The organism is Flavobacteriales bacterium, assembly GCA_030584065.1.
GTDB lineage: Bacteria > Bacteroidota > Bacteroidia > Flavobacteriales_F > PHOS-HE28 > PHOS-HE28.
Window position 1 is genome coordinate 747,772 of record CP129489.1, and the last position, 57,671, is coordinate 805,442.

The 57,671-nt window shown below is 64.4% G+C and carries 34 protein-coding genes (2 of these 34 only partly in view); 19 read left to right on the forward strand and 15 right to left on the reverse strand.

The annotated features are described in order from the left end of the window. The 10 genes from QY325_03205 to QY325_03250 all read left to right on the forward strand — a co-directional run. Nucleotides 1-544: the 3' portion of a gliding motility-associated C-terminal domain-containing protein gene (locus tag QY325_03205; protein ID WKZ66939.1), read on the forward strand. 1,529 nt of this gene lie to the left of the window's left edge; only the last 544 of its 2,073 coding nucleotides appear in the window; the start codon falls outside the window, past its left edge; its stop codon occupies nucleotides 542-544. A gap of 33 nt (nucleotides 545-577) precedes the next feature. Next, complete coding sequence (guaB, locus tag QY325_03210) at nucleotides 578-2,104, forward strand: IMP dehydrogenase (GenBank protein WKZ66940.1); 1,527 nt, start codon at nucleotides 578-580, stop codon at nucleotides 2,102-2,104. Nucleotides 2,105-2,192: 88 nt separating this feature from the next. Continuing rightward, on the forward strand, nucleotides 2,193-4,379 hold the full coding sequence (locus QY325_03215; protein ID WKZ66941.1) for a peptidylprolyl isomerase: 2,187 nt from the start codon (nucleotides 2,193-2,195) through the stop codon (nucleotides 4,377-4,379). Between the two features lie 53 nt (nucleotides 4,380-4,432). Next, on the forward strand, nucleotides 4,433-5,227 hold the full coding sequence (locus QY325_03220; GenBank protein WKZ66942.1) for a hypothetical protein: 795 nt from the start codon (nucleotides 4,433-4,435) through the stop codon (nucleotides 5,225-5,227). Then, a complete protein-coding gene (locus QY325_03225; protein WKZ66943.1) occupies nucleotides 5,142-6,572 on the forward strand; it encodes a peptidylprolyl isomerase in 1,431 nt (476 codons plus the stop codon). Before QY325_03220 ends, QY325_03225 begins: the two co-directional genes overlap by 86 nt. A 9-nt stretch (nucleotides 6,573-6,581) precedes the next feature. Then, nucleotides 6,582-7,541, forward strand: coding sequence for an AAA family ATPase (locus QY325_03230; GenBank protein ID WKZ66944.1), 960 nt, complete (start codon nucleotides 6,582-6,584; stop codon nucleotides 7,539-7,541). Nucleotides 7,542-7,644: 103 nt separating this feature from the next. Further along, a complete protein-coding gene (locus QY325_03235; GenBank protein WKZ66945.1) occupies nucleotides 7,645-8,460 on the forward strand; it encodes a T9SS type A sorting domain-containing protein in 816 nt (271 codons plus the stop codon). 32 nt (nucleotides 8,461-8,492) lie between these two features. Beyond that, nucleotides 8,493-9,725: a two-component regulator propeller domain-containing protein gene (locus QY325_03240; GenBank protein ID WKZ66946.1), complete on the forward strand. Its 1,233-nt coding sequence runs from the start codon at nucleotides 8,493-8,495 to the stop codon at nucleotides 9,723-9,725. A 62-nt stretch (nucleotides 9,726-9,787) separates the two neighbouring features. Then, complete coding sequence (locus QY325_03245; GenBank protein ID WKZ66947.1) at nucleotides 9,788-12,370, forward strand: hypothetical protein; 2,583 nt, start codon at nucleotides 9,788-9,790, stop codon at nucleotides 12,368-12,370. Between the two features lie 77 nt (nucleotides 12,371-12,447). Next, complete coding sequence (locus QY325_03250; GenBank protein WKZ66948.1) at nucleotides 12,448-18,327, forward strand: T9SS type A sorting domain-containing protein; 5,880 nt, start codon at nucleotides 12,448-12,450, stop codon at nucleotides 18,325-18,327. Nucleotides 18,328-18,654: 327 nt separating this feature from the next. Here the strand turns inward: QY325_03250 and QY325_03255 are convergent, their stop codons facing one another. The 3 genes from QY325_03255 to QY325_03265 all read right to left on the reverse strand — a co-directional run bounded on the left by QY325_03255 (nucleotide 18,655) and on the right by QY325_03265 (nucleotide 22,673). Beyond that, a complete protein-coding gene (locus QY325_03255; protein ID WKZ66949.1) occupies nucleotides 18,655-20,109 on the reverse strand; it encodes a glyceraldehyde-3-phosphate dehydrogenase in 1,455 nt (484 codons plus the stop codon). A gap of 70 nt (nucleotides 20,110-20,179) precedes the next feature. Continuing rightward, on the reverse strand, nucleotides 20,180-21,043 hold the full coding sequence (locus tag QY325_03260; protein ID WKZ66950.1) for an RNA polymerase sigma factor RpoD/SigA: 864 nt from the start codon (nucleotides 21,041-21,043) through the stop codon (nucleotides 20,180-20,182). Between the two features lie 169 nt (nucleotides 21,044-21,212). Next, nucleotides 21,213-22,673 (reverse strand): Do family serine endopeptidase, encoded by a 1,461-nt coding sequence (locus tag QY325_03265; protein ID WKZ66951.1) that lies wholly within the window; start codon nucleotides 22,671-22,673, stop codon nucleotides 21,213-21,215. A gap of 348 nt (nucleotides 22,674-23,021) precedes the next feature. Here QY325_03265 and hisS point away from each other — a divergent pair, with 348 nt between their 5' ends. The 5 genes from hisS (at nucleotide 23,022) to QY325_03290 (ending at nucleotide 33,330) form a co-directional block, all read left to right on the forward strand. Then, nucleotides 23,022-24,362 (forward strand): histidine--tRNA ligase, encoded by a 1,341-nt coding sequence (hisS, locus tag QY325_03270; protein WKZ66952.1) that lies wholly within the window; start codon nucleotides 23,022-23,024, stop codon nucleotides 24,360-24,362. A 19-nt stretch (nucleotides 24,363-24,381) separates the two neighbouring features. Then, nucleotides 24,382-24,942 (forward strand): hypothetical protein, encoded by a 561-nt coding sequence (locus QY325_03275; protein WKZ66953.1) that lies wholly within the window; start codon nucleotides 24,382-24,384, stop codon nucleotides 24,940-24,942. A 34-nt stretch (nucleotides 24,943-24,976) separates the two neighbouring features. Continuing rightward, a complete protein-coding gene (hutH, locus tag QY325_03280) occupies nucleotides 24,977-26,494 on the forward strand; it encodes a histidine ammonia-lyase (GenBank protein WKZ66954.1) in 1,518 nt (505 codons plus the stop codon). Between the two features lie 2 nt (nucleotides 26,495-26,496). After that, on the forward strand, nucleotides 26,497-27,177 hold the full coding sequence (locus tag QY325_03285) for an alpha/beta hydrolase (GenBank protein WKZ66955.1): 681 nt from the start codon (nucleotides 26,497-26,499) through the stop codon (nucleotides 27,175-27,177). Nucleotides 27,178-27,264: 87 nt separating this feature from the next. After that, complete coding sequence (locus tag QY325_03290; GenBank protein ID WKZ66956.1) at nucleotides 27,265-33,330, forward strand: PKD domain-containing protein; 6,066 nt, start codon at nucleotides 27,265-27,267, stop codon at nucleotides 33,328-33,330. A gap of 2 nt (nucleotides 33,331-33,332) precedes the next feature. On the opposite strand, the gene QY325_03295 is transcribed toward QY325_03290, so the two are convergent. Continuing rightward, nucleotides 33,333-34,142 (reverse strand): ion transporter, encoded by an 810-nt coding sequence (locus QY325_03295; protein WKZ66957.1) that lies wholly within the window; start codon nucleotides 34,140-34,142, stop codon nucleotides 33,333-33,335. Nucleotides 34,143-34,233: 91 nt separating this feature from the next. Between QY325_03295 and QY325_03300 the strand changes: the two genes are divergently transcribed. After that, a complete protein-coding gene (locus QY325_03300) occupies nucleotides 34,234-35,637 on the forward strand; it encodes an FAD-linked oxidase C-terminal domain-containing protein (GenBank protein ID WKZ66958.1) in 1,404 nt (467 codons plus the stop codon). Here the strand turns inward: QY325_03300 and QY325_03305 are convergent. The 7 genes from QY325_03305 to QY325_03335 form a co-directional block, all read right to left on the reverse strand. Next, on the reverse strand, nucleotides 35,634-36,539 hold the full coding sequence (locus QY325_03305; GenBank protein ID WKZ66959.1) for a MerR family transcriptional regulator: 906 nt from the start codon (nucleotides 36,537-36,539) through the stop codon (nucleotides 35,634-35,636). The genes QY325_03300 and QY325_03305 overlap by 4 nt on opposite strands. A gap of 137 nt (nucleotides 36,540-36,676) precedes the next feature. After that, the gene (locus QY325_03310; GenBank protein ID WKZ66960.1) at nucleotides 36,677-38,395 is read right to left on the reverse strand and encodes a DUF4397 domain-containing protein; all 1,719 of its coding nucleotides are present in this window, start codon (nucleotides 38,393-38,395) and stop codon (nucleotides 36,677-36,679) included. Between the two features lie 148 nt (nucleotides 38,396-38,543). Then, nucleotides 38,544-41,306 carry a CotH kinase family protein gene (locus tag QY325_03315; protein WKZ66961.1) on the reverse strand — a complete coding sequence of 921 codons (2,763 nt, stop codon included), beginning with the start codon at nucleotides 41,304-41,306 and terminating at the stop codon, nucleotides 38,544-38,546. 247 nt (nucleotides 41,307-41,553) lie between these two features. Further along, entirely contained in the window at nucleotides 41,554-43,509 is a 1,956-nt protein-coding gene (locus QY325_03320) for a S9 family peptidase (GenBank protein WKZ66962.1), read from the reverse strand. A 110-nt stretch (nucleotides 43,510-43,619) separates the two neighbouring features. Continuing rightward, a complete protein-coding gene (locus QY325_03325; protein WKZ66963.1) occupies nucleotides 43,620-45,026 on the reverse strand; it encodes a glycosyltransferase family 39 protein in 1,407 nt (468 codons plus the stop codon). A gap of 23 nt (nucleotides 45,027-45,049) precedes the next feature. After that, nucleotides 45,050-45,478, reverse strand: coding sequence for a GNAT family N-acetyltransferase (locus QY325_03330; GenBank protein WKZ66964.1), 429 nt, complete (start codon nucleotides 45,476-45,478; stop codon nucleotides 45,050-45,052). 41 nt (nucleotides 45,479-45,519) lie between these two features. After that, complete coding sequence (locus QY325_03335) at nucleotides 45,520-46,632, reverse strand: M42 family metallopeptidase (protein ID WKZ66965.1); 1,113 nt, start codon at nucleotides 46,630-46,632, stop codon at nucleotides 45,520-45,522. A gap of 112 nt (nucleotides 46,633-46,744) precedes the next feature. Here QY325_03335 and QY325_03340 point away from each other — a divergent pair, with 112 nt between their 5' ends. Further along, a complete protein-coding gene (locus QY325_03340) occupies nucleotides 46,745-48,724 on the forward strand; it encodes an OmpA family protein (GenBank protein ID WKZ66966.1) in 1,980 nt (659 codons plus the stop codon). Between the two features lie 4 nt (nucleotides 48,725-48,728). Here QY325_03340 and QY325_03345 read toward each other — a convergent pair whose 3' ends face one another. Then, a complete protein-coding gene (locus tag QY325_03345; protein ID WKZ66967.1) occupies nucleotides 48,729-51,248 on the reverse strand; it encodes a hypothetical protein in 2,520 nt (839 codons plus the stop codon). A gap of 70 nt (nucleotides 51,249-51,318) precedes the next feature. Between QY325_03345 and mnmD the strand changes: the two genes are divergently transcribed. Then, a complete protein-coding gene (mnmD, locus tag QY325_03350) occupies nucleotides 51,319-52,008 on the forward strand; it encodes a tRNA (5-methylaminomethyl-2-thiouridine)(34)-methyltransferase MnmD (protein ID WKZ66968.1) in 690 nt (229 codons plus the stop codon). 377 nt (nucleotides 52,009-52,385) lie between these two features. Here the strand turns inward: mnmD and QY325_03355 are convergent, their stop codons facing one another. Both QY325_03355 and QY325_03360 read right to left on the reverse strand, forming a co-directional pair. Beyond that, complete coding sequence (locus tag QY325_03355; protein ID WKZ66969.1) at nucleotides 52,386-53,021, reverse strand: DUF4241 domain-containing protein; 636 nt, start codon at nucleotides 53,019-53,021, stop codon at nucleotides 52,386-52,388. Between the two features lie 153 nt (nucleotides 53,022-53,174). Continuing rightward, nucleotides 53,175-54,398 (reverse strand): 4-hydroxy-3-methylbut-2-enyl diphosphate reductase, encoded by a 1,224-nt coding sequence (locus QY325_03360; GenBank protein ID WKZ66970.1) that lies wholly within the window; start codon nucleotides 54,396-54,398, stop codon nucleotides 53,175-53,177. Between the two features lie 148 nt (nucleotides 54,399-54,546). Between QY325_03360 and QY325_03365 the strand changes: the two genes are divergently transcribed. Next, nucleotides 54,547-55,872, forward strand: coding sequence for an Omp28-related outer membrane protein (locus QY325_03365; GenBank protein WKZ66971.1), 1,326 nt, complete (start codon nucleotides 54,547-54,549; stop codon nucleotides 55,870-55,872). An 82-nt stretch (nucleotides 55,873-55,954) separates the two neighbouring features. Here the strand turns inward: QY325_03365 and QY325_03370 are convergent, their stop codons facing one another. Beyond that, on the reverse strand, nucleotides 55,955-57,671 hold the 3' portion of the coding sequence (locus QY325_03370) for a PspC domain-containing protein (GenBank protein WKZ66972.1). Its footprint extends 14 nt past the window's final position; only the last 1,717 of its 1,731 coding nucleotides appear in the window; the start codon falls outside the window, past its right edge — the gene reads right to left on this strand; it ends in the stop codon at nucleotides 55,955-55,957.

Sequence of the window (57,671 nt, forward strand, 5' to 3'; positions counted from 1 at the left end):
TGGCATCAACCGGCTGGATTGGAACGGCTACCAGGCCTGGGCGGGAGCGGTGGCGGGCTATGGCATCCACCGTAGCATCGACCGCGGGACCTTCGAGCTCATTGCCGTCTTGCCGCCCGACCCATGGACCTATGCCGACGATGTGAATGCGTTCGTGGGCCTGACGGGCGACTTCTGCTACCGGGTGGAGGCCATCGAGGCGGGCAACCCTTCCGGGGTCAATGCCACCTCCATGAGCAACGAGGCCTGCGCATTCCAGGAGGAGCTGGTCTACATCCCCAATGCCTTCATCATCGGAAGCGCCTATAACCCGGTGTTCAAGCCGGTGATCGGATTCGTGGATATCGCTGAGTACCGCTTGCTCATCATCAACCGCTGGGGGCAGGTGGTCTGGGAGACCGAGGATCCCGGTCAGGCCTGGGATGGCATCGTGGGGAGCCAGGTCATGCCCATCGGGGTCTACGGCTACTATTGCAGCGTTCGGAACGGTGCGGGAAAGCTGGTGGAGAAGCACGGCACTGTCACCCTCCTGCGGGCGGATTGATCCACCGAAGCGCCCCCATGCCTACTTTTGTGCATGGAACGATCCACTGCCGCGCAGCAGCGCGCCGCCGTGAAGGCCACCGCCAACGGCACGATCAATCACGACAAGTTCACCGGTGAAGGGCTCACGTACGACGACGTGCTGCTCGTTCCCGCCTACAGCGAGGTACTCCCTCGCGAAGTGGATGTCCGCTCGCATTTCTCGCGCAACATCCGCCTCAACGTCCCTATCGTCTCGGCCGCCATGGATACCGTGACGGGGGCCGAGCTCGCCATCGCCATCGCCCAGCAGGGGGGCATCGGGGTCATCCACAAGAACCAGGGCGTCACCGAGCAGGCTGCGGAGGTGCGCCGGGTGAAGCGAAGCGAGAGCGGGATGATCCTGGACCCCGTGAAGCTGGAGGAGCACGCTTTGGTCGGCGATGCCTTGCGGCTCATGGCGGAGAACCGCATCGGGGGGATCCCGGTGGTGGATGCGGCCAACAAGCTGGTGGGCATCGTCACCAATCGCGACCTCCGCTTCGAGAAGCGCATGTCGCGCCCTGTGGCCGAGGTGATGACCAAGGACCGGATCATCACCGCCAAGCCGGAGACCACGATGGCCCAGGCCGAGGAAATCCTGCAGGAGCACAAGATCGAGAAGCTTCCGGTCGTTTCCACGGATGGAACGCTCGTGGGGCTGATCACCTACAAGGACATCATCAAGCTCAAGCAGCGCCCCAATGCCTGCAAGGACAAGCTGGGGCGCCTGCGCGTGGCCGCGGCCATCGGGATCGCAGCCGACAGCATGGTCAGGGCCAAGGCCCTGGTGGAGGCCGGCGTCGACGCCCTGGTCATTGATACCGCGCATGGCCATACCAAGGGCGTGATGACCATGGTGAAGCAGGTGAAGGAGGCCTTTCCCGGGGTGGACGTGGTGGCCGGGAACATCGCCACAGCCGAAGCAGCGAAGGCCTTGGTGGAGGCGGGTGCCGATGCCGTCAAGGTGGGCATCGGGCCAGGCAGCATTTGCACCACGCGCGTCATCGCCGGGGTGGGAGTGCCGCAGCTCACGGCCGTGCTTGACTGTGCCCAGGCCATAGCAGGCACGGGTGTTCCGGTGATTGCCGACGGAGGCATCCGCTACACCGGTGACGTGGTGAAGGCCCTGGCGGCCGGCGCCGGCACCGTGATGATCGGCAGCATGTTCGCCGGCGTAGAGGAGAGTCCGGGAGAAACCATCATCTACGAGGGGCGCCGCTTCAAGGCCTACCGCGGCATGGGCAGCATCGAGGCCATGCAGCAGGGCAGCAAGGACCGCTACTTCCAGGACATGGAGGACGACATCAAGAAGCTGGTTCCCGAGGGCATAAGCGGCCGTGTGCCCTACAAGGGGCGCCTCGCCGAAGTGGTGCATCAGCTCGTCGGTGGCCTGCGTGCGGGCATGGGCTACTGCGGCGCGGCTGACATGGACGCCTTGAAGCTGGCCCGCTTCATCCGCATCACCTCCGCCGGGGTGAAGGAGAGCCATCCGCATGATGTCTACATCACCCGGGAGGCACCGAATTACAGCCACCTCTAGGGCCGCCGGCGCGGTTCAGCTTGGTTTTTTTAACGTCTGGCGGGTGCCGCCGGCGCCAAGCCGCAACGGTTACATTTGGCACCCTTTCATGGACCTTACCCTCAGCCGAATGATGCCGAAGAAGTTCCTCGCCACCGCGCTTTGCGGCCTATGCCTGCTGCCTGCATTCGCCCAGAACGGCGAATCGGACCCGGTGCTGATGACCGTTGACGGCCAGCCCGTGACCCGCGCGGAATTCGAAGCCATCTACAAGAAGAACAACAAGGAAGCCTCCGTTTCAAAGGAAGCGCTGGACGACTACCTCGAGCTCTTCATCAACTACAAGCTCAAGGTGCGCGAAGCCGAGAAGCTCGGCATGGATACCATCGGCAAGTTCCGGTCAGAGCTCGACGGCTATCGCAAGCAGCTCTCCAGGCCCTACCTCATCGACCGCGAGCTGAACGATGCGCTCATCCGCGAGGCCTATGACCGAAGCCAGCAGGAGGTCCGGGCGAGCCACATTCTGGTGCAGGTGGCGCCCGAGGCCACGCCCGAGGATACCATGGCCGCTTGGCGGAGGATCAGCGCCCTGCGCGACCGCGTGGTGCGCGGGGAGGACTTCGCCACGGTGGCGAAGGGCGTGGGCGGCAGCGAGGACCCCAGCGCCCAGAAGAATGGGGGGGACCTCGGCTGGTTCAGCGCGCTGCAGATGGTCTATCCCTTCGAGAATGCAGCTTACAGCACCCCGGTCGGCGAAGTGAGCAAGCCGGTGCGCACCCGGTTCGGCTACCACATCCTGAAGGTGGCCGGCAAGCGCCCTGCGCGCGGACAGGTGAAGGTGGCGCACATCATGCTCCGCAGCACGGAGCAGGACAGCCCTGAGAAGCAGCGGCAGGCCGATGAGCGGATCCACGAGATCCACAAGCAGATTGAGGCCGGCACCCTCACCTTCGCCGATGCAGCGCTGAAATTCAGCGAGGACGAGAGCACCAACACGAAAGGCGGGGAGCTGCCCCAGTTCGGCACCGGCAAGATGATCGAGGAGTTCGAGGACGCCGCCTTCGCGCTGAAGTCACCCGGTCAGATCAGCGCACCCATCAAGTCGCGCTTCGGCTGGCACATCATCAAGAGCATCGAGGTCATCCCCCCCGCGTCGTTCGAAACGGCCAAGGCGGAACTGAAGACCAAGATCGCGCGCGACAGCCGCGCCGAGATCACGCGCAAGGCCTTCCTCGAGCGCCTGCGGAAGGAATATGCATTCGTCAGCTATCCGCAGAACCTCAAAGCCGTTTACGCGATGGTGGATACCACCGTGTTCAAGAAAGGGACCGCGGTCACCGACACCATCCTGCGCAAGCAGTTCGTGGAGGGCCCGTTCGTGAAGGGCAAGGGCGCCAAGGCCATCCGCTACCGCCGCGAATTGGCCGGGGCCATCAGTGGCGGGCGCATGCTTGCCGTGCGCAGCAGGCCCTATGAGGAGATGACCCAGACCATGGACGATACCGTTGTGGTGCGCGAGGTCATGGAAGGGTGGGCCTACGACCGCAAGAAAGCCGCCAAGCTCACCAAGCCGGTCTTTTCCTTCGCAGGCGGCACGGTGACGCAGAAGGACCTGCTGGACCAGATCGAGAGCCGCCAGCGTCGCGAGCGCGTGGTGGCCATCCCGGCTTACGTCGATGCGCGCCTCAATGACTACGCGGAGGAGCGGATCCTGGCCTACGAGGATGCCAACCTCGAGACGAAGTACCCGGAGTTCCGGATGCTCATGAAGGAATACCGCGACGGCATCCTGCTCTTCGAACTCACCGACCAGAAGGTGTGGGGCAAGGCCGTGAAGGACAGCGCAGGCCTTGACGCCTTCCTCAAGGCGCATCCGGACAGGTTCATGTGGCCTACCCGCTACGAGTGCGACCTCTATGCCTGCACCGATGCCGCCACCGCCAAGCTGGTGCGCGCGCAGCTTCGCAAAGGCAAGCGTGGCAAGGAGCTCATGGATATCGCCAATAAAGCGAACGCGCTCGCGCTCAGCATCGACGGGGGCGTGTTCACGGCCGAGGACAAGCCCTACCTGACCGGCCTCACCGCCACCGGCCTCAGCAAGGACATCCCCCACGACGGCAAGGTGATGCTCGTGGACCTGAAGAAGCTGATGGCGCCCGCGCCGAAGGCCTTGGATGAGGCGCGCGGCCTCATCACTGCGGCCTACCAGGATCAGCTGGAGAAGGATTGGATCCAGGAGCTCCGCGCCAAGTATCCCGTTACGGTGGACAAATCCGTCCTCTACTCCATCAAGTGATCGGACGGGTATGCCGGACTTGGCGCGGGTGGGGAGCCGCCGGTCTGCTGGCAGTGGCTGTCGCAGGCTGCGCTGACGCCTCGGATGAGGAGGACCCGGTGGTGGCGCGGGCCTATGACCGCTACCTGCGGTGGAGCGACGTGCGCCAGCTGGTGCCGGTGGGTGCGAGCCCTGCGGATAGCAGCGCCATGGTGCAGGCCTACGTGGCCAATTGGGTCCGCCAGCAGGTGGAGCTCAGGCACGCCGAGCTGAACCTGGCCGAGGCGCGCAAGCAGTTCGAGGCCGAGCTGCGCGACTACCGGAACTCACTGCTGCTGCATGCCTACGAGGAGGAGCTGGTCCGGCAGCGTCTGGACACGGCCATCGGTCCGGAGGAGGTGGAGGGCTTCTACGAGCGGAACACCGAGCGCTTCGACCTGCAGGACGATATCCTGCGCGTGCGGTGGTTCAAGGTCCCCGATGACGACAAGCGTGCGCTGAAGCGGATGGAGGAGCGATTCCGGAGCGGCGACCCCGCACAGATGCGGGAGGTGGAGCTGCAACTGGCCAGCCGCGGCATCACCATCCAGGACCGCAGCGCGGCATGGACCACCCTTGCCGAGCTGCGCAATGAGGTGCCGCTGGAGGCTGCAGCAGGGACGGGCCGCTCGGTGATCCGCTCGGATTCGGCGGCTTGGTTCCTCGATATCGTCGAACTTCGTCCCCGCCTTTCACCTGCCCCCATTGAACTGGTGCGGCAGGAGATCCGGTCCATACTGCTGAATGAGCGGAAGCTCCGGCTCATCGAGCGGATGCGTGATGACCTATACCGTGAAGCCCTTGCAGCCAACGAGATCGAGACGCATTGAGGCCTGGGCGCTCGCCCTGCTGCTACCGGCGCTCCACGTATGCGGGCAGCCCAAGCCGTTGCTTATCGACAAGGTGGCGGCTGTGGTCGGCCGGGAGCCCGTGCTGTTCTCCGAAGTGGTGACGAAGGCCGAGCAGGCGCGCCAATCCGGTGCGGCAGGCCCGGGCGTCGAATGCGAGTCACTGGAGGACCTGCTCTACGAGCGGCTGCTGGTGGAGCAGGGAAAGCTGGACAGCGTGCAGGTGGACGAGGGCCAGGTGAATGCGGAGCTCGATCGCCGTATCCGCTATTTCGCCCAGCAATTGGGCGGCGAGCGCAAGCTGGAGGAGTTCTATGGCAAGAGCGTCGCTGAGATCAAATCGGACTTCAAGCAGCAGGTGCATGATCAGCTGCTCACTCAGCAGATGCACCAGCGCATCACCGCGGATATGACCTTGACACCGAAGGAGGTGCGCCGCTTCTACGAGCGCATCCCAGAGGACAGTGTCCCGCTCATCGGCGCGGAGGTGGAGTACGCGCTCATCCTGCGGATCCCGAAGCCCACGGAGGAAGAGGACCGCCGCGTGAGGCGGAAGATGGAGGAGTTCCGCGAGGCCGTGGCGAAGGGAGAGAAGGACTTCTGCACCGTGGCCATCCTCTACTCCGAGGACCCCGGCTCCGCCAAGGATTGCGGGGAGTTGGGCCTCGTACCGCCGGGCGTGATGGTACCCGAATTCGATGCGGTGGCCATGAGCCTCAAGGAAGGGGAGGTGTCGCAGGTGTTCAAGACACAGTTCGGGTGGCACTTCATGCAGATGATTGAGCGGCGCGGAGAGCAATACAATGCCCGCCATGTGCTCATGCGCCCGCAGGTGTCCCCGTCCGACCTGCTGCGTCAGCGCGACTTCCTCGACAGCCTGCGCACCGCCATCCGGGACGGCCGCACCACATTCGGCCAGGCGGCACTCGAGCATAGCGATGATGAGGAGAGCCGAAGCACCAACGGCATTATGGTGGAACCCAACTCGAACGGTGTGCGCTGGGACCTGAAGGAGCTCGACCAGCAGACCTTCTTCGTCCTCGATAGGCTGAAGCCCGGCGAGGTGAGCGAGCCGCAGGTACTCGTCATGCCCGATGCCACCAAGGCCTACCGGCTCCTCCAGCTCATCGCACGCACCGACCCGCACCGTGCCAATCTGCGGGATGACTATCGGCTCATCCAGCAGGCTGCCGAGGGCAAGAAGCGCTCCGAGGCCGTTGACCGATGGGTGAATGAGCACATCGCCACCACCTACGTCCGCATCGACCCGGCCTATGCCGAATGTCCCTTCACCCACCCTTGGAACAAGGCCGCCAAGGGCCAATGAACACCGTACATGGCGACCAGTGACGTGCAATCCGTAGAACGTTTCGGCGAGCGGTACAGACTGCTGAAGAGCGAGGTGAACAAGGTCATCATCGGCCAGGACGCGGTGGTGGACCATGTCCTGCTCGGCATTTTCGGCCGCGGGCATTGCCTGCTGGTTGGGGTGCCCGGACTGGCCAAGACACTCCTGGTGAACACCGTGGCGCGCGCGCTTGGCCTGTCGTTCAACCGCATCCAGTTCACGCCAGACCTCATGCCCAGTGACATCATTGGGTCCGAGATCCTCGGGGAGGACCGCCATTTCAGATTCATCAAGGGCCCCCTTTTCGCCAACCTGGTCCTCGCTGACGAGATCAACCGGACGCCGCCCAAGACCCAGGCCGCGCTCCTCGAGGCGATGCAGGAGCGCGCGGTCACCGCAGCCGGCCAGACGCACCGCCTGCCGGAACCCTTCTTCGTCCTGGCCACCCAGAATCCCATTGAGCAGGAGGGGACTTACCCCTTGCCCGAGGCGCAGCTGGACCGTTTCATGTTCGATATCCGGGTCGACTACCCGACGTTCGCTGAAGAGCTGGCTGTCGTCCGGGCAACGACGGGCGACGTGCAGCCCGCCATCCAGCCCGTACTCACCGCAGAGGAGATCGTGCACTTCCAAGGCCTCGTGCGCCGTGTGCCGGTGACGGACAATGTGCTCGAGTACGCGGTGCGGCTGGCTACGCGCACCCGGCCGGGCCTGCCCCAGGCTCCGGCCATCATCAACGACCATGTGGCGTGGGGCGCGGGCCCCCGGGCTTCGCAATACCTGGTGATCGCCGCCAAGGCCCATGCGCTCGCCCATGGGCGCTTCTCCCCGGATATCGCCGATGTGCAGGCCATCGCGCTGCCCATCCTGCGCCACCGCATCGTGCGGAACTACAAGGCCGAGGCCGAAGGCGTAACGGTGGACCGCATCGTGGAGGCCATCCTGTAGCGTGCCCGCTGGCCATCCGGTATGAACATCCGCATGCACGGATCCTGACGGGACTCCCTTGGGTGGCCCGCTTCATCGTAGTTTTGGAATCTAAGCTTGCCGCATGCGCGCAGATTCCTATCCGCTGCTCCTGTCCCTCGCCCTGCTTTGCCCGGCCATCCCTTCCATGGCCCAGCTGCCTGTGGTGGATATCCGCTTCGAGCATGACCAGGGGAATGACCAGATCCTGATCAGCCTGCGCGGCAATGACCACGATTTCGGCGGGGTGATCAGCAACCTGGTCTTCACCGTCCGCTGGCCCGAAAGCTCCCCGGCCACGCTCGGGTTCGGTACCAGCGCATGGTGCCCGCCGCCATCCGTGGCCTTCTCGCCGGTGCCATCGGCAGCCGTCAGCCCGGGCAATGGCTTCAAATACCGAACGTGGAATCACGTCGGGCTCTCGCTCATCTCGGACATCATTGATGATGGGGGCTGCGGCCAGACCTTGCTGGCGGATACCTGGACCCCTGTTTTCACCATCCCCGTGAACAACGATCCGGGAGGCACGGTCTTCGAATTGGCGGATGATCAGTTCGTGCTGGATGATAACCGGTCCTTCTTCGTATCACTCGGCGGGCAGGCCAGCACGGGAGGCATATTTTCCATTTCTACAGGTGTCGAGGGCGCGGGTGGTGCCCAGTTGGGCCCTCGGCTCATGCCCAATCCGGCCAGTACGGAGGTTACCGTACTTCTTGATGCGCCCGCCACGGGTGCATGGGCTGCGGAGGTGCTGGATGCAGCAGGCCGCATCGTGCTGGCTGAGCAGGGGACAGGCGCCGCTATGCGGATGCGGGTGGCCGCGTTGCCGGCTGGCGCTTATCGGGTGAGGGTGGTATCGGAGAATGGCACGGCGATCCTTCCCCTCATCGTGGAGCGCTGACCATGATTCGGATGAAGGCATTCCTTCCCCTGATGATGGCCATCCAAGTGGGCGGCGGGCTGCATGCGCAGTCATGGATCACCTATAACATGGCCAATGCCGGTTTCCCAAGCAATACCGTCGTCGATATCGCATTGGAGGCGGATGGCGATGCCTGGGTGGCCACCGACTGGGGGCTTTGCCGGCTCCAGGCCGGCGAATGGACCACCTTTCAGGTGTCCAACTCAGGCCTCCCGGACAACTACCTGCGCTGCCTGGCGTTGGATCACCAAGGTCGATTATGGGTGGGCACCTCGGTCGGTGGTGCGGCGGTGTTCGATGGGCAGGATTGGGAGGTGTATGACACCGGGAACTCTCCGCTGCCTGACGACCAGGTGAACCGAATCCATGTCGATCATCAAGGATCGGTCTGGTTGGGTACCGTGGGCGGACTGGCATGCTTCACGGGGAGCGAATGGCGCATCTACGACTCAAGCCCGGACAGCCACAACGGACGGATCCTCAATGGAGACCACATCCTTTCCATCGACACGCGGTCTGATGGGCTGGTGGCACTGGGCACCCTCAACGGAGGCTTCCACTTCCTTACGGACACCTCGGTTCAGTTCTTCACCACGTTCAACTTCGGATTCTTCGACAACACCCAGAACGCGGTGCTCTTGGACACCGTTGCCAATGAGCGCTGGGTGGCCTGCCCGGCCGGGGGACTGGTGCGCCAGATCGGGGATTGGTACGGGGGGAGCTGGTTCCAGTACACCGTCTTCAATTCGGACCTGCCCTCCAATGCACTGACGGATATCGCACGGGACGCGTCCGGGAGGCTGTGGCTCGGGACCCAGACGGCTGGTCTGGTGCGTAGGGACCCCAACGGCAGCTACACGGTCTACGATGAGAGCGGATCAGGCTTGCCGGCCAATGAGGTGAATGCGGTGACGGTGGCACCGGATGGTGCGGTGTGGGTCGGTCTCTTCGACGGCGGAGCGGCGCGGCTCGATCTCACCTCCTCGGTGGCACAGGCCACAGCCCCGCAATCCTTGCGCATTCTCCCCACCATCAACAACGGGTCGTTCAGGGTGGCTGGCCTTCCCGTTGGCCAAGCGCTGCCTTGGCGCATCATCGATGCAGCGGGGAGGACCGTGGCCAGCGGGGCCATTACCAGCGGTTCGGAAGCGCCTGAGATCATCACCAGCCTAGGCGCAGGAACCTACGTCATGCTGGTCCATGGCCTTGGGAACGCAATGATCGGCCGGTTTGTGGTCCATTGACGTTCACGGGCCGTTGGGGTATATTGCGCTTCACACGTCCCCAACCAATCGAACGCGTTCAGATGAAGGTCTATACCCCAGTGCTCGGCTGGGCGCTGCTCCTTTCGGCCTTTGCGCCCACCAGGTCAGCGGCCCAATGCACCACCACCAACGCGACCACCTGCCAGTGCAAGACTGCTGGCCAGACGAATTGCGAGCTGCTGCCTGACATCCAGATCAGCTGGTATGCGCTGGCCACATACGCAGGAGGCCCGAGCCAGTATGCGCAGAACGCCAGCAGCAATGCCGGTAGGCTTCGGGTAAGCGGTAGTACGCCGAACCAGGGCTTCGGCCCGCTCGAAGTGCGCGGCGTGAACAGCGCCGGCCAGCGGACCTTCATCTGCGGCAGCGACACCATCACGGTGAACAACCTGCCGAACGACAACAATGGGTTCACCTGCCCCAATGGATACGAGGCCCGTCAGCGGCTCTATCAGCGCGTGTACAGGAAGACGGGCAACACGATGACCTATACCGAGGAGCTTCGTGGGACCATGACCTATCACCCCACGCACAATCACTACCACGTGGACGATTGGACCACGATGACCCTGCGCATACAGCAGGCTGGGGTGTCTGATCCCCGGCAATGGCCGGTCGTGGCCACGGGAGCCAAGCTGGGCTTCTGCCTGATGGACTTGAGCACCTGCAGCAGCAGAAACGGGGATTGCCGCACGAGCCAGGTCTATAATCAGGGCACGCCGCTCACCAATTCCAGCTTCCCCAACTACGGACTGGGGCTTAGCTACACCTGCTCGGAGAACTATCAGGGCATCAGTTCCGGGAAGACGGATATCTACGATGAGAGCTTGGACGGCATGTGGATCAATCTGCTTCCCGGGGATCCCGGCCAAGCCGTGCTCTGCAACGGGAACTATTGGATCGTGGCCGAGGTGGATCCGAGGAATGCTTGGCGCGAGGAGAACGAGGACAACAACTTCACCGCGATTCCCGTGTCCATCACCACACAGAAAGCAGCCAACAGCGGCGGCACAGGCAGCGTGCTCGCCGATAAGCGCGCGCTGCTGGCTCCGGGCGAGAGCATCACGCTCACCGCCACACCGGGCTACAGCTACCTGTGGAACACGGGAGCAACGACCCGGTCGATCACGACCTCCACGCCGGGGACCTATTCCTGCACGGTGACGGCCCCGTGCGGCTCCATTTCCACACCGAGCATCACCGTGAGCGTGCTGCCCGCCCCGGCACCGCCGGTGGGCACGGACGCCACGGTGCTTGGGCCTTCGGCGGCGGTGCTGGGCGCCACCGGCACCAATGTGCGCTGGTATGATGCACCCGCCGGAGGGAACCTGGTGGGCACCGGCAATAGCTTCACCACGCCGGTTCTCGGTTCTACCGCGTCGTATTGGGCTTCCGCAGCCGCTGTATCCCCCGGCGTCACCGTCAATGCGGGAAAAGCGGACAACTCCGGCGGCGGTGGCTATTTCAACGGGAAGCACTGGCTCTACTTCGATGCCTTTGAGCCGTTCAAGCTCCGGTCCTTCAAGGTCTACGCCAACTCCTTCGGAAAGCGCCAGTTCGTGCTCCGCGACCAGCTCGGCAACCTCATCGCGGAGAAGTTCGTGGAACTCCCCAGCGGCATGAGTGTGGTTACGGTGGATTGGGACGTTCCTGCGGGCACCCAGCATGCCATCACCGCATTCGATGACAACAGCGATGTTTTCCAGGACCTGTACAGGAACAATGCCGGCGTTGCTTATCCCTACGCGATCGGCACCGTCGGCAGCATCACCGGCTCTTCGGGAGGTCCGGGCGTCTATTATTTCCTCTACGATTGGCAGGTGACCACGAATGAGGTGGTGGCGGAGAGCGCGCGCACCATGGTCACCGCCAACGTCACCGAGGGCGTGCTGCTGGATGCCAAGGCGATCCTAGACGGTCCCTTCGATGGCCTCTCCGGCCTGATGGGCGACGGACTCCGCGCCTCCGGTTTGATTCCGGGTACCGAGCCATACACAGGCATGGGTTTCGCACAAGCAGCGAGCGGGGGAGGGGAGACGGTGTCTCCGACCGTCCTTCAGCAGACCGGTGCGTCCGCCATCGTGGACTGGGTGCTGCTGGAATTGCGCAGCGCCGCGAACCCGGCCCAGCTGCTGGCCACCCGGGCCGCTCTGCTCACGCGCTCGGGCAATGTCGTCTCGGGCTCCGGTGGACCGGTGCGCTTCGCGGTGGCGGATGGGAACTATTACGTGGCCATCCGTCATCGGAACCACTTCTCAGCGATGACCGCGGCACCGGTAGCCCTGCATGCGGCATCAGCCGCCACCATCGATTTCCGCAGCGCGGCGATGTCCACTTGGGGTACGGAGGCGCGTCGGGCGAACGGAGGCGTCATGACCCTCTGGTCGGGGAACGTGGAGCGCAACACCGACCTCAAGTACGTGGGAGAGCTGAATGATCGCGACCCCATCCTTACCGCCATCGGTGGTGCCGTCCCCACCAACACCGTCACCGGCTACCGCAGGGAGGACATCAACCTCGACGGTGTGGTCAAGTATGTGGGTGAAGCCAATGACCGTGACCCGATCCTGCAGAACCTCGGCGGCTCCATCCCCACGAACGTGCGCCTCGAGCAGCTGCCCTGAGCACATACTCTAGTGCGCTTGCCGGTGCCGAATACTCTCTTACTTTTCCGCCCCCCAAACCACCAACCCCCTTGTTCATGTTCACACGTTTCAATTCGCTCCTGAGCCGGTACCTGGGCGCTTCCGCTCTTGCCCTCGGCATCACAGGGAGCGCGTGGGCCCAGGTGCCCTCCTCGGTCGATATCGATCTCGCTCCTGGCGCATCGGCCAACCAGCTCAACGTGCTCATGCGGGCCAACGGGAACCCGTTCAGCGAGGTGTTCTCCGGACTGACCTTCACCATCCGCTATGCGGAGGCCTCCACGGCCACGCTGAGTGCCGGTAGCTCCGCTTGGTGCCCCGGCCCGGCGTTCCCGATAGCCCCCACAGCTGTGGTGCAGCCAGGCAATGGGTTCAAGTACCGGACCTACAATAGCGTTTCGTTGCTGTCCATGGAGAACGTGGACGACGGCGGTTGCGGTGCTGTGCTCCCGGTTGGTGAGTGGGTGGTTGTTCACACCATCACGGTCAGCAACAACCCGAACTGCACGGAGTTCCAGATCGTGAACGATACATGGACCCAGCAGAACAACAGGAACTTCTTCGTTTCACTGAACGGTGTGCAGGGCCTGGCAGGTACCATCGAGCCCACACCCGTGCAGCGCGGCAACTGCACCGCCGATTGCGCAGGTGTGATCGGAGGCACCGCCACCATCGATGGATGCGGCGTGTGCTCCGGCGGCACTACGGGCATCACCCCTCAGCAGCCCGCATCGGCCTCTTTCAGCTATGCTGGAACCCCCTATTGCAGCAACGCGGGGACGGTGAACCCCACCTTCAGCGGGACTACCGGTGGGACCTTCAGCAGCACGGCCGGCTTGAGCATCGATTCCGGGACCGGTGCCGTGAACACGGGTTCGAGCACTGCAGGCAGCTACACCGTCACCTATACGGTGTCGGCGTACGGCACATGCCCGCAATTCCAGACCACGGCGCCGATCACGATCTCGGCACTGCCGGTGGCCGGCACACTGAGCGGCAATCAGTCGATCTGCGTGGGCGGAGCCACCGCCTTCAGCAGCACGGTCAGCGGCGGTACATGGAGCAGCAGCAATGAAGCGGTGGCCTCGGTGGACCCTTCCACTGGCGCAATCACGGGCGTAAGCGCTGGCAGTGCGACGATGACCTACACTGTAACCGCTGCTGGCTGCCCGGATGCAACGGCGACACGCTCGGTGACGGTGACGGCTGCCCCGGTGGCCGGCACGATCAGCGGCACCCCGCAGGGCATCTGCGTGGGCGGCACCACCACCTACACGATCAGCGGCAACAGCGCCACGGGCACCTGGGGCACGGACAACCCGGCCGTGGCCACGGTGGTCAACGGGGTGGTGACGGGCCAGGGGGCTGGCACCACGAACATCACCTACACGGTTCCGGGCACGGGCGGCTGCGCTCCTGCAACGACCTCGCGCTCGGTGACGGTGACGGCTGCCCCGGTGGCCGGCACGATCAGCGGCACCCCGCAGGGCATCTGCGTGGGCGGCACCACCACCTACACGATCAGCGGCAACAGCGCCACGGGCACTTGGGGCACGGACAACCCGGCCGTGGCCACGGTGGTCAACGGGGTGGTGACGGGCCAGGGGGCTGGCACCACGAACATCACCTACACGGTTCCGGGCACGGGCGGCTGCGCTCCTGCAACGACCTCGCGCTCGGTGACAGTGACGGCTACCCCGGTGGCCGGCACGATCAGCGGCACCCCGCAGGGCATCTGCGTGGGCGGCACCACCACCTACACGATCAGCGGCAACAGCGCCACGGGCACTTGGGGCACGGACAACCCGGCCGTGGCCACGGTGGTCAACGGGGTGGTGACGGGCCAGGGGGCCGGCACCACGAACATCACCTACACGGTTCCGGGCACGGGCGGCTGCGCTCCTGCAACGACCTCGCGCTCGGTGACGGTGACGGCTGCCCCGGTGGCCGGCACGATCAGCGGCACCCCGCAGGGCATCTGCGTGGGCGGCACCACCACCTATGCGATCAGCGGCAACAGCGCCACGGGCACCTGGGGCACGGACAACCCGGCCGTGGCCACGGTGGTCAACGGGGTGGTGACGGGCCAGGGGGCCGGGACCACGAACATCACCTACACGGTTCCGGGCACGGGCGGCTGCGCTCCTGCAACGACCTCGCGCTCGGTGACGGTGACGGCTGCCCCGGTGGCCGGCACGATCAGCGGCACCCCGCAGGGCATCTGCGTGGGCGGCACCACCACCTATACGATCAGCGGCAACAGCGCCACGGGCACCTGGGGCACGGACAACCCGGCCGTGGCCACGGTGGTCAACGGGGTGGTGACGGGCCAGGGGGCCGGCACCACGAACATCACCTACACGGTTCCGGGCACGGGCGGCTGCGCTCCTGCAACGACCTCGCGCTCGGTGACGGTGACGGCGACGACCAACAACACGACCACGGAAAGCGCATGCGACAGCTACACCTGGTCGGTGAATGGGGTCACCTACAACCAGAGCGGCACCTACACCAATACGGTGGGCTGCGCAACCGAGACCTTGGTGCTCACCATCACGCCGAGCACGGGCAACACGACCACCCTGACCGAGTGCGACAGCTACATCTGGCCGGTGAACGGGGTGACCTACACCCAGAGCGGCACCTACACCAGCGTGAGCGGCTGCAATACCGAGACGCTGGTGCTCACCATCGTGACCAGCACCAGCAACACGACCACGGTGAGTGAGTGCGACAGTTACACGTGGAATGTCAATGGACAGACCTATACGGAAAGCGGCACGTACACGAGCGTGAGCGGTTGCGGCACCCAGACCCTGATTCTGACCATCACGCCGAGCACGAACAACACCACCACGGAGAGCGCCTGCGACAGCTACACCTGGGCGGTGAACGGTGTGACTTACAATCAGAGCGGCACCTACACCAATACGGTGGGCTGCGCAACCGAGACGCTGGTGCTGACCATCACGCCGAGCACGAACAACACCACCACGGAAAGTGCCTGCGACAGCTACACCTGGGCAGTGAACGGTGTGACCTATAATCAGAGCGGCACCTACACCAATACGGTGGGCTGCGCAACCGAGACCCTGGTGCTGACCATCACGCCGAGCACGAACAACACCACCACGGAGAGCGCCTGCGACAGCTATACCTGGAGCGTGAACGGTGTGACCTACAACCAGAGCGGCACCTATACCAATACGGTGGGCTGCGCAACCGAGACCTTGGTGTTGACCATCACGCCGAGCACGAACAACACCACCACGGAGAGCGCCTGCGATAGCTACACCTGGGCAGTGAACGGAGTGACCTACAACCAGAGCGGCACCTATACCAATACGGTGGGCTGCGCAACCGAGACCCTGGTGCTGACCATCACGCCGAGCACGACGAACACCGTGACCCAGAGCGCCTGCGACAGCTACACCTGGGCGGAGAACGGTGTGACCTACAACCAGAGCGGCACCTATACCAGCACGGTGGGCTGCGAAACGGATGTGCTGGTCCTGACGATCGTGCCCAGCACGAGCAACACCACCACGGAGAGCGCCTGCGACAGCTACACCTGGGCGGTGAATGGGGTGACATACACCCAGAGCGGCCAGTACAGCGTGACCAACGGGTGCGACACGCAGATCTTGGACCTCACGATCACGCCGAGCACGAGTTCCACCACAACGGAATTCGCCTGCAACAGCTACACCTGGGCGGTGAACGGGGTGACCTACACCCAGAGCGGTACCTACACCTTCACGGCGGGCTGCGACACGGAGATCCTGGAGCTGACGATCAGTACCGGTGGCACGAACACCACCACGGAGAGCGCCTGCGACAGCTTCACGTGGGCGGTGAACGGGGTGACCTACACCCAGAGCGGCACCTACACGGAGAGCACGGGCTGCAGCACGGAGATCCTGGTGCTTACGATTACCCCCAGTTCCTCCTCCACTACCACGGAGGTGGCTTGCGACAGTTACACATGGGCGGTGAATGGGGTGACCTACAGCCAGAGCGGCACCTACACCAACACGGTGGGCTGCGACACCGAGATCCTGGAGCTGACGATCATCCCAACCACGAGCAACACCACCACGGAGAGCGCCTGCGACAGTTACACCTGGAGCGTGAACGGGGTGACCTACAGCGAAAGCGGCACCTACACGGTCGTGAACGGCTGCGCGACGGAGATCCTCGTCCTCACGATCCTCCAGAGCGGCACCAACACCACCACGGAGAGCGCCTGCGACAGCTACACCTGGGCGGTGAACGGCGTGACGTACACCCAGAGCGGCACCTACACGGAAGTGACCGGCTGCAGCACGGAGATCCTGGTGCTGACGATCACCGCGAGCAGCACGCAAAGCGAGAGCGTGACGGCGTGCGGGACATCCTACACCTGGAGCGTGAACGGCCAGGCCTACGCGCAGAGCGGCACCTACACCAGCGTGAACGGCTGCGTGACCAGCACGCTGAACCTGACGCTGAACGTTCCGGGCACGCCCTGCGATGATGGTGATGAGAACACCATCAACGATGCGCTCAACATCAATTGCGTCTGTGAAGGCACTCCGGTGGGTCCCGGCTGCGACTTCAACGAGCTGGAGATCGAGATCGTGACCGACGGCGCCAGCACCACCCTTTGGGAGATCCGTGCGCAAGGCACGAATGCGCTCGCGATCAGCGGAGGTCAGCTCTACCCGCAAGGCACCTTCACCGAGAGCATCTGCCTGCCAGATGGCTGCTACTACCTGGTGGTGACCGATGATGCCGGTGACGGGATCAGCGGAGGCGGTTACGTGCTGCGCCGCCCGAATGACCGCCGGATCATCGACAACCGCGGGAACTTCAGCGTGGGCTACACCAGCCAGATCGCGAATGGCGAGGGCTTCTGCCTGCCCATGGGCACGGACCGCCTGATCGCCACCTCTTGCGACCGCGAGTGGTGGACCGGTGGCCCCGAGTACGTCGTTGCGAACGGCAACCCTGCGGTCACCGCCATCTGGAACAGCTTCCCGGCCGGTTCCACCGAGCGGGCCACCACGGGCTACCAGATGTGGTGGTTCGACCCCAACGGCGGCTACAGCTTCAAGCGCTTCCAGAGCCATAGCACGTCCAACGGGCTGCCAGCCTCGGCCACGCGTGCCTGCCACTTCCTCGTGAACGGATGGGCGGGCAACCAGCTGCAGGCCGGTGTGCTCTATAACGTGCGCGTCCGCAGCCGCGTGCTGGGCGCCTACGCCGAATTCGGCCCCACTTGCCGCTTCCGGATCGATGCCACCCTGGCCCAGTGCCCGCCGACCCAGTTGGTGAACAGCCAGGGCTTCGCTGAGTTCTCCTGCGGTGTGGTGCGCCAGTTCCCGTCGAGCAACAAGATCTGGGCATGGTCGCGCCCCGGTGCCAACAAGTACCAGTTCGAGTTCTCCATCCCGGCAGAAGGCATCCTGTTCACGCGCAACTCCAATACCAACTGGATTGCCCTGAGCTGGAGCTCGGGCACCCAGCTGTTGGACGGACGGACCTACAATGTGCGTGTGCGCGTCTCCAAGACCAATGGCGCCACCTGGTGCCCCTGGGGCGAGACCTGCACCGTAGCCATCAACAACGGAAGCTCGGGCATGGCCGCAGAGACCAACGCACCCGTGTCCGGAACCGAAGCCACGATCAGCGACCGTCTGCTCGTGTGGCCGAACCCCAACCGCGGTGAGCAGCTGAACCTGCGCATCGACGGCCTCACCAGCGCCGCCGGTACCATGACGGTGGACCTCTACGACCTCGTCGGGAACCGCGTGATGGCCCTCACCAAGGCGGTGCAGGATGGCCATGTGAACGGTGCGATTGAGCTTCCCGCTGATCTGTCCACCGGCATGTACATGCTGCAAGTCAACGGCGCAGGCCGAACCTGGACCGAGCGGGTCGTGATTCAGCGCTGACATACGGAGGACTGTTGTTTGCCGGGCCGCCCCAGAGGGCGGCCCGGTTCTTTTCCAGGATTCCGGTTCAGCGAGCCATGGGTGGGGCATGGTGGACAAGCGCGCAGATGCGCGGTGCGCAGGGAGCCAGCCGGTAGTGCAGGATTCTGGCGGGGCTTCAGCCAGCACGACCATTGCGCCTGCTCCGGATGTTCGGATACCGGCTCAGCCGTGGTCATCGGGCAGCCTGGGCTGCCCATCGGAACAGGGAGCGGTCAACAATTGGCGCGGACAGAAATGACGAAGGCCCCTGCAGGAGCAGGGGCCTTGCGCCGGGAAGGGGAACGCTCAGTAGTAGATCAGGCGGCGCACCTTGGCCACATGCTTGGCCAGTCGGATCACCTGCTTGGTGTAGCCGAACTCATTGTCGTACCAAGCGTAGAGCACAGCGGTCTTGCCATCCGGGCCAACGATGGTGGCATTGCTGTCGAACACGCTGCAGCAGGTGTCGCCGATGATGTCGCTGCTGACCAGCTCGGGGTCGATCTGGTAGTGGATCTGGTTCACCAGATCGCCGTTCAGGGCGGCGTGCCGGATCATCTCGTTCACCTCATCGCGGGTCACGGCGCGCTTCAGGTTCAGGCTCATGATGGCCAGCGAGCCGTTGGGGGTGGGAACGCGCACGGCGTTCGCGGTCAGCTTGTCCTTCAGGCTGGGGATGGCCTTGGTGACCGCGCTGCCCGCTCCGGTGCTGGTGATCACCATGTTGATGGCGGCACTGCGCCCGCGGCGCGGCTTCTTGTGGTAGTTGTCCAGCAGGTTCTGGTCGTTGGTGTAGGCATGAACCGTCTCGATGTGCCCTTTCTCGATGCCCACGCTGTCCTCCATCACCTTCAGTACGGGGCAGATGGCATTGGTGGTGCAGCTGGCGGCGCTGATCAGCTGTTCATTGTCCACATCCAGATCCTTATGGTTGATGCCGTAGACGATATTCGGCATCTCCTTGCCGGGGGCAGTAAGGATGACCTTGTTGACGCCCTTGGCCTTCAGGTGGCGGCCGAGATCGGCCTTCTTGGTGAAGGCCCCCGTGTTGTCGATGATGAGGGCGTTGCTGATGCCATAGGCCGTGTAGTCGACGTCCTCGGGGTTGTTGGCGGCGATGAGCTGCACGCGTTGCCCGTTGATGACCAGGGCCTTGCCGGCGATGTCCTCCACCACGCTGCCCTTGAAGGCTCCATGCACGCTGTCATTGCGCAGCAGGGCGGCGCGCTTCACGATCTCCTCGTCCGTGAGCGTGCGGGTGACGATGGCGCGGAGCCGGAGCTGCTGTCCCTTGCCGGCCTGCTTCACCAGCTCACGAGCGGCGATGCGGCCGATGCGGCCGAACCCGTAGAGCACCACATCGCGGGGCTCGAACTTGTGCTTATCGGCGCCGATGAACCCGCCGAGCGTGGAGTTGAGGAACCGGTCGAGGTCCTTCTTGCCGGCAGCGGTGAACTCCCATGTGAGCTTGCCGATGTCGATCTTGCTCGGGGCCAGGTCCAGCTCGAGCAGCGCCTTGGCCACCTGGCTGGCAGTGAACACGTCAATCGGCTTCTGCACCACGTTCTGCGCGTAGTTGAAGAGGTTCAGGGCCTCGCTGGTGCTGATGTCGAGCAGGTGGTTGCGGAAGAAGACGAGCTCAACGCCCTTGCCGTACATGAGCTGGCCGACGGCGCTCAGCATCTCTACCGCGGCACGCTCCCGTGCCACGAAATCCTTCAGTCCGGCCTCATAGCCGGTCTTCGCTTCGAGGGTTTCCATGGATGTTGATGGTGGTGTAATGAGTGGTCTGGTACGAAGACAAGCGCCCCGCGAAGGCGGGGCGCAAGGGTCATCCGAGGTAGGCCTTCAGCAGCTTGCTGCGGCTGGTGTGCCGCAATCGCCTGATGGCCTTCTCCTTGATCTGGCGCACCCGCTCGCGGGTGAGGTCGAACTTGGCGCCGATCTCCTCCAGGGTGAGGCCGTGGTTGATGCCGATGCCGAAGAAGAGCTTCACCACGTCGCGCTCGCGCTCGGTGAGGGTGCTGAGGGCGCGCTCGATCTCCTTGCTCAGCGACTCGTTGAGCAGAAGGCGATCGGCGGGGGTGCTATCGTTGTTGGGCAGCACATCGAGCAGGCTGTTGCTCTCGCCCTCCACGAAGGGAGCATCCATGCTGATGTGACGGCCGCTCACCTTCATGGTGTCAGCCACCTTCTCGGGGGGCAGGTCGAGGCTGGCGGCGAGCTCATCGGCGCTTGGCGGGCGCTCGAACTCCTGCTCCAGCTTGGCGAAGGCCTTGTTGATCTTGTTCAGCGAGCCCACCTGGTTGAGCGGCAGGCGCACGATGCGGCTCTGTTCGGCCAGCGCCTGAAGGATGCTCTGGCGGATCCACCACACGGCATAGCTGATGAACTTGAAGCCGCGCGTCTCATCGAAGCGCTGTGCCGCCTTGATCAGGCCCAGGTTGCCCTCGTTGATGAGGTCGGGCAGGCTAAGGCCCTGGTTCTGGTACTGCTTGGCCACAGAAACCACGAAGCGGAGGTTGGCCTTCACCAGCTTCTCCAAGGCTTTGTTATCCCCTTCCTTGATGCGCCGCGCGAGCTCCACCTCCTGATCGGCGGTGATCAGGCCTTCCTTGCCGATTTCCTGCAGGTATTTGTCCAGCGACTGGCTTTCCCTGTTGGTGATCGACTTGGTAATCTTGAGTTGACGCATCCTTGATGCCACGGTCGTCTGGGTCTTAGAGGGTTACAGTGCGCAATGCTCGCCCGGATTGACTTGGGGCGAACCAAGGAGCCGGGCTGCGAAGGTAGCAGGCCCCGCCCTCATCGGACAAGGGCCGCGCTCACCTTTTCCGGATGCGGCTGATTGCCTTGGGGTTGGCTCATAGGCCCAGCCCGTAATAGGCCTTCATGCCGTTGGGGTAGACCCCTTCCACCAGCACGCCGCCGCGTTTGCCGTTGAGCGCCTTTTCCACGTCAGCCGGTGCCGCAATCACCGATTGGTCGATGCGGGTGATGATGAAGCCCTCGCGGATGCCGCTGGCCCGGAACTTCCCGCCGTTCACCGCGGTCACCTTCACCCCGCTCTTGAGCTTCAGGGAGCGGAGTTCCTCGTCGGTCGCGGCCCTGAATTCGGCGCCGAGGGCCTCCATGCGATCATTGCGCCCCCTCACCGCAGCGGTGGTGGCGCCCTCTCGTCCGCGAAGGGTCAGCTCCACCACGCTCTCCCGGCCATCGCGCAGGATGGTGACCGGCACCCGGTCGCCGGGCTTGAACTTGCCCACCTGCTCCTGCAGCTGCGGCACGTTGTTCACTGCGATGTTGCCCACCCGCACGATCACATCTCCTTTCTCCAGGCCGGCGTCCTGCGCTGCACCGCCATCCGTCAGACCGTTCACGAACACCCCGCGAGGGCGGTCGAGTTGCAACTCCTGCGCCAGGGCCTGGTCCATGTCGCGGATGCTCACGCCGAGGTAGGCGCGCTGCACGCTGCCGTACTCCACAAGGTCGCTGGTCACCTTCTTCACGATGTTCACCGGGATGGCGAAGGAGTAACCCGTGTAGGATCCGGTGGTGCTGGCGATGGCGCTGTTGATGCCCACCAGCTCGCCCTTGGCGTTCACCAGGGCGCCGCCGCTGTTGCCGGGGTTCACGGCGGCATCCGTCTGGATGAAGCTCTCGATGGGGAAGATGTCGCGCTCGGGGTTGTACTGGAGGATGTTGATGTTCCGGGCCTTGGCGCTCACGATGCCGGCCGTTACTGTGCTGGTGAGGTTCATGGGGTTGCCCACGGCTAGCACCCATTCGCCCACCCGAACCTCATCGCTGTTCCCGTACTCCAATGTGGCCAGGTCGGTGGCCTCCACCTTCAGCACGGCCAGGTCGGTGCTTGGGTCGCGGCCCACGATCCGCGCCTCGAAGTTGCGGCGGTCATTGAGGTGCACCACGATCTTGTCAGCGCCCTCCACCACGTGGTTGTTGGTGATGATGTAGCCATCGGGGCTGATGATCACGCCGGAGCCCGCACCCTGCTGCTGGCGCTGCTGGCTGGGCGCGCGGTAGCCCCAGAAGAAATCGGCGAAGGGGTCGCGCACGTTGACGGTGGTCTGCGTGGTCACGTGCACCACGGCATTCACCGTCCGCTCGGCTGCATCGGTGAAATCCACAGCCACCACCGGCGCGGAGCCGGTCGCGGGCAGTGACACGTACCGGACCGGAGCCGGCTCAGCGGCTGCCTCCGATGGCGCTGCAACCGTCTCCCGCTTGAGGAACCGCTCATTCACGCCCAGCGCCACCATGGCGCCGGCCATACCCACTGCGAAGTAGCCCAGTGCTCGTTTCATTTCGTTCTGCTTGTTGTGGTCATGCGATCAAACGCCATGCCCTGTGATACCAAACAACGTTCTGGCAGGGGGGAGGTGACGCCCTGTCGCGTTAAGAAGTGTTGATCGGAGCGCTGGGAGCGCACCGGCTATCCCGTGCCGCAGGCCCAGGGCATCCTTACGGGATCATGGCCGAGGCGCATGGGGGCAGGCCACTGATCAGGGCAGCCTGTGGCGAGGCAAGGTTCCGCGTGAACAGGTTCAAGCCCTTGTTGGCGGACCAGCCGTACATGAGGCGGCGGTCCCGCTGTTTCCGGGGGGCAGGTACTTTCGCGGCCCGCGCCATTCCACAGCTCCGGCGCTCCACGCATGGCCACCAAGCCCTCCATCCCCAAAGGCACACGCGACTTCGGTCCGCAGGAGATGCTGCGCCGGAAGTACATCTTCAACACCATCGAACGGGTCTTCCAGAAGTACGGCTATCTGCCGCTGGAGACGCCTGCCATGGAGCATCTGGAGACACTCACCGGCAAGTACGGCGAGGAGGGGGATCGGTTGATCTTCAAGGTCCTGAAGCGCGGTGCTGAACTGGAGCGCGCCTTGGAGGACCGTAGCAAGGGCTTCGCGGATGAAGCGCTGCGCTACGACCTCACCGTGCCCTTCGCCCGCTACGTGGTGCAACACCAGAACGACCTGGTCTTCCCCTTCAAGCGCTACCAGATCCAGCCCGTGTGGCGCGCCGACCGTCCGCAGAAGGGCAGGTACCGCGAGTTCTACCAGTGCGATGCGGATGTGATCGGGAGCACGAGTCTGCTGAGCGAGGTGGAACTGGTCCAGCTCTTCGATGATGTCTTCACCCAGCTCGGTCTGAAGGTGGTGGTGAAGATCAACGACCGCAAGGTGCTCAGCGGCATCGCCGAAGTGTGCGGTCAGCCGGAGAAGGTGGTGGACATCGTCACCGCCATCGACAAGCTGGACAAGATCGGGCGCGAGAAGGTGGAGGAGGAGATGCGGGAGAAGGGCGTGAGCGAGTCCGCGATCAAGGGCATTGCGCCGCTGTTCGACCTCACCGGCAGCTGGGACGAACAACGGGCCAAGCTCGAGCAATGGCTGGCCCCTTCCACTGTGGCCCAGCAGGGGTTGAAGGACCTATCGTTCACCTTCGCGGCCGTGGGCCAGTTGAAGAGCGCGGTGCTCGAGTTCGATCCCACCCTCGCCCGCGGCCTCGACTACTACACCGGCGCCATCTTCGAGGTGAAGGCCAACGAAGGCACGCTGCAGAGCAGCATCTGTGGTGGCGGCCGCTACGACGACCTCACGGGCGTGTTCGGCCTGAAGGGCATGAGCGGTGTGGGCATCAGCTTCGGGGCCGACCGCATCTACGACGTGCTGCTGGAGACGAACAAGTTCCCCGCGGAGCTGGGCGGCAGCACGCAGCTGCTCTTCGCCAACTTCGGCGAGGTGGAGGCGATGCACTGTTTGAAGCTTCTGCGTCAGGTGCGTGAGGCCGGCATTTCGGCGGAGCTCTACCCCGATGCCACCAAGCTGCCCAAGCAGTTCACCTACGCCGAGAAGAAGGGCATCCCCTACGTGGCCATCGTGGGCGAAAGCGAGATGCAGCAGGGCGTGGTGACGTTGAAGCGCATGGGTGCCAACGAGAAGGGCACGGCCATGTCCGTTGAGGCCGTGATCGGAATACTGACCACGTAACCCACACTACACCCTGTCCATGGATATCCGGAAGAGAATGGCGGTGGGCCACCAATGGCACGCTCCATTGCTGTTGGTAATCGCCTTGTTGGGCATGGTCGTCCTGCCTTCATGCGCACCCACATCCCCGGATACGCAGGTCGTGCCATCGGAGGAAGGTGCCCCGGGCAGCGTTGATCAGGGGGCGAGCACGCCCGGTGACGTGGACACGGTCAGCGAGCCCGCTCTTGACGAAGAGGCGGGGTCCGAGGACGGGCACGTGGTGGGTGCTCTGGAGACCTTCCGCTACTGGGCAGGCCAGGAACCTGATGCGGACATGAAGGTGCTCAACGGGGAATACTGGGCCTCCGCACACTGGTCCAAGGAGTACACGCTCTATCTCGAGCTGCGCTTCCCGCGGGCCAAGGACTTTGTGATGGGCCGCAACTTCAAGCGGCTGGAGCACTGGCAGGAGTTGAAGGGGGGGGCGGACTGGTTCGATCCACCGAAGCACTACGAGGTGTGGGAGGGAAGCCTGGGCTCGCTCTACTACCTCCACCCGAAGAAGGGGCACATCTACATCTTTGAGCGACAGTTCTGACCCGGACGTCGGAACGAACATTCAGCGGACAGCCATGAGCGGAACGAAGAAGCAACGGACCACGCAACCCCATCCCATCGGCACGGTAGGCCTTGAACTGGCCGAACTGGCGCATATCCTCCAAAGCGGGATCTCCATCAACCTCGCTGATGATGCCGTTGCCGCCATCAAGCGCAGTCACGCCTACCTCAGCGACCGCCTGAAGAAGAGCGATGCGCCGATCTACGGAGTGAACACCGGCTTCGGTTCGCTCTACGACAAGTCCATCGCGAAGAAGGACCTGGCGCAGTTGCAGAAGAACCTGGTGATGAGCCACGCCTGTGGCAGCGGTGAGCCCGTGCCTGCGGAGATCGTGCGGGCCATGCTGGTGCTGAAGGTGCAGAACATGGCTTTTGGGCATAGCGCTGTGGCCCCGACCACCGTGCAGCGCCTGGTGGACATGTACAATGCTGACATGCTGCCCGTGGTATATGAGCGCGGATCACTGGGCGCCAGTGGCGACCTGGCCCCGCTCGCGCACCTGAGCCTGCCCCTGCTGGGCCTGGGCGAAGTGGTGTTGGCTGGCAAGCGCATGACCAGCGCACAGGCCCTGAAGAAGCTCGGGTGGAAGCCGCTGGAGCTGGGTCCGAAGGAAGGGCTCGCGCTCCTCAACGGCACGCAGTTCATGAACGCCTACGCGTCGTTGCTCACCTTGAAGGCCACACGCCTGGCCCAGCTCGCCGACATCATCGGCGCCATCAGCCTGGAGGCCTACGACGGCCGCATCGAGCCCTTCCATCCCGCCGTGCATGCGGTGCGTCCGCATCCCGGACAGGCCGTGGTGGCCGGACATTTCCGAGAGCTGCTCAAGGGCAGCGAGCTCATCAAGCGGAAGAAGGCCCATGTGCAGGACCCGTACTCCTTCCGCTGCATCCCGCAGGTGCATGGGGCCAGCCGCGACGCCATCGCCTACGTGGAGCGCGTGGTGGAGCGCGAGCTGGAGAGCGTCACCGACAACCCCACGGTGTTCGACGATGATGAGCTGATCATCAGTGCGGGTAACTTCCACGGGCAACCGCTGGCCCTGGCGCTGGACTTCCTCGCCATCGCCCTGGCCGAGCTGGGCAGCATCAGCGAGCGCCGCACCTACAAGCTGATCGGTGGTCAGCGTGGGCTGCCGGCCTTCCTGGTGGCCGAGCCGGGCCTCAACAGCGGGCTCATGATCCCGCAGTACACCGCGGCCTCGCTCGTGAGCGCCAACAAGCAGCGTTGCATGCCCAACAGCGTGGACACCATCGACAGCAGCAACGGCCAGGAGGACCATGTGAGCATGGGTGCTGCGGCCGCGATCAAGACCTGGCAGGTGGCTGCTGATGTGGAACGGATCCTCGCGATCGAGCTGTTCACCGCGGCCCAGGCCCTGGAGTTCCGCCGTCCGCAGCGGAGCTCGGCGAAGTTGGAGTCGCTGGTGGCGGCCTTCCGCGAGCAGGTACCCTTCGTGCGCACCGACGTGGTGATGCACGAGCCGATGGAGGCCGCACTGGCCTTCGTGCGCAGCTGTCCGCTGGATTGACCATGGACATCTATCTGGTGCCCGGTCTTGGCGCGGACCATCGCCTGTTCCAGCGGCTGGATCTCGCCCCGCACCCGGTGCATCCGTTGAACTGGCCGGCGATGCCCGAAGGCAGTTCCTTGGCCGACTTTGCGCGCGTGCTGGCCGACCAGGTGGATCGGACGCGTCCACATGCCTTGGCGGGGGTGAGCATGGGCGGCATGGTGGTGCAGGAGATGGCCGCGCTCACCCGACCGGTGCGTACGGTGGTCATCTCGAGCTGGAAGGGCCCGCAGGAGATGCCGCCGCCCATCCGCGTGCTGCGTGGCACGCATGCCGAGCGCATCCTGACCCCGGCATTTATGAAGCGCACCTTGCCGTTGATACGCTGGCAGATGGGCGTGGAGACGGAGGCGGACAAGGCCCTGTTCGATGCCTTCATCGCCGCCACGCCACTGGAGCAGGTGCGGGTGCAGATTGCCGCAGTGCTCGCATGGGAGGGGCCATCACGCCCGGTGGAAGGGCTGGTCCACATTCACGGAAGTGGCGACCGATTGATGCCCATCTGGCATATCCAGCGGCCGCTCCGGGTGGAAGGCGGCGGGCATTTTATGGTGCACAACCGGGCGGAGGACGTGTCGCAGCTGGTGCTCCAGGCCTTGGAGGCGCAGGCAACGCCCTCCGGTAACGGCACGTCCTTATAACAGGTTGGTGGTTGAAAACCAGATGGTTCGGATTGCATCGCGAACGGGGTGCCGGGTACTTTCGTAAACGGTGAATTACCCCCTGAAATGAGCCTGCTGTTTCGTTGGTCCTTCCTGTACCTGGCCCTGCTGGCCGCCATGGAGGTCCATGCGCAGCCCTGTTCGCTAACGGCCAATGCCGGTCCGAACAGCGTCACCATCTGTGAAGGTTCATCCCAACAACTGAACGGTACGGCGAGCAACGGGGATACGCCATACACCTTTTCGTGGAGCCCCGCGGCGGGGTTGAACGACCCCAATGTGGCCAACCCGGTTGCCAGCCCGGGCGCCACCACCACGTACACGCTTACCGTTACGGATGATGATGGCTGCACGGCCACCGACGCCATCACCGTGAACGTGACACCCGCATCGCCGGCGGCCCTCACCAGTGCCGGTCCCGAGCAGGTGACCACCTTCAACAACCTGACCACCTTCAGCATCTGCGATCCATCGGCGACCTGGAACTTCAGCTTCACGGACCAGAGCGCCAACGTGCCGGGCGCGGTGCGCACCATCAACTGGGGCGATGGCTCGCCCATCGAGAACCCCGCACAGGGCTGGAGCCTGAACCACGCTTATGCGCCGGGGCTCTGGACGATGACCTACACCATCGCCTACCCGAACGGATGCACCCGCAGCCAGCAGTACCAGGTCTTCCTCGGCACCAATCCGGGCGGAGGCATCAGCACCGATCCCAACACGAACATCTGCACGGGCGGCACACTGCCGTTCTATATCAATTCGGTCGCAGGCAATTCACCGGGCACCACGTACATCATCAATTTCGGCGATGGCAACAGCGTAACGCTCAGCCACCCGCCACCGCCAGTGGTGAACCATACATACAGCACCAGCACTTGCGGTCTTCCCGGTGGCCAGCTGAACGTGACCTTCACCGCACAGAACCCCTGCGACCAGACGCAGGGGCAAATCGGCCCCATTCGCGTGAGCGAAACGCCGCAAGCCCAGTTCACCGCCAGCGCCGATACCGCCTGCGTGAACAGCACGGTCACGTTCACGGACCAGAGCATCGGCCTGCAAGCGCCGGGCTGCGCTACGGCTCCACGGAACATCTGGTCCGTGACACCGGCAGCGGGCTGGGTCATCGCAAGCGGCACATTGGGCGGCGATAACGGCAATCCGGGGAATCCTGGTCTATGGACGGACGGCAGTTCGAGCCTCGGCATCCAGTTCACGGCGGCAGGCACCTACACGGTTACCGATCGCACGGGGAACAGTTGCGGCACGCATACCCTGTCCCGTACGATCTGCGTGGAGGAGCCGCCTGCGCCATCGTTCACGCTCACCCCGGCCATGGGCTGCGCCCCCCTGCAACCGGTGAATGCCAACACCAGCGCCTTCGGGCAGAATTGCCTGCTGACCCATGCCTGGACCGTGAACGGGGTGGCCTCGCCGTGCGGTGGACCCAACTGGAGCTTTGCCAGCGGGAATGCGCAGAGCCAGCAGCCGCAATTCCTGTTCAGCGAGCCGGGCACCTACACGGTGCAATACCGCGCCATCAACTCCTGCAACGTCCCGCCCGTGCAGCAGGTCATTACGGTGAACGCCCCGCCGCAGGTGAGCCTGAGCCCGTTATCGGGGATCTGCGCAGGCCAATGCGTCACCCCGTCGGCCACCATTCAGGCCTGCGGCGATCCCAACCTCACCTATTCCTGGACCTTTCCCGGCGGCGCTCCGGCCAGTTCGAATTCCGCTGCGCCTGGTTCGGTGTGCTTTGCCAGTGCGGGGAGTCCCACGGTATCGCTTACGGTGGGCAACGCTTGCGGCACCGCCACCGCGAACGCCAATCTTGCCGTGGGCTCGGCACCGCCGCAACCGGTGGTGGCCAGCAACAGCCCCATCTGCGCCGGGCAGACGCTTTCGCTCTCCGCTGCGCCGATACCCGGCGCTTCGTTCCAATGGACCAATCCTCAGGGCACGGTGATCAGCACCCAACCGTCGGTGACGATCAGCAACGTTTCCGCTGCGAATGCCGGCATCTACTCCGTGGTGGCCATCAGCGGGGGCTGCGCCGGGCAGCCCGCCACCGTTGATGTGCAGGTGATTGCGGCGCCGGTGGTGACGGTGACTCCGCCCAGTGCCGCCATCTGCAATGGGCAGAGCGCCACGCTCACGGCCAACGGCGCCAGCAACTACCAATGGTTCATCGGCGCCACCCTCATCGGTACGGGGCCAACCATCACCACCAGTCCGGCGCTGACCACCACCTACACCGTCTCCGGGGACCTGGGCGGATGTCCGGGCAGCGCTACCGTGAACGTGACCGTTTATCCCTTGCCAATCGTAAATGCCGGCGCTGACCAGGCGGTCTGCGACCAAGCCATCCCGGTGAGCCTCGCCGGCGCTCCAGGGCCGGGAACATGGACCGGACCGGGCGTCACCGGGGCCGGGGTCTTCACCCCCACGCCCGGGCAGCTGGGAACCGTAACGCTCACCTATTCGCACACCAACGCGAATGGCTGCACCAACACCGATCAGGTGGATATCACGGTGGGCCCCGTGCCCCAGTTCGCCGATGCCGGCCCGGATACCGTGCTCTGCCAAGGCTCTACGCCGGTGCAGTTGGGTGGATGGGGCCCGGCGGGCGGCAGTTGGGTGGGGGCGGCCCCAGGGGGCTGGTTCACACCCGGCACCGCGGGCAACTTCACCGTCACCTACAACTATGGCAGCGGCACCTGCGCAACGAGCGACCAGTTGACGGTGAGCGTTGTGCCTGCCACGGTGCTCAATGTGATGCCCGCGTTCAGCCAATGCGCCGATGATGCTCCCGTGGCCTTGGTGGGTACCCCTGTTGGCGGAACCTGGGCCGGAGCGGGAGTCAGCGGACCGCCATGGACCTTCGATCCAGGCGCAGCGGGTACGGGAGCGCATACGCTCACCTACGCCTTCAGCAACGCCAATGGCTGCCTGAGCTCGGCCACTGTGTCCGCTGCGGTGAATGCACTACCGGTGGTGGATGCGGGGCCCGATGCCGTGCTCTGCGACCAGCCGATTCCATACGCACTGGTCGGTAGCCCTGCCGGCGGAACATGGTCGGGTACCACGGTGAATGTGACGCCGGCGGGCGTGGTGACTCCCGGGGGCGTGGCGACGGATGTGCTCACCTACACCTTCACCGATGGCAATGGTTGCACCGGCAGCGATCAGCTCACGGTGGACATCCAGCCCATCACCACCCCCGCATTCGCGGGGAATGATACCGCGGTATGCGCAGGCTCAGGCGCTCTGCAGCTGGTGGGCACCCCGGCAGGCGGCACATGGGCGGGCACGCAGGTGACAACTGGCGGTTCGCTCAGCACGGATGTTCCGGGCACCTACACGCTCACCTATTCCTTCGGCACGGCCACATGCCTGCTGCAGGACCAGGTGACCGTGGTGGTGAATGCGCTGCCAGCTGTGAATGCCGGAGGCGATATCAGCGTATGCCTCGATGGGGGCATGCAGCAGCTCACGGCTGATCCGCCCGGGGGGGTATGGGCCGGCACAGGCGTGGATGCCAACGGGAGCTTCGACCCGCTCCTCGCACTGCCCGGAGGCAATCCCGTCACCTATCAGTACACCGACCCTGCTACCGGCTGCTCAAGCAGCGACGATGCCACCGTCACCGTGCAGCCGTTGCCGGTGGCGGGCTTCACGCACGATCCGGTGGCCTGCGCCAACGTGCCCTTCCTGTTCACCAACGTCAGCGCCGGCTTCACCGCATCGGAGTGGACCTTCGGTGATGGCGGTGCTTCGAATTCAACCTCGCCGAGCCATGCCTTCGGCGCCACTGGCGACTACGATGTGACGCTGGTGGTGAGCACCGGCGCTGGCTGCACGGATACCATCACCAGCACGGTGACCGTATGGGATGTGCCGGTGGCCGATCCGCAGCTGAGCACCGTGAGCGGCTGCGGCCCTTTGACGGTCGATTTCGACAACCTGTCGGTGGGAGATGGTCTGCTCTATGCCTGGGACTTCGGAGGGCTGGGGGCTAGCGGACAGCAGTGGCCGCCGCCCTTCACCTTCCCGATGGATCCGGAGGATGCCGTGGTCTATCCGGTGACGCTCACCGCCACCAATGCCTGCGGATCGGATGCCGCCACCGTGGACGTGACCGTGCTGCCCGCGCCTACGGCCGTCTTCGGGCCTAACGTGGATGAGCACTGCGCTTTCGCTCAGGTGCCCTTCGCCAACGTGAGCTATGGCTTGCCCGATGCGTTCAGCTGGGATTTCGGTGACGGCGCCACCAGTGCATCGGGTTCGCCCATCGTGACGCACACCTATGCCGCCGATACGGTCGGTACGCCCTACACCATCACCCTCGTCGCTTCCAACGCCTGCGGATCGGATACAGCCACCTACACCATCACCGTGCTGCCCAATGAGGTCACGGCCTTCTTCAATGCCGATCCCGTGCAAGGCTGCGCGCCGCTGACCGTCGAGCTGACCCACTACACATTGGGGGACACCGCGCTCTATTGGGACCTCGGCGATGGCAACACCAGCCTGCTGGCCGATCCGGTGCACACCTATACCGTTCCCGGTACGTATACCATCGAGCTATCCGCGTTCGGCTGCGGATTCGACCAGTACAGCCAGCAGGTGACCGTGCTGCCCGCGCCGGAGCCCTCGTTCACCATCAGCCCGCAAGGCGTTTGCGTGGGCGGCGAGCTCACCTTCACCAACACCACCCCAGGCGTGAGCGGAGCGCAATGGACCTTCGGTGATGGCGGTACCAGCACGCTCGCCTCGCCTGCGCACAGCTATGCCGGCAGCGGCTCCTATCCGGTCACGCTAACGGTGACGAGCGCCGTGAACGGCTGCACCGCTTCCGTCACGCAGAATGCCTTGGTGAGCATCACCCCGGTGGCGGCCTTCACCCCGACGCCAGGTGACGGGTGCATCGATCTGGATGTGGCCTTCGCCAACGCTTCAACCGGAGCGGGCTTCTACCAATGGGATTTCGGTGACGGGAACAGTTCGGCTCTCGCCGAGCCTTTCCATACCTATACGGCCCCCGGCGCCTATACGGTCACGCTCATCGCAGAGAATGTGAACGGCTGCTCCGACACGCTCTCCGCGCAAATCGTGGCGCATCCGCTGCCGGTCGCCGCCTTCAGCCTCTCGGCTTCGCAGAGCTGCACTTCGCCGGTCACCGTGCAGACGCTGAATGCCTCGCAGGGCGCCATCGGGTATCAATGGGACCTGGGCAACGGCCAGTCCTCCCTGCTGAATCAGCCGACCGTCACCTTTGATGCACCCGGCACCTACACCGTCACCTTGACCGCCGAGAACCAGTTCGGCTGCACCGATGAGCATCAGGAGACCTTCACGGTGCATCCCACGCCGGAAGCCTCCTTCACTGCGCTTCCGCAGCCGGCCTGTGCGGGTCGGCCGATCGCATTCACCAATACCTCCATCAACGCCTATGCATACCGCTGGCGCTTCGGCGACGGCACGGGTGCGGTGGCCGATGCGCCGCTGCACAGCTATGCGCAACCGGGCACCTATTCCATCACGCTCATCGCAACCGGGGCGGGCGGGTGCACCGATACGCTGGTGGCGCCGGCTGCCATTGTGGTTAATCCCACCCCCATGGCCGACTTCACTTCCGACACGCTGGTGAGCGTGCGCAACGCCCTCCAGTTCAGCAACCTCAGCCAGGGCGCTGTCCAGTATGCCTGGGACTTCGGTGATGGCGAGTCATCGTCGGAGACGCACCCCCTCCATCTCTTTCCTGCCGACGGCGGCGGCTATACCGTATGCCTGGTGTCGGTCAACCAGTTCGCCTGCCCCGATACCATCTGCAAGTTCCAACTCGTGGGCAGCGACCCGGTGGTCTTCGTCCCCAATACCTTCACGCCCAACGGCGACGACCGCAACGAGACCTTCCGGCCCATCATCAACGGATACGAGGGCTGGCGCTACAAACTGATGATCTTCGACCGCTGGGGATTGGAGGTCTGGACCACCGAGGACCGGAATACGGGCTGGGACGGCACGGTCGGTGGCCGACCGCCGGTCGTTGACGTCTACGTGTGGAAGGTGCTGGTGGAACGCGATGGCGATGCCCGCGATTTCATCGGTCACGTCACGTTGCTCGATTGAGCTCAGAGCGCCTTTCCGCAGTGCGGGCAGAAGCGCGCATCCGCGAGCTTCACGTCCTTGCCGCAGCTTGCGCAGTGGCGCTGCTTCAACCGCTCCGTCTGCCGGGCGATCTCCACGCTGACGATGCCGGTGGGGATGGCGATGATCGCATAGCCTAGGATCATGATGCCGGCGGCGATGGCTTGGCCTAACGGGGTAACCGGCGCGATGTCACCGTAGCCGACCGTGGTGAGGGTGACGATTGCCCAGTAGATGCTCCGGGGCACGCTGGTGAAACCGGCATCGTGCGGCTCCACCAGGTACATGATGGCCCCGAACACGGTGACCATCGCCAGCACCGCCAGCATGAAGACGATGATGCGGTGGCGGCTCGCGTAGAGCGCCACGAGCAGCAGCCTCGCCTCGGCCACGTACTCCAGCATGCGCAGGACCCTGAAGATGCGGGTGAGGCGAAGCGCGCGCACCACGGCCAAGGCCTGCGATCCCGGCACGAGCAGGCTCAGGTAGGTGGGGACGATGGCAAGCAGGTCCACCAGGCCATAGAAGCTGACGGCGTAGGCCAACCGCCGCTCGCTGATCCAGAGGCGGATCAGGTATTCCACCGTGAACAGCCCGGTGATGGTGAACTCGGCGATCCGAAGCGCCAGCCCGTGCCGTTCGCGCACCTCGGAAACGCTCTCCAGGAAGACCAGTGCCACGCTGATCAGGATCAGCGCGAGCAGCACCAGATCGAAGAGCCGTCCGCTGGGCGTGCTCGCACCGAACACGATGACGCGCAATTGCTGCTTGAGCTTCCCGGTGGCGATGGGCATAGGGCAAAGATGCGCCCCGGACGTTTCCATGGCAGCGGAATCCGTGAGGGCTTGGCGTGCGGAGCAGGCCCGTGGTGCGCAACTTCGCGCCATGACTTACCACGAGGTGCCCGAATCGGCATATGCCGCCTTGATGGCCGTGCTCGGCCCCGAGGGGCTTTCACGCGAGGAGGATGCACGATTGGCCTATGGGCATGACGAGACCGAGGACCTGAGCTACCCGCCTGCGGTGGTGGCGCGGCCATTGACCACCGCCCAGGTGGCCGAAACGGTGCGGATCTGCGCCCGGCATGCGCTGCCCGTCACCCCGATCGGCGGCCGCACCGGCCTCAGTGGCGGGGCGCTCTCCGTGCATGGCGGCGTAGGCCTTGCGGTTGACCGCATGAATGCCATCGAGGCCATCGATGAGCGGAATCTGCAGGTGGTGGTGCAGCCCGGGGTGATCACCCAGGTGCTGCAGGATGCCGTGGCTGCCGCAGGGCTGTATTACCCGCCCGACCCCAGCAGCCGGGGCAGCTGCACCATCGGCGGGAATATCGCGGAGAACGCCGGCGGCCCGAGGGCGGTGAAATACGGCGTCACCCGCGATTTCGTGCTCAACCTGGAAGTGGTGCTCCCGGGCGGCGAGGTCATCTGGACCGGGGCGAACACGCTGAAGAACGCTACGGGATACGATCTCACCCGGCTCGTCGTAGGCAGCGAGGGCACCCTCGGCATCATCACCAAGGCCGTGCTCAAGCTGGTTCCGCTGCCCAAGGAAACGCGGCTGATGCTGGTCCCATTCGCCAGTGCCGAGCGGGCGTGCGAGGCAGTGAGCGCGACCTTCAGGGCCGGCGTCACTCCCAGTGCCATGGAATTCATGGAGCGCGACGCCATCGCCTGGACGCTTCGCTACACAGAGGGCCTGCCGGCGCAGGTGACCGCCGATCCAGGGGCCTATCTGCTGATCGAGGTGGACGGCGACCATGCCGATGCCGTGATGCGGGATTGCGAGACCGTGCTCGGCGTGATGGAAGGGCATGGGGCCGGGGAGGTGCTCTTCGCGGAGACCAGCGCTGAGAAGGATGCCCTGTGGCGCATGCGACGGAGCGTGCCGGTGAGCGTGAAGGCCCACAGCGTGTACAAGGAGGAGGATACCGTGGTTCCGCGCTTCGCGCTTCCCCGGCTGCTGGCCGGGGTGAAGGAGATCGGCCGCCGGCATGGATTCACCAGTGTGTGCTACGGACATGCCGGGGATGGGAACCTGCACGTGAACATCATCAAGGGCGACCTCCCCGATGCGTTCTGGGAGCAGGAGCTGCCGAAGGCCATCCGCGAGATCTTCGAGCTCACCGTATCCCTGGGAGGCACCCTGAGCGGCGAGCATGGCATCGGCCTGGTGCAGCGGCCCTATATGGACATCGCCTTCAGCGATGTGCAGATCGCGCTCATGCGCGGCATCAAGGCCGCCTTCGATCCCCAGGGAATCATGAATCCCGGCAAGGTGCTGCCTTAGCGCGGACCGACCAACTCGGCGATCACGGCATTCAGGTCGGGCAGCAGCAGCACGCCGCGTGGGGCCTCCTTCTGCGGGATGTGGCGCACGGTGAGCCCGGCGGCAACAAAGCTCACCCGGTCCTCTGGCATCGCCTCGCGGAGCTGGGCCAGGTAGGCCTTGGCATCCTCCGGCGCAGGGCGGACCACGAGCAAGGTGATGAACCGGATCGCGCTTCCGTAGAGGGTTACCACCTGCCGGAGGTCGCTCTGCGGCACGCTCTGGCCCAAGTAGATGGTCCGTTGGCCATTCGCACGGAGCAGGTAGTTCAGGTACAGCAGCCCCAGTTCATGGATCTCGTCCTCTGGAAGATAGAGCACATTGAGGGCTCCTGTGCCCGAAGCCGGCTGCAGCCGCGCGGTATTCACGATGAGGCGCTGCCGCATCAGGTTGCTCACGAAGTGCTCCTGCGCAGGGCAAATGGCACTGCTCTGCCAGAGGATGCCGATGCGCTCCATGAGCTTCACCAGCACATCCTCTACCAGTGAGCGGAAGCCATTCTGCTGCTCGTGCTCATCGCAGGTGCGCTCGAAGACCGTCTCATCGAATCCGAGCATGGCCACTACGAGCGTATTGAGGATTCCTTCCGGCGTGGGCTCACCTTGGGCCGTTTCCCGCACCATGCGCTCCCGCTCTTCAGGGCTCATAGCCGCGATGCGGGAGATCTTGTGACCGTGCTGGTTGAGGAAGGCGACGTTCAGGATGGTCTTCAGCTCATCCAGGTCATAGGTCCTGATGTTCGTGTCCGTACGGTCCGGTTTCAACAGGCCATAGCGGCGCTCCCAGACCCGGATGGTGTGGGCCTTCACGCCGGTGAATTGCTCAAGGTCGCGGATGTGGAACCGCATCAGATAAGGACCCATGGGAGTGCGTCGAAAGTAGCCGGTTGCGTTACAATTCCGTGACTAAACAGCGAGGGGCGGTGATGGTTCGCAGAAATAGGAAGGGGCCCCCTCCAAACCATCGGGGGCCCCTTCGCGACAGACGTCGCCACGAGGAATCAGCGGGCGATCATCAGCGGGATGCTGCGCACGAGGTTCTCACCGCGGAGCGCCACCGTGTAGGTGCCGTTGGCCAGACCGCTGGTCTCGATGGCGAGCTGGGTGGAGCCTTGGGCGAATTGGCGGGTACCGAGGGACTGCACCGTGCGGCCGGCGGCATCCAGGATGCTCACCTCGGCCACGGTGCCCTCCATCGCCACGGCATTCAGCAGGGCGCCGTCGTTTGCAGGATTCGGCCACACGCTCAGTTCGCTGACCGAGCCATTCAGCTCGCTGACGCTGGTGACGACGGGCAGTTGCAGCAGATCACCACCCAGGGGCGAAGCCACCCAGAGCCCGAAGGCAGGACCGTTGCTGTTGTTGGCAGGAGCGAGGAATCCGCTCGCCAGCACGGTGAGAGCAGCGCCTTCAAGGTTCAGCGTCTGCAGCGGAGCCGAGTAGGTGGCCACGGTGGTGGCGCCATCTGCGGTGCGGATCTGCACAGTGAAGTCGAGCGTCGGGAGCTCCAGGTAGCCATTGAATTCAGCATAGGCGAGATCGTCCACGATCGTGGTGTTCACCACAGCGCTCTCGAACACATCCACGGTGGGGGCATCGGTGGCGCCATGGAACACCAGCACATCGGTTCCAGGGCCCTGTGCAGCTTCCCGGGCGCCAGCGAACACATGGAGGTCGAAGGGCACGGCCGGATCGTATCCGCTTGGGCTCACGATACCGTTGGCCACGAGCACATAGGTCTCCCCATCGGCCAGGTTGTAGGTGAAGGTGAGGCCTGGGATGATGTCCTGCGGCCCGGTGCTGTTGCCCGGAGCGATGCCGATCTCCAGGTCAACGCCGGCGGGCAGGTCGATGAAGGGGGTGGCGGTGCGGAAGGCGAAGTCGTTGATGGCCGGCTCAGCACCGCCATTGATGTACACGTCCACCACGGCAGCGGCGGCATCGGCGCAGTTGTGGATCACCTGCACACGGGCGGTGGGGTCGGCACCGGCGAGGGGCAGTTCAACGAGGGGGCCGCCGCTGGGCAGGGCCACCCATACGCCGAAGGCGGGTCCGTTGCTGTTGTTGGCGGGGTTGAGGAAACCGCTGGCCACGGCCACGAGCGCGGCATCGGCGAGGCCGAGGGTGGCCAGGGGGGCGTCATAGGCCACCACGGGCGTGCCGTCGGGCAATTGGATCTCCAGGGTCAGGTCCACGGCGGGCACTTCCAGGTAGTCGGCGGTGAACTCGCCGAAGCTGAAGGGAGGCACCACCACGGCGCCGCCGAGCACGGCGGTCTCGGCCACCTGCACGGTGGGGGCATCGGTGCTGCCGTGGATCACCAGGATGTCGGTGTTGCCGGCGACAGCGGCGGCCTCGCGGCCGGGGGCGAAGACGTCAAGGCCGAAGGCCGGGGCCGGATTGTATCCGCTTGGGCTCACGATACCGTTGGCCACGAGCACATAGGTCTCCCCATCGGCCAGGTTGTAGGTGAAGGTGAGGCCTGGGATGATGTCCTGCGGCCCGGTGCTGTTGCCCGGAGCGATGCCGATCTCCAGGTCAACGCCGGCGGGCAGGTCGATGAAGGGGGTGGCGGTGCGGAAGGCGAAGTCGTTGATGGCCGGCACTGCACCGCCGTTCACGTACACATCCACCACACCAGCAGCGGCGTCAGCGGAATTATGGATGACCTGCACACGCGCAGTCTGGGCAGCAGCGGTCAGGCAGAGGGCCGCTGCCATTCCGGTAGCGGCTGATCGAAGAGTAGGGCTTGGGAACATGGGTGTTGTGTTTTTAGTGACAACACCTCCTGAACACATCCCATCAGCCTTTGTTCATCGACCAGGCTTAAATGTTGGACATTTTAACAAATCTGCAGCGTGGGCTCGACTACCTCACGATGGTCAGGTGTCCGAAGAGCTCGTAGACGTCCTTCTTGACCGCATCCACGGCGTAGGCCCTGAAGGCATAAACGCCGTTGGGCACCTCCCGGCCTCCAGCCGTTCCATCCCACTCGGCCCAAGGGTCATTGGTGCCATAGAGCACGCCTCCCCAGCGGTCGAAAACCTGCATTTCGAAGGATTCCAGTTCCACCACATTGATGATGGGCTTGAAGGTGTCATTGAATCCGTCGCCGTTCGGAGAGAAGGCGTTGGCCACATAGAAGACATACTCCTGAGGCTTCAGGTGGGCCACGATGGTGTCCGTGGTGTAGAACCGGGCCGTTTGGGCGCGCTCCAGAGTATCACCCGGCAGGTATTCGTTCACCGTGACGTTCTTGAAGTCCCAGTGGAGGAAATCGTAGTAGAGCGTGGGGTTGATGTGGAAGGGGACGTCCACATCCTCGCCAGCGGAGGCGATGGCCGGGAACGAGCTGTAAGTGACGCCGTCGAAGGTGATGGTTCCGGCCCCCCTGGGCACCACATCGAGCATCACATCGTAGCGGATGGGCGGGATGAAATGGGCCACGATGCTGTCTGCGCCGATGAAGTCGACCCGAACGATGGAATCGGTGAGCGTGGGCGTGAGGGTGTTGCCTTGGAACACCTCCCAATGGCTGAAGACGTAGCCATCGGCCGCGCGGGCTTCCAAGGTGGTGTTGATGCCGCCGTAATAGGTGCCGCTGAAGGGGTAGGCCTCCGGGGTGATGCTGTTGATCTGGATCTCGCCGCTCAGCGGCGGATTCACGTTGAAGACGACCTCCCAAGGACCGGCCAAGGTGTAGCAGTCGATGAGGCCCTGCTGGATGGTGACGCAGCGGGCTTCGATGAAGTCGCGCAAGTTCTGCACGTTGGCTTGCCAGCCGGCCATGCTGCCGCCCCATCGCGCGATCTGCGCCGGCATCTCGGGTTCGATGTTGTTGATCAGGCTGTCGAGGAAGGGGACCATGAAATCGCAGTGGAACAGCGTATTCCCTAGGTCGATATAGCGATTGATGTACCAATCATGCACGGTGGGGTTCTCGTTCAGCAGCTTCTGGAGGATGTCCGTATGGCCTTGGCCGCCCGGGTTGGGCAGGTTCTCCACATTGCACGGGTCCGCATTCGCCGTCTGGTCAGGGATGCCGGTGAAATTGGTGTAGTGGCCGAAGGTGGCATCCATGTCCCAGAGGATGTAGCCCCATTTCTTGTGCTCCCCGGCCGGATTGAAGCCGCGCCACCAGCCGGTGTTCCAATTGAGCCAGTCGGCGCATACGGTGTAGCTGTTCAGGCAGAAGTAGTCGATCAGGCTCTTCCAGTTCAACTGGCTGTCCACATAGGCGAAGGCAGCGGGGTCGCCCATGTTGTTGGACATGATGTAGTTGACGAGCGCATCCCAGTCCGTTTGCGCCTGCGGGCCGCCGTATTCGCTCCAGGTTCCGCCCCAGGTCTTGATGAACTGGATGTCGAACTCATCCTGGTCATAATAGTACTTGGTGAAGTCGTGGTCATCGACCTTCTCGCGCATGTCGTAGACCCCCCAGTACTGTCCGTTGACATACAGCACGGCCGGTTCGTAGCTGCGCTCATCCAGCCGCAGATTGCCCACCTGGCTGAGCGCCTGCACGTAGGCATCGCGGATATGGGCGGGCTGCCCGGGGCCGGAGTCGTAGTTGTCGCCGGCCGCGGCCTTCACGATGAGCCGCTGGTAGGAATCGCGGTCCGATGTGCGGAAGATGGGGTAATCGATGGCGTTGCCCTGCCCGAATTGGTCGCGTGTCACGTAATCGAAGCCGCGTTGCGGATAGGCCCAGCTATCCTGGCCATGCTCGTCGAAGGTGCCTTCCGCTTCATCGCGGAGCGCGCCATCGGCTCCGAAGTACTCGAAGCAGCCCACGGGCTCGATGCCGCCGTTCCCGTTCAGCAGTGCGAGGAGGTCGTCGCCGCTCACGCTCAGCACGGCCACGCCATGAGTGGCATTGATGAAGTAGGTATTGGTCTCCACGAAGCTGGGCGGCACGCCCGGTGTCCCGCTGAAGGCCCTTGCGCGAAGCACGGTGGTGGCGTTGATGGCGATGGGGCCGGCGTATGCGGCGCTTGCGGGAGTGGGGGTGCTGCCATCCGTGGTGTACCGTATGGTGACGCCTGCGGTGGCTGAGGCCAAGGTGACGCTGATGGGACCGCCATGATAACCCGGGGGCTGGCTCATCGTGGGCTTGGCAGGGTAGTACGGCCCCGCACCTGCATTGGCGGCATTCGGGGTGGGGGCGGTGAACAGCGCCCACGTGCCGGCGCCATCCGTGGTGCGCCCCCAGCTATGGTCGGCTTGGGTCTGTTCGCCGAACTGGAAGTTGTCCACGATTGCACCGCCGGCATCGCTCAGCACCGCACGCTCGCCTTGCGATTGGCTGATGTTGAAGCTCGTGTGGAAGGGGGGCGCAGTTGTGTTGCGACCGCTGCAGAAGATCAGCAGCCGACCTCCTCCCGCGATGGTTGTGCCGCCCGGGAATTGCCACTTCAGGTTGTTGTTCTGGCTGTCGCTGAGGTACCAGCCGCTGATGTCCGCCGCCGCCCCGCCTGTGTTGTAGAGTTCGATCCAGTCCTCCCGCTTCCCGAAGCCGTCCACAATGCCGGTCCAGTTGGCCGCGCACACTTCATTGATCACCACCTGCGCGCAGGCGGGTGCGATGCTGAGCAGGCCGGCGAATGGCAGGGTTCGATAACGGAGCTTCATGGACAGGGGGCGTGGGCAAGGTGCGGAAAGGTAGCAGGTTGATGGATGGCTTGACCTGCCGGAAACGTGGGATTCACCGTAAAGGACGACCGCCAGGGACGGTTCGTTGCCCTTGGTCAAGAAGCGTGGGAATCCAATCCTGGAGCCTTTTGTCCTAGGCGCGTCGAATCGGGTCGTCCGGAAAGGGGAAGAACGACCGAGCCCGGACTAGGCGGTCCGGGCTCGGTGATGCTAGGGGAGGGGCGCGTCAGGCCGCCTTGGCAACCGCCTTGCCACCAGCTCCGATGTGCTGGTCGAGGAACTTCTCCATGGCCTCATAGAACTCGAACCGGTTCTCCTCATTGCGGAAACCGTGGCCCTCATTGTCCTTCACCAGGTATTGCACTTCCACGCCGCGGGCCTTGAGGGCCTCCACCACCTGATCGCTCTCGGCCTTGTTCACCCGCGGGTCGGTGGCGCCCTGTGCGATGAACAGCGGCACCTTGATGCGGTCGACGAAGAAGACCGGGCTGGCATCGCGCAGGAGCAGGCTGTCGGCCTTGGGGTCGCCCACCATCTCGTACATCATCTTCTTGAAGGGCTCCCAGTAGGGCGGCACCGTGTTCATGAAGGTGAACATGTTGCTCACGCCCACATAGTCCACCGCGCAGGCGTAGAGGTCGGGTGTGAATGTGATGCCGGCCAGCGTGGCATAGCCGCCGTAGCTGCCGCCGTAGATGGCGATGCGGGTGCTGTCGGCGATGCCCTGCTGCTTCAGCCACTCCACGCCATCGGTGATGTCGTCCTGCATGGTCTTGCCCCACTGCTTGAAGCTCTTCATCCAGAACTCGCGGCCATAGCCGGTGCTGCCGCGGAAGTTCATCTGGAGCACGGCATAGCCGCGGTTCGCCAGGAACTGCACCTCGGGGTTGAAGCCCCACTCGTCGCGGGCCCAGGGGCCGCCGTGCGGGTTGATCACCACGGGCAGGTTCTTCGGTTCACGGCCTGCCGGCAAGGTCAGGTAGCCATGGATGGTGAGCCCATCGCGGCTGGTGTAGGTGATGGGCTTCATCTCGGCCATCTGGGCGGGGTCGATCCAGGGACGCAGCACGGCCAGCTTCTCCAGCTTGTCTGCCGCGGCATCATAGAAGTGGTACTCGCCGGGATGCCGGTCGCTGCCGGCCCATACCATGAACTTGGTCTCGCTGTCATCGGCGCCATAGACCCAGCACTCCAGGCCGGGGAATTTGGCCTCCATCTTGGCGTACATGGCCTTGGTCTCCTCATCGAGGAAATGACGCTCCTCCTTGGCGCCGGTCCAGGTCACCATGGTCAGCACCTTGCGTTTCCGGCTGTAGTCCACGTTGCTCACGTCGTAATCGGCGCTCTCGAAGATGAGCTTGGTCTCCTTCTTTCCGACGAGGTCCCATTCCACCACGGCGGTCTTATCGCGGCCGTTGAGGTTGTGGCTCACGATCAGGTTGGCGTTGTCGAAGGTGAACATCAGCGGGTTCCAGCTGTCCTTGAAGCCCGTGCGCATGTACTCCAGGAAGGGGTCCTGCTCCGAGCCGCGATAGTATATCACTTGGTCGGTGCCATCGGTCTTGGTGGCCATGCGGATCACGCCGTTGTGGTCGGTGACCCAGCCTTCGAAGTTGTCCTTGCTGTTGTCGTAGAGCGGCTTCAGCTCGCCGGTGGCCACGTTGCAGAGGTAGGGGTCGAAGACCTGCGGGTTGCGCTGGTTCATCTGGATGATGATGTGCTGCTCCATGCCCGCAACGCCGTGGAGATCGTCCAATGTGCCGGCACGCACACCTTGCTGGGGGGTGAGGGCCTTGGCATCGGTGCCATCGATGCTGGCACTGAACACGATGAAGTTCTCATCGCCGTTGATGTCGCGGCTATACACGATACGGTCGCCTTTCCAGAAGTAGCCGCCGATGTCGCGGATGGTGTCATGCGTCACCTGCGTGGCCGTGCTGTCGCCGATGCGCTGGACGAATAGGTTCATCCTGCTCTTCCATGGCGCGCGGTAGCTGATGTATCTCCCGTCCGGGCTGATGCGGAAGCTGGCCTTCTCCGGGTTCTTGAAGAAGTCCTTCATGGGAAGCTGCGGCGGCGGGGCGACGACCGAGGCAGCCTGATCGCGCTCGCCGCAGGCGGAGAACAGGGCCAGGCCGGCGACCAGGGGGGCGGCCTTCAGGCCACGGAGGATGTGGAGCATGCGTTGGTGGTTGGGGTGGGTTGTTGGACCGGCAAAGGTGGTCCGCAGCAGCGTCGGATAAGGCACCGATCCACGAGCGGTGCATCCGTGTGATGAACCGTTGGGCCGGCTCAATGGTGGAAGCGGTACACCCGCACCTTGCGATCCGCTTCCACGGAATCCACCTTGGCATAGATGGCGCGCAGGTGCTGGTACCATGGGCGCCCAGGGTCTGACAGGTGGGCGCCGGCATCAATCACCACTGCGGCAAGGGACGTATCGAGCGGTGGCGAAGGGTGCCGCGCCCCCAGCACCGGGGCGGTGGCCGGGTCTGCTTGGCCGAGGTGACTGCGCAAGTCGCGCTTCAGGTTGCGGATGTCCTTGGCCGCGAGGTGGGTGAGCCAGTACCATTGCGGCAGCACCTCCACGGAACAACCGTCACTGCACCATTCCTGTTCCACCTGCACCACCCGACTGGGGTGCGCCCCGGTGTCCTTCCACGGGGTGAAGGTGGATGCCATGCCCAGGCCAAGACCGGCCATCACGCTGCGTTGTGCCACCCTTCGCTGGAACAGGGACTCTGCGGACAGGGCCACCAGCAGCGCGAATCCGGGGGCTGCATACACCAGGTAGCGGTCCAGGAACATGGGCACGGTGAAGCTCACTGCGAACATGCCCAGCAGCGGCACGAAGCACCAGAGCGCGGCGAACCGCAGGCCGGACGAACGCAGGCGGTCCTTCCAGCCGGCGGCCACAATGAGCGCCAGGAAGGCCACGGTGAGCACTGGTGCATTGCTCCATCGCCACAGCATGTTGTAGAGTTCCTCGGGCATGGGCGGGCTGAGCCAGGTGCCCTTACCCACGCTCTGCGTGATGCGCTCCAGGAAGATGAGGGCGTAGGGCAGGAATGCGCCCATGGTCACCGCTGCGCCAAGCAGGAAGCCGCGCCGCAGGGAGCGCAGCTCGGGCAGAATGAGCACCAGCAGCCCTTGGAGTCCGACCACCAGCCAGCCGAAGAAGTGCGTGTATACAAGCACCACGTTGAGCATGGAGAGGGGTAGCATCGACCGTATTCCATCGTCCGGTCGGTCCGCAGCACGCACCAGCAGCCACATGCCGGTGATGGTAAGCAGGGTGAAGAGGCTGTAGGCCCGCACTTCGTGGGCAAAGCCATAGTGGTAGTTGCTGCAGGTGAAGAGCGCGGCAGCGAGAATGGCCGCGCCGCGCTCGCCGTATCGGCGCGCCAGCAGGAACAGCGGCCATACGGCCAATGCGCTGAACAGGGCAGAAGGGATGCGCAGCCAAGCGGCTTCAAAGGGAACCCCTGCGCTCCAGGCCTTTATCAGCAGGAAGTACAGCGGCGGGTTGTTCTCGGTGCGGAACATGGCCCAGAGCTCGGTCAAGGGCCGTTGCGACCAGTGAACCGTGAAGGGTTCGTCGTGCGCCAGCTCATTCACCCCTAGCCACAGCAGCTTCAGCAGCAGGTTGAGCGCCAGCAGCGCGAGGAGGAGCAGCCTGTCGGCGCGCGCAGGGGGCATGGGGCGAAGCTACCCGCCATCGCTCAAATCGACCTCCACATCACGTGGTGCGGCCCGATGCCCGGAATGTCGAACAACGCTCCTTCGATGCGGAAGCCCAGCCGCTGATAGAAAGGGACGGCCGCCAGCCTGGCATTGCACCATAGGACATCGGCGCCGGCCCGCTCCAGCCGCTCAAGAGCCGCAGCCATGAGCAGCGTGCCGGCTCCCTGTCCGCGATGGCCGGGGTGGGTGGCCATGCCGCGCAGCTGCCAGGGGCGAAGCGCCGGAAGGGCTCCGTGCGCGGCGGGCTGGAAGGAGGCCACGCAGATCCGGTCGTTGCCATCGTCAACTGCCAGGTGGAAGGCCTCGGGCGTGGCGTCGATCGGCCAGCGGCAATCCTCCAGCCTGCCGCCCGGCCTCAGCACCAGCAGGCGCAGCGGGTGTGTCTCCTCGGCAGCGATCGCATGCACTTGCATCGGTTGGCGGCCGGCTTCGTCGCCGACCGGGGCAATCACCGGAAGTACCGCATGTCCTGCCCGGCCTTCAGGGCTTTCACGCTGGCATAGATCAGGCGTATGACGTTCTCCACGTCGTGCCGGTGGACGGTCTCCACCGTGGTGTGCATGTACCGCAGCGGAAGGCTGATGAGGGCGCTGGGAACACCAGCGGCTCCATAGGCGAAGGCATCGGTGTCCGTGCCCGTGGCGCGGCTGGCTGCCAGGCGCTGGAAAGGCAGCCGCTCCTTCTGGGCCACTCCCACGATGTGCTTGAGCACGTTGTTGTGCACGGCCGGGGCATAGCTGAGCACCGGCCCCTTGCCGCAGGCGATGTCACCGCTCTGCACCTTGTTCATCATGGGGGTCTGGGTGTCGTGCGTCACATCCGTCACGATCGCCAGGTCGGGGCGGATGCGCTCCACGATCATCTCCGCACCGCGCAGACCCACCTCCTCCTGCACGCTGTTGGTGATGTAAAGGCCGAAGGGGAGGCGCACACGGTTCTCCTTCATCAGGCGGGCCACTTCGGCGATCATGAACCCGCCGATGCGGTTATCCAATGCGCGGCCGGTGAAGTGGCGGCCGTTAAGTACCATGAACTCATCCTCGAAGGTGACGACGCAGCCGACGTGCACGCCGAGCTTCTCCACCTCCTCCTTGCTGTCGCATCCGCAATCGAGGAAGATGTTGTCCGTGGTCGGCACCAGTTCGGTCTTGCCGTTGCGCACGTGGATCGCCGGCCAGCCGAACACGGCCTTCACCAGGCCCTTCTCGGTGTGGATGTTCACGCGCTTGCTGGGGGCGATCATGTGGTCGCTGCCGCCGTTCCTCCGTACGTAGATGAAGCCCTCTTTGGTGATGTAGTGGACGAACCAGCTGATCTCATCGGCATGGGCCTCGATCACCACCTTGTACTTCGCCTCCGGGTTGATCACGCCCACCACGGTACCATAGGGGTCTACGAGGTGGGTGTCCACATAGGGGCGTACATAGTCCAGCCAGAGCTTCTGGCCCTCGCTCTCGAAGCCGGTGGGCGATGGGTTGTTGAGGTACCGTTCGAGGAAGGTGAGGGAATCCTTGGTGAGGATGCTCTTGGGCTCCTTTGCCCGTTGCTGCTTCTTGGCCATGCGGGGTTCGTTTCATGCCGTGGGTCGGCGGGCAAACATAGCCCAGGGCCCAGGGCCCCGAACCTTGAGGCGGGAATGACGTATGAACAGCGCTTTTCAACGACCCCGAGCCATGAACATGCGCGGATACCTCTACTCGGCCTTGGCCGTGCTGGCTGCTGCCGGCGCGCAAGCCCAGGAACAGCCCGGCGACAAGCGTATGCAGGACCTGCTCAAGCGCGCGGAGCGGGCGGAGCGCGAGGGCAGTGCCCAATTCGTGCATGCCGAGACGCTCTACGAGGCGGCGCTCGCCCTGGCCCCTGATGACGCCGAGGCCAACATGCGCATGGGCCTATGCCAGCTCAACGGCCCGCACCGCCACAAGGCACTGCCGTTCCTGGAGAAGGCCGCTCAAGTGAATCCGGGCATCCCCCGGCTCCAGTTCCTGCTTGGCTACGCGCTCCAGCTGAATGCGCGGTGGGACGATGCCGTGGCCGCATTCCAGCGCCACAAGGCACAGAATCCGTTTCAAGACCCCGACCCGCTGTACAACACGGCCGATAAGCATATCGCCGAATGCCGGAACGGCAAGGCCCTTATGGCTGCTCCGGTAAGGGCTGAGGTAACCAATATGGGGGAGGCCATCAATACGGAGCAGGCCGACTACGGGGCGGTGATGACGGCCGATGGCAGCTTGCTCCTGTTCACTTCGCGCCGGCCATCGGAGCCCGCCGCCAAGGTGAACAAGGTGAACGGGGATTACTTCGAGGATGTCTACGTCACGCGCCGTGGCGACATGGGCTGGGGGCCTGCACAGCGCCTGCCCGAGCCGGTTAACACCCCCGGAAACGATGCGAGCGTGGGCCTGTTCAACGACGGGCGCACCATGCTCATCTACCGCGACCAGGACGGCACGGGAGACCTGTACGAATGCACGCGCCGTGGCGATGCGTGGTCGGCGCCGCAGCCCCTGGGGGATAATATCAATACGCCTCACCACGAGAGCAGCGCCTGGTACAGTTTCGATCGCCAGTGGCTCTATTTCGTGAGCGAGCGGCCCGACGACAACGTGGGCGGCCAGGACATCTATCGCAGCCGCTGGGATGCCGCAGCGGGCCAGTGGGGCCCTGCCGAGAACCTAGGCCCTACCGTGAATACCATCCACGACGAGGAGGGGGTGTTCGTTCATCCGGATGGCCGAACGCTGTACTTCAGCAGCAAGGGCCACAGCACCATGGGCGGTTACGATGTCTTCCGGACGCGCCTCGAGAACGGCCGCTGGACCAAGCCCGAGAACATGGGTTGGCCGGTGAACTCGCCAGATGATGACCTCTTCTTCGTGCTGACCGCCGATAACAGGCATGGCTACCTGAGTTCCTTCCGTTCATCGGGGCATGGGGAGGACGACCTTTATCAGGTCGAGTTCCTGCCCGATGCGCCCATGGGCGAGCCCGTGGCGAGCGCGGGCGGAGCGCCGGTCATGACCGCTGCGCCTACCACGGTGCTCGTCAAGGGGCGCATCCGCTCGCTCCAGTTCATCAATGGCATGGAAGCCGATGTGGAGCTCATGGACCTCACGGACGCTTCGCTGGTGGCCCGGTTCCGGAGTGATGCAGCCACCGGAGAGTACATGGCGGCTGTGCCGGGCGGCAGGGATTATGCGCTCTTCATCAAGGCCGAGGGCCACCTGGTGCACAGCGAGCGAATCACCGTGCCCGAAGGCGGCGGCGCCTTGCGGATGGACATGGATGTGGAGCTCGAGCCCCTGAAGTCAGGCAGCAGCACCACCCTGCGGAATCTGTTCTTCGCCACAGCCAGCGCTGAGCTCGAGGCCGCCTCCAAGGCGGAACTCGATCAGCTCGTGCAGCTGATGCGGGCCAACGGTGCGCTCCGGCTCCAGATCGCTGGGCATACGGACAGCGACGGTGCCGAGGCGTTCAACCAGAAGCTGTCGGAGGCGCGTGCGCAGGCCGTCCGCGACCACCTTGTTGCGCAAGGCGTGGATGCTGCCCGCCTGGTGGCCGTTGGTTACGGCGCGACGAGCCCCGTTGCGCCCAACGATACCGATGCCAACAAGGCCTTGAATCGCCGGACGGAGCTCACCGTGCTCTAGGCGCTCAGCGCACCACGCGCCGGCACCAAGTGCCCTGCTCGAAGGTGCCCTGCACGAGATAGGCGCCGGCACGCGCGCCCCGCAGGTCGATTTCCGAGAGGTCGGCGGAGCGCCCTTCCATAAGCACTGCGCGGCCGGTGGCATCGAATACGCGCACGCTCTGCAACCGTCCGGCATCACTGCCGGCCTGGATGGCGAACCGTCCCTCCGCATCCAAGGGGATGACCCGGAAGGCAGCCTCGCGCGGTCGGCCGTCCATGCCTGCGAAGGGGGAGATGAACAGGTCGGCCTCCCAGATGCCCCGGCCATACGTGGCCGCGCGCAGCTTGCCGCTGCTCATGTTGATCTCCAGTTCGCTCACCACGACGTTTGGCATGCCCGTTCCGTAGGGCTCCCATGCACCGGTGTAATCATCGCGGTAGAAGACGCCGAGGTCGGTGCCGGCATAGAGCCCGTTGGGCGAACCGGGCTGCGCCACCACGGAGTTCACCGGCGTGTTGGGCAGCCCGCTGCTGCGGTTGGCCCAGGTGAGTCCGCCATCGGTGCTCTCGAACACCTTGTTCCCATTGCTCGTGCCGGAGAAGGAGACCCACACATGCAGCGGATCGTCATGGTCCACGGCGAAGGAGGTGGGGCTGAGGTTGGGAAGTCCAGGCCGGATGTCGGTCACCTCCCAGCCGGCATCGGTGAGGCGCTCCATGCGGTCGTTGCGGGCAACGTACCACACATCGCTGTTGCTGGGGGCGAAAGCGAGGCAGCGCACGAACTGGTCCGTGGGCCAACTGGTCATGGCGATCCAATTGTCGCCCTGGTCCTCGGAGTAGAGCAGGTTGTTGAAGCCGGAGAGCATGCGTCCCGGCACGGTGGGGTCGAGCGCGAACGGGGTCACCCAGGCCCCCTCCTCGAACATGTCGTCCGTGAGCGAGGTCCAATCCTCGCCTGAATTGTCCGATCGGCGAAGGCCGCCGTTCTGCGAGGAGCTGAACACCACGTTGGCATTGAAGGGGTCCACGGCGGCCTCCATCCCATCAGCGCCGAATACGTGCGTCCATGCGCCGTTGAGCAGGCGGTTGCTGCCATTGTCCTGCGCGCCGGCCATGACGAGCTGCGGAAGGAGCTCGCTGCTCCCCATGCGGTAGAACTGCATGATGTCGAGGCCGGCGCTCAGGTCGGTCCAGTTGGTCGCGCCGTCATCGCTGACGTGCACGCCGCCGTCCGAACCGCAGTAGAGCTTGCCATTGCGGATGTCGAGGGAATGGATGTCGGCGTGCGTGTAGCCGATTTCGGAGGGGAACACCCAATGCGATTTGATCTGCCAGGTGGCGCCGCCATCGGTGCTCTTCCACACATTGATGCCTCCCACATAGACCACCTCCGGATCGAGGGGGTCGACGGCGAGCGCCATATCGTACCAGGCCTGGCCGCCGCTGTCGTTGCCGCTCTCACCGTAGCCGAAGAGGTTGGGGGAGTCGGACCGCAGGCTGAAGGTGAGGCCGCCATCGGTGCTTCGGTAGAGCCCGAGGAAGCCGCTGTCGTCCTCGCGGCTGCAGAGCGCATAGACCATCTCCGGGGCAGCCGCTGAGACCGCGATGGCCATCCGTCCCACCTCCTCGGGAGCGGGAAGGCCCGTCACGTTCGATGGCGTGAACGAAGTGCCTTCCGCAACGCTCCGGAAGAAGCGGTCGGTGCAGGCATAGAGCTGGGTCGGGTCACCGGGCTTGAATTCCACATCGCGGAAACTGCCGTTGATGGTCATCTGCCAGGTGTCACCGCCATCCACCGTGCGGAACAGGCCGTTGCTGGCGGCGCAATACAGCCTGGCCGGATCGCTGGGATCCATGCGCAGCGCCCGGGTGGTGCGCGATTGGGCGATGCTCCAGTTGAGGCCCGTTGGGGACCAAGTGGCGCCGTTGTCGGTGCTCTTCAGTACACCGGCGCTGTACGTGTCGGCGCCATCGCCATCGCCCGTGGCGATGTAGATGAGGCCCGGCTCGGTGGGATGCACGGCGATGCCCGAAACGCCCATCGAAGGCAGGTCCGTGAAGAGCGGCTGCCAGCTGCCGCCGTGGTCCTCGCTGCGCCAGAGCCCGCTGCTCGGCGTGCCCGCATAGAGCACCGAGGGGTTGTTCGGGTCGGTCTCAATGATGTTGACGCGGCCGTTGCCCGGATTGTACGAGATGCTGGTCCAGTTCGTGGGTCCGAGCGGCGCCCATACGGCGGCGTCGCGCACCGCGCTGCGCTGGGCGCGTGCAGCACGGACCTCGGCTGCGGCCTGCAGGTGGATGGCGGGGTCGAGGCGCTCGCCGGTGGGGTAGGTGCGCTGTTCCATGAACCAGTACCAGCGCTGGAACTGCTTCCAGCCCTTGCCGCGCGCCACCGTCCGCCCCTGCCAGTGCGCATCGAATGCCGCTTTCACCTCCTGGACATTGGTCTGCTCATCCAGCATCAGGTCAACCCAGTGCTGGGCTGCTGAGCAGAAGGGGAGAACGGTGAGCGGAAGGAGAAGGCCGCGGATCGAGCGCATGGGAAGGAAAAGTAGGTTTGCGAAAGTAGGGGCGGTGACGAACCGTTGGCGACCGCTCCCTGGCCGAGGTATGCCGAATGGCGAAGGAGCAGGAGCGAAGCGCATCACCGCCGTGCGGACGGGCGATGGCTCGCGCACGCTGACCTGGGGCGGTGAGCACTACCACAGCATCCATGGGGCGGTAGTGGAGAGCACGCACGTCTACATCCGCAGTGGCCTGGAGCATGCGGGCCGTGCGCATGCGGATGTGCTGGAGGTGGGACTGGGCACCGGCTTGAACCTCCTGCTCACATGGGTGCGCTGTTTGGAAGGCAAGCTCTCGGTGGATTACACGGCCTTGGAGCCCCATCCGGTTCCGGCTTCGGTGCTGGAAGGGCTCGGGCATTGCACCGACCTTGGATGGCCAGGCCTTCATGAGCAGTTCATGGCGCGCATGACCGATCCCTCGGCCGGATGGCAGGAGGCCTTCGGCGGGCTGCGCTTCCGAAAGCTTGAACTGCCGGTGCAGCAGTTCGAGGAGCCAGGGAGCTATGATGTCGTGTACTTCGACGCCTTCGCACCCGGGCACCAGCCGGAGATGTGGACGCTGGAGGTGTTCGAGCGGATGCACCGCGCGCTTCGGCCAGGCGGCCTGCTGGTGACCTATTGCGCGAAGGGAGAGGTGCGCCGCACGCTTGAGCGGGCTGGCTTCCGGGTGGAGCGCCTGACGGGCCCGCCAGGCAAGCGGGAGATGCTCAGGGCGGTCAAACCGGAAGCCTGAATGGAGCTGTCGGTGGGCCAGCGGCGTTACGCAGAACGCCCCCATCCGCTCGCCGATGCAGCCGATTCACGGTCATCGATGGCGGTGACATCACCACTTGCTTGCATTCCATCCGTTGCTGGACGTGTTGCTCGGCGTGCTGGCCCAGTTGGGGCAGGAGTTGGACGTTGCGTTATGGATTGAGCGGTTAGTTGCCAGAGGTGGGGCCCAGCAGCGCCCTGCGCCAAGCCTCCTCGAACTTCTCCTTCAGCACCGCGATCAGTTCAGGCGATGTAGCAGGAAATGTCCTCGATGTAGAGACTCACGATCGGCTCCGGCTCGAAGCATGTGGCGCGCGGGCGATCTTCGGCTTGAACTTGGGTCGGAGAACGGCCTTGTCAGGTGCATCTGCAACGGACCACCAACAGGTCGATGATAAGCTGGCAGGGCTCGCCCTGCTCGTTGAATCCCCAGTAGGCCGGGAATCGCCCATCGCCGTTGGTGGAGAAGGAGAAGACATCCGGGTTCACGTTCGTGGAGTCGGTCCAAAGCCTGTCGAAGTCCAGATCCAGCAGGCGTTTCTGATGTCTAGCGTCGAAAAGCAGGGCCGATCCGGCATCGACGCTGAAGCCATGGAAGTTATCCGATCGAACGTCCGCCGTGTCCATCAATAGGCTGTCAGTGCTCGCGAACTTCCAATTCTCCGGAGGGTCATCGTTCAGGCGCAGCCTGATCAATGCGTTCATGCGATGACCAATGTGCTTCGGGTTCACCAACTGAACGAGGTCGATTGGGTGATCTCCATTGGGTATCGGCAATGCCAAAGGGGCCAGATCGTGCAGGATCACCGGGTCCCCGACCATGAGCCGCTGCGAGCGGATCTCCAAGTGGCCGATGGTGCTTGTTATCAATGCGAACCGACCCAGGGATTCCAAGTCAACGGAGTCCGCGCGGAACAGGTCCTGATAGAGCATGAAGCAGTCGGGAAGGGATGCCTGGTTCGAGGCATCCGTATGGTATCGCTTCGGGGGCACTGGTCGCTGGTTGCAACCGATGAGCAAGGTGCCCAGAAGGATGAAGAGCGTCTGGCGAGGGCCTTTGGTCCAAGAGGGGCGGGCCATACCAGCGTTCATTGCGCGGCGATCAAAGGCTGAACCGGATTGGTACGCCCTCGATATCCACCTGGATCAAGTCATCATTCCCTCCACCACCTCCGCCGGATCCCGGACGCCCTCCACAAAGCCCAGCACCTTCAGCATCACCCGGTCCAGCAGGGTATCCGGGCAGCTGGCGCCGCTGGTGAGGATGATCGTGAGCGGCCGCTTCGCGGGGAGCCAGCCTTCCGTGCTCTGCAGCTTGTGTGCCGGGTAGTTGAAGTGCTGGATGGTCTCCGCGCTCAGGATCTCGCCCTCGTCCTTGATGAAGTAGGTGGGAAACCTGTGCTCGAGCAGTTCCACCAGGTGGCTGGTGTTGCTGCTGTTGTAACCACCCACCACCAGCGCCAGGTCGGCCTCGGCCTTCAGCAGTTCGTTGGTGGCGTCCTGATTGTCGTTGGTGGCGTAGCAGAGCGTATCGCGCGTGTCGGCGAAGTGGGCCTTGAACTCGGCCTCTCCGTGTTTGCCGATCATCACCTGCTTCAGGTGGTCGGCGATGGCCTGGGTCTCGGTGGCCAGCATGGTGGTCTGGTTCACCACGCCGATGCGCTGGAGGTCCCTGGCGGGGTCGAAGCCCGGTGTGCACCGCGTGCCGAACAGCTCGTGGAAGCGCGATGCAGGCAGTTCCCCGGAGATGATGCGGCCCAGCTCCTGCGCCTCGGCCATGTCCTTGATGATCACGGCGGGCGCGCCGGCAGCGGTGTGGCTGAAGGTGGCTCGCGTCTCCTCGTGCTTCGCCTTCCCGTGGATCACAACGGTGTAGTCCTTCTGGCCCAGCTGCGCGCTGCGGTTCCACACCTTCTCCACGAAGGGGCAAGTGGTGTTGTACTTCAGCGGGTCGATGCCGATGGCCTTGAGCTTCTCCTCGGTCTCCAAGGTGGTGCCGAAGGCGGGGATGATCACGATATCGTCGGCCGTGAGCTCGTTCCAATCCATCAGCGGTTGGCCGTTGGTGTCCTGGATGAAGCGCATGCCCCGGCTGGTGAGGTCGTCGTTCACGGCCGGGTTGTGGATCATCTGGCTCAGCAGGAAGATCCTCTTACCGGGGTTCTCCTCCAGGGCCTTGTAGCTGATCTCGATGGCGTTCTCCACGCCGTAGCAGAAACCGAAGTGCCGGGCGAATACGAAGCGCACCGCACCAAGGTCCAACACCGTGGGGCTCAGGTCCTTCTTCTTGGGGTCCTGCGCCTTGCGGAAGGCCTTGAGGCGGCCGATGAGGTCGCTGCGGTAGTGGGAGGGGATGGTGAAGGAGCGCATATCGATCGGCTGGTCGGATGGTCATTCGATCCGGTGATCGAATGCAGGTCTGGCTTGTCGCGAACGCCAAAGGTACCCGCCCGGTTCGTGCCGAGCCGAAACTCGGGCGCCCGGCAGGCGGTTACTTTCGCACCTCAACCCTTCCCGTATGCGCCTGTTCCCGATCGCTGTCGGACTGCTGCTGTCCGCCGAAGCCGTTTCCCAGAACGCCTACCTTACGAATTGCTACGTGCCCCGCTACTGGAAGGCGAACACCGCCTGGGAGATCTCCGCACGGGTGCGCAACCTCACTTCAGGGGCGCCCTTGGTCACCTTCCGGGTGGACTGGCGATTCAATGGCGGTCCCGTGCAGCAGGGAGGCTGGCAGAGCACCACGGGTATCAATCCCGGCCAGTACTGGCCATACGTCCACCCGATTCCGTTCAATGTGCCGGCCGGTAGCGGCACGTTGAAGATCTGGGTGGTGGGGGTGGGGGAGACCGACCCATCCAACGATACGCTCTTCTTCCCGGTGAACGTCCTCGAAGCATGGGCCACGAAGAGCGTGCTCCTGGAGCAGTACACGGGCACCTGGTGCCAATTCTGCCCGGCCCCCAATGCCACCACCAATACGATGGATGCCGATCCGCTCATCGTCGTCGCCAAGCACCACAACGGCGATGAACTGAGCAATGCCAACAGCACGGCCTATTGGGCGCAGTTCAATGCCGAGTATTCGCCGGCCGGGGTGATGGAGCAGGAAGAGTTCGGCACGCTGCCCGATGACGCCCAGTACGATCAGTGGCCGGCGCGTGCCGACCAGCGCAAGCTTGGCGTATCGCCCGCTTCCATCGCCATCGTCCCTGCCTTCAATGCCTGGCAGCGGCAGCTGACGGTGGATGTGGACGTGACCTTCGCCGCGGCACAGACCGGTGAGTTCGTGGTGAATGCCTACCTCCTGGAGGACAATGTGGCCGGCTCACAGACCGGTGCCCTGCCGGGATACATCCACCAGCAGGTCGTGCGCGATGTCCTCGGCGGGCCGGCCGGCACCACGGGCGTCATCCCAGCGAGCTCTGCAGCAGGCGCCACCTACGCGCATCAGTACACCTATGCCGTGCCGGTGGAGTGGAACGCCTCCAACCTACGGGTGGCGGTGACGGTGACCGAGAAGCGCAATGGCGCATCATGGACGGTGAACGTGGCGGATGCCGGACTGGTCCTGGTGGGCATTGAGGAGCAGCAATCGCTCCTCTTCAGCGTTCATCCGAACCCGAGCGCCGGTGACCTGCAGCTGACCGTGGGCGGACGGTCTGGCCCTGTGCGCATCCAGGTGCTGTCCATGGACGGCAGGGTCGTCGCTGATCGCACCGAGCAAACCGGGGCTCCGGAACTGCGAGTGCCCGGCTTCGAGCAGCTGCCGGCCGGGAATTACCTGCTGCGGGTGGAGTGTGCCGGCCGCACCGGTCAGCAGCGCGTAGTGCGGATGCCTTGAACGGAAAGCGCCCCGGCTTTCGGCCAGGGCGCTTGGCGGTGCGACGGTCCAACCCCTCGTTGCGACCCTCTTTCCACCGCAATCAGATCCGCAGTCGCAGCAGGCTGAGGAGGGAGGGGAGCTGCACATGGGCCTGGCTCACCACGGTCTTCTGGCCCTCCTCGTCGGGCGTGGGCCCGCTCTTGGGCTTCCCTTTGGGGAGCGCTGGCGGAGCAGGAATCTCCTGCATGGCCGGCGGCTCCGGCACCAGCTGCCCGGGCCGGCCTTCCTCCAGGCCTGCGGGCGTCATCCGCCAGGTCTTGCCGATCATGTCGCGGTCCAGCGTGTTGGTCACATTGTCCACGTCATGGATCACCTCCTCGCAGCCGCTGCGGAAGAAGATGCCCTTGCCCACCGGCACCTGCAGCGTGAAGCGTGCATCCTGGGCGCGGATCTTGTCCGCCGCCGGGAACCGGATCACCGGCGACACCTGCAGCACCTCGCCCTCCTGGCGGTGATCCACCGCGATGGCCGAGGCGCGGGCCAGGGCGGCTTTCGCGTTGCGGCCATGGGCCTCGCGCACCACCACCAGGCGGTAGACGCTATCGGGGCTTGCGGCGACATCCAGGCGGCCCCAGCCGCCGGCGATCATGCCATCCGCCACGTGCAGGCCGTCGAGGTCGACATCCAGTTCGCCTTCCTTGAAGCGGAAGCTCCAATCCCCTGCGGTCTCTGCCGGCATCAGCGCATCGAGGTAGAGGATGTCGCCGGCGGGAGGGGCCAGGTCAATCGATTCCCGCACGCTGTTGCTGCGGTGGAACTCGCGGCCGAGCTCGATGCCGACGAGGGTGACCGGGACGAAGGCGGCGATCCACAGGGCGGTGAGGGAAACGCCGAGCCAGCGCGGCGTTTCCGTGTCGAGCAGAAGCTTGAATCCCGCAAGCAGCAGCCCCACCACGGGAATCAGGCACAGGAGTGCCAGGCCCACCATCAGCCAGATGGTCTGTTCATGCGAATTGAACAGGAGACCTGCGAAGTCGAGCAGGCCCATGTCATCGCTCGACCAGGTGGCATGCCAAAGGCCCCAGGTGCCGCCGATGGCCGTGGTGACGAGGCCCAGCAGGAGGCTGAAGGCGAAAAGGACGATCCCTGCGCCAAGCAGCTTTACGATCACCTGGCCGGCGGCGGAAGAGCGCCTTGAGGCACCGCTGCTCCAGCGCTTGCCGATCTCGTTGGCCTCATGCGCCACCCGTCGGCCGCCCTCCTCGAAGGCGCGCTTCAGATTGTCCACGGTCACCGGCTCGCCCTCCATGCGCAGGCGGTCGGCCGGGGTATCAGCCAGGGGCACCAGGATCCACAGCAGGATGTACAGCAGGATGGGCGTGCCGCTCCCGAGCAGGATGAAGACGATCATGATGATGCGCAGCCACAACGGGTCCATTCCGATGTAAGCCGCCAGGCCCCCGATGACGCCGCCCACCCACTTGTCGTCAGGGTCGCGGTAGAGGCGCTTGTACCCTTTTCCGCCGGCCTCCTGGGCCGTCTGCCCGGCTGTGGCCTGTTCAGCTTGTCCGTCGCCGTAGTCCTCGGGCTGCCCCATCACCGCGATGACGTGGTCGACATCCTCGATGGAGACCACTTGGCGCTGGCCGGCCATCCGCTCCTGGAAGAGCTCGGCGATGCGCGCTTCGATGTCGGCCATGATCTCCTGCCGGCCGGCGGTGCCTTCAAGCCGGGCCTTGATGCCCTCGAGGTAGCCCTGCAGGCGCTCATAGGCATCCTCCTCGATGTGGAACACGGTGCCGCTGACATTGGCGGTG

Coding starts and splice junctions, on each gene's coding strand:
- QY325_03305 (WKZ66959.1), bottom strand. CDS start 36,539: ATGGGTCCTTATCTGATGCGGTTCCACATCCGCGACCTTGAGCAATTC.
- guaB (WKZ66940.1), top strand. CDS start 578: ATGGAACGATCCACTGCCGCGCAGCAGCGCGCCGCCGTGAAGGCCACC.
- QY325_03225 (WKZ66943.1), top strand. CDS start 5,142: ATGAGCGGAAGCTCCGGCTCATCGAGCGGATGCGTGATGACCTATACC.
- QY325_03290 (WKZ66956.1), top strand. CDS start 27,265: ATGAGCCTGCTGTTTCGTTGGTCCTTCCTGTACCTGGCCCTGCTGGCC.
- QY325_03245 (WKZ66947.1), top strand. CDS start 9,788: ATGAAGGTCTATACCCCAGTGCTCGGCTGGGCGCTGCTCCTTTCGGCC.
- QY325_03285 (WKZ66955.1), top strand. CDS start 26,497: ATGGACATCTATCTGGTGCCCGGTCTTGGCGCGGACCATCGCCTGTTC.
- QY325_03335 (WKZ66965.1), bottom strand. CDS start 46,632: ATGGCCAAGAAGCAGCAACGGGCAAAGGAGCCCAAGAGCATCCTCACC.
- QY325_03315 (WKZ66961.1), bottom strand. CDS start 41,306: ATGAAGCTCCGTTATCGAACCCTGCCATTCGCCGGCCTGCTCAGCATC.
- QY325_03250 (WKZ66948.1), top strand. CDS start 12,448: ATGTTCACACGTTTCAATTCGCTCCTGAGCCGGTACCTGGGCGCTTCC.
- QY325_03295 (WKZ66957.1), bottom strand. CDS start 34,142: ATGCCCATCGCCACCGGGAAGCTCAAGCAGCAATTGCGCGTCATCGTG.
- QY325_03240 (WKZ66946.1), top strand. CDS start 8,493: ATGATGGCCATCCAAGTGGGCGGCGGGCTGCATGCGCAGTCATGGATC.
- QY325_03345 (WKZ66967.1), bottom strand. CDS start 51,248: ATGCGCTCGATCCGCGGCCTTCTCCTTCCGCTCACCGTTCTCCCCTTC.
- QY325_03260 (WKZ66950.1), bottom strand. CDS start 21,043: ATGCGTCAACTCAAGATTACCAAGTCGATCACCAACAGGGAAAGCCAG.
- QY325_03235 (WKZ66945.1), top strand. CDS start 7,645: ATGCGCGCAGATTCCTATCCGCTGCTCCTGTCCCTCGCCCTGCTTTGC.
- QY325_03300 (WKZ66958.1), top strand. CDS start 34,234: ATGACTTACCACGAGGTGCCCGAATCGGCATATGCCGCCTTGATGGCC.
- hutH (WKZ66954.1), top strand. CDS start 24,977: ATGAGCGGAACGAAGAAGCAACGGACCACGCAACCCCATCCCATCGGC.
- QY325_03310 (WKZ66960.1), bottom strand. CDS start 38,395: ATGGCAGCGGCCCTCTGCCTGACCGCTGCTGCCCAGACTGCGCGTGTG.
- QY325_03215 (WKZ66941.1), top strand. CDS start 2,193: ATGGACCTTACCCTCAGCCGAATGATGCCGAAGAAGTTCCTCGCCACC.
- QY325_03230 (WKZ66944.1), top strand. CDS start 6,582: ATGGCGACCAGTGACGTGCAATCCGTAGAACGTTTCGGCGAGCGGTAC.
- QY325_03360 (WKZ66970.1), bottom strand. CDS start 54,398: ATGCGCTCCTTCACCATCCCCTCCCACTACCGCAGCGACCTCATCGGC.
- hisS (WKZ66952.1), top strand. CDS start 23,022: ATGGCCACCAAGCCCTCCATCCCCAAAGGCACACGCGACTTCGGTCCG.
- mnmD (WKZ66968.1), top strand. CDS start 51,319: ATGCCGAATGGCGAAGGAGCAGGAGCGAAGCGCATCACCGCCGTGCGG.
- QY325_03365 (WKZ66971.1), top strand. CDS start 54,547: ATGCGCCTGTTCCCGATCGCTGTCGGACTGCTGCTGTCCGCCGAAGCC.
- QY325_03265 (WKZ66951.1), bottom strand. CDS start 22,673: ATGAAACGAGCACTGGGCTACTTCGCAGTGGGTATGGCCGGCGCCATG.
- QY325_03320 (WKZ66962.1), bottom strand. CDS start 43,509: ATGCTCCACATCCTCCGTGGCCTGAAGGCCGCCCCCCTGGTCGCCGGC.
- QY325_03255 (WKZ66949.1), bottom strand. CDS start 20,109: ATGGAAACCCTCGAAGCGAAGACCGGCTATGAGGCCGGACTGAAGGAT.
- QY325_03325 (WKZ66963.1), bottom strand. CDS start 45,026: ATGCCCCCTGCGCGCGCCGACAGGCTGCTCCTCCTCGCGCTGCTGGCG.
- QY325_03340 (WKZ66966.1), top strand. CDS start 46,745: ATGAACATGCGCGGATACCTCTACTCGGCCTTGGCCGTGCTGGCTGCT.
- QY325_03275 (WKZ66953.1), top strand. CDS start 24,382: ATGGATATCCGGAAGAGAATGGCGGTGGGCCACCAATGGCACGCTCCA.